The following is a 41,681-nucleotide window of genomic DNA, read 5'->3' on the forward strand; positions in this document are numbered from 1 at the left end:
TTACCGACGCCTGATGGTGACACTTGTGGCATTGGTACAGATCTCTTGATTTGAGCTCGCAAAATTTCGAACCGCCGCAATTCGGACAACGAAAACCATGCGGCCATCTAAGTCTGAATAATGAATCCTGGCACTTATCTTCGGTCCCATATTCGGACAGGAATTCGTGAATACTCTTTCCTTTTTGAAATTGGATCATATTTTTTGCCATGCTACACCTCCATCATATCTGGATAATCTTTAACCTGCCTTAAGATAAGCATGGCGGAGTAAAAATGGTAATCAAATTGTTTTTTGAAATACTATGTTCCCGTTCAATGCTGAAATCTGAAGAATAAATCATTTTTGATGGACTCGCAAAAAGTCAAAATAAGGCGGTGGCGTCTTGCCTGACTTGATCCGGCATCCAGTATTTTCAGATGTTTAAGGATTCCGGTCTGCGCCGAAGTGACGTAAACGGACTCTTTGCGGTCTTGTCAACAGGCTGTTTTTTAGATTTGAATATCAGAGAGATATTTGTATGTATCCTTTTTCATAATTAAAGAGGGCAAAGCTTTTTTAAACGAACCGCATGTTCGTCCTACAGCCTGATTTCTTTCAGCTTGTCAGTTGTTCTGATATCCGCTTTTTCCTTTAGCTCATATTTCCATTTTTCAAATAGAAATTCTTTTTTGTCTTTTTCAAGTTTTTCTGTAATGGCTTTTTTGTCATTTTCAGGAATATGTCCAATCGCAGCAAGATCCTGTTCCATCATATCGAGCTGGATGATCTCATAGCCAGTCTCAGTCTTGTAAGGATTTGTTTTTTCTCCCGGGGATAGCATTCCTACCCTGTAGGAAACAGGGCCAGACAGTTTTTCAAAGGATATGGTTTTACTTTTACCTGATGGGTCTCCACCTGATTTTGCGGATTCCATATCTTCATAAGCATATGTTGTTATGGATACTTTGCCCTTGTAAATCTTCAGATAAGCTTCAGTCTCTTCAATAGAAGGCGATGAATTTATTGATGAGAATGCTTTCTCAAGAACCATTGCTGCAAGCTTATCGTTAAATACTTCGGGCTGGACATCTTGCAATGAAGGATCTTTGTCCAGTTTGTTCTTTTTTCCATATGAAAGGAGCAGTTGCATTTCAATAAATTTGTCCAGGCATTTTTCGACAGATTCACATGGTTTGCCATTTATTTTGAAGGCCAACAACTCGGAAGCTCTAATTTTCGCTCCGTCAATCAGCATTATTGTAGGATTCTTGTTTTCATCCATTAATCCGTAGAAATAGTAGCTTCCTGCTGCCAGAGCTGAAAGAACAAGTATTATAAGTATTTTTTTCATTTGTTACAGCTTTCCGAATCAAATATTTCCGGTATATCAGACCATGAAATATGCTTAATTAAATAATTGATGGACTCGCAAAAAGTCGAAAAAGGGCTTTGGCATCATGCCGGACTTGATCCGGTATCTTTGTGTTTTCAATTGCTCCTGGATTCCGGCTCCAGGTTTTCACAAGGACAGGCCCCGCCGGAATGACGGAAATTGAACTTTTTGCGATCTTGTCAATAATTGGAATTTGTCATTATTATGGTTTTGTACGTCCGCCGAGTCTTCTGTCATGCATCATACCAACACCATACTCCTTGCGCCTCATAAATTTTTCCTTTGGAGGGCCGATAATCTGCATTTCAGGGTGCTTTTTCAGCACATCTTCTGCAATTGCCATTTCTTTAGTGCAGCCTGTGCTGTAAGTGGCATCCTTTCCAGACCATTCCGGAGGTATCTTTTCACCGATTATTTCAAATGCCGTTGCTATGTCCTCACTGGTCTGGAAACGCCAGATGTCTATACAACCGCTTCTTTGGACTATTTCCCACATATACATGAGATCATCGGCATCCATGCCAGGTTCATAGTATCTGGATGGGTTGATGATAAATGTATTCAGCAGGTGGTTGTTCAGGTAATCAATGAAAGTCGCCATTATTTTTATGGCTTCATCTATCTTGCCAGGTATTGATCCGACTATGCCGCTGTAGAACATTACGGACATTCCGTTATTCTTTGCAGCCCTCATTTTTTCAATTATGGCGTCCGCCTTTTCTTCAAGATCCTTGTGCGAAAAGTGGATGACCATTGAGTGCTTGCGTTTCAGATTTATATCTACGGTGCCGTCTTCATTCTTTGAAATATTAAAAATATCCTGGGTGAACGTGAATCTGCTGTCAAATATCCTTCTTTTCTGATCAGGGCCCCTTGTTATTATTCCGTCAACCTCTTTAAAGACCCTTGCAAAGGCTGTGGAAGTCATAAGAAGATTCATATCCTCCCTCGTTCCATCAGGCATTAGAAAAAGATGCTGGTCTCTTCTCAGGATATCTATGAGCTCATTTTTTGTAAGCCTGTTGTCCCTTATTATCAGGGATGTTGCCAGAAACTCTCTTAGGTTGGAGTCTTCGAACATATCATCGAAACTTACTTTTTTAAAGAAGGGCCCTTCCTTTAGAGCTACAATCACCTTGTGACCGAGTCTTGTCAGATATCTGATAATTGCCATATCCACAAGGAATTCTCCTGACTCATTGGCTATCCAGAGAATTTTTTTTGATTCTGACGAACTGTCCGCTGCTTTTACAGCATTAACGCCAAGAAATTCAAAAAGGTCCGATTTGGCTCCTCCGCCTATTGGGGAATTCAGGATTCTTTCATAATCTTCGATGGTGAATCTTTCTGCAGCGTCTGTTTCCCATATCTCTTCTGATGCTGTCAACGCGATCAGCCTTCTCAGTTCAACCCTTTCAAGCTCTTCCCTGACCTTTGAAAGAGTATCCGGAAGATTTTTCATTTTAGAAATATCAATGCTGTTGACTGCTGACTTGAATTCAGGAGATTTGAGGCATCTTGCTACCCTGCTGTTCCTCTTTTTCTTGTCTTCGAGGTAGGTGTCAATCATGAAAGCGTGGTTATGTATGATTTTGAACAGTCTTTTCTCAAGTCTTGACGGGATCATTATGAAGTCCCTGGTCTCATGCTCAAACTTCATGCATATAAGGGCTTTCAGGTATTCCCTCTGATATTGTGAAGTGATTTTTTCATTTATTATTTCCATGATCCTTGCAAAGACCTGATTGTATCTTGATATCAGATAATCCCTGTCGCAGCCTGTCATTATGGCGTTGAACATTCTTTCTGCGCATGGATAATAGCGGTCGTTCCCTTCAAGGTGAACCATGAAGCCTATCTGTTCCGGGGAAGCAACCTCATCCGGGTAAGCATTGTGATCAAGATGATTTTCAAGAAAAAAAGCCGAGTATCTTGCGTCCTTAACCGGGTCCTGACCAAGGGTATATATCGGATGTGGATTGTCGTTCATTTTCTTTCCTTAATTCTTAAATACTCAAATAATATCTTGTCGGGTCATTCATTTCTGCTTCAGCAAAACCTTTTTTTCTGAGAATACAGCTGTCGCAGGAGCCGCAGGCAAAACCACCAGGATGAGGATCATAGCAGCTATGTGTAATGGAATAATCGACTCCGAGAGCGACACCCTGCTTTATAATTTCTGCCTTGGAAAGGTCAATCAGCGGAGTTTTGATTTTGATGCTTGTTGTGCCTGAAACACCTACTTTTGTTGCAAGGTTCGCCATTTTTTCAAAAGCCTCTATGAATTCAGGTCTGCAGTCAGGGTATCCGCTGTAGTCAACGGCATTTACCCCTATGAATATTTCATTGGCTTCTTTGACCTCTGCCAAAGCAAGGGCGTATGAAAGAAATATTGTGTTTCTTGCAGGGACATATGTTACAGGTATTTCTTCTTTTGGTGGTTTATCTGAATCTTTTTTTGGAACAGGTATATCGGCGGTCAGTGCAGATCCTCCAAAGATTCTCAGATCAATTTTTGCAACAATATGTTCTTTAACTGCAAATGCCTCTGCAATTTTCTTAGCAGCCTCAAGTTCATATGAATGTCTCTGACCATAGTCAAAGCTCAGGCTGTAGATATCGTAACCCAATGAAGAGGCAATTGCCATGACAGTGGTGGAGTCAAGCCCGCCGCTAGATAGTACAACCGCGTTTTTTGAATTTGTTTTCATTTTTTTGAAATTTATACCCCTCTGTCTATATCTGGCCAGATCTGTCTGTGAAGTTGAAGCTGCATCCTGACCTCTATGCCTGATTCCAGGATCCACGAAGCGAGCTGATCCGGTTTCAGTGTTCCTGCCACAGGAGAGGCAAGTATGGAACCATATGGAAGCTGCGGTTTATGTTTGATTAGAACTTCTGACATATAATCAAAATCAGTTTTATCAGAAATTACAAATTTTAGCTGATCTTTGCTTGTCAGTCTTTTCATATTAGAAAAATCATTTTTTTCAGACATTCCGCTGCTAGGACATTTTACGTCAACTATCCTTATGCACCTGTTGTCAACCAGATCTATATCAAGGCTGCCGTTTGTTTCCATCAGCACATCAAAGCCTTTGGAAAGAAGTCTTGATGCAAGCTCCGGCGTTCCATTCTGCATCAATGGTTCTCCACCTGTTAGTTCTACAAGCCTGCATCTGTATGAATTGACTTTTTGAAGCACTTCATCAAGGCCTATAAGCTCTCCCTTGCCATGGGAGTATTGTGTGTCACAGTATGAGCATCTCAGATTACAGCCTGATAGTCTTATAAAAACGCATGGCAGGCCTGTGTAAGTTGACTCGCCCTGGATGCTGTGAAAAATTTCTGATATTTCAAATTGTTGCATTGTATTCTCTGCTTTATTAGGTTTTTATCTTGGGCACTTTATCTTTTTATGAGTCAGCTATCAAGATAATGATAACCAGATAATAATAATCTGATAATAATTTGGTAATAATAATTGGGCTTATTGATTTGAACTTACATTTCGTCGCTGTTTTAAAAAAATCTGGCATTTTGGTTTTTGGGAAGATATTGTCAGGACATTTTTGAACAGCGCTATGATCTATACATTAAAAAAGGCTATGTTCCCCTTAGATGTTGAAAAGCGAAATAATAATCCTTTTTGGACTTATGGATCTTGGGGTACTTTTTGTAAAAAGTCCCTTAAGTCCCCTCAAAAACTTTATGTATTTTATGATCAGACGCAAATGCCCTAAAATTGTGCATGCACTGTCTAATTACCTGAAAGTTTTTGCGGAGCTTTTTTCAAAAAACGACCCGCCGGAGGCCGCTTTTTTATTTAAAGTATTAGTTAGTTATTGGAATGATAAAATATTCCACACCTAACGGGAACAGAGCCTTAAAAAAAGTGGCTGCTCTTTATTTCAGTATTGTTTTTTGGAACGAAATAATGGGCGTCCCCCAGGCAATGGTTGCAGCTTTTATTCATAAAAACACATAACCATAAAGTTTTTGCGGAGCTTTTTTTCAAAAAGCGACTCGCAGAAGGCACTCGTCACTGAGAATAAGACGGAGCCAGAAAAATAAATGCTTTTATTTTGATTATAAGGGGTGATCATGGCTGGAAAAAATATCCTTGTCATACACGGGCCTAATTTGAATATGCTCGGAAAAAGGGAGCCTGGGATTTATGGCAGCACTACCCTCGATGATATAAACTCTGAACTTGTAAAAAAGGCTTCTTTAAAGGACATTGCCATAGACACATTTCAGTCAAATCATGAAGGGGCAATTGTTGACAGAATTCAGGATGCATATAAAAAATTTTCAGGCCTAATAATAAATCCTGCCGCTTACACACACACAAGCGTTGCGATCAGAGATGCGTTGCTGCTTCTGGATGTTCCCATAATTGAGGTGCATATTTCAAATATTCATAAGAGAGAGCCTTTCAGGCATCATTCTTATGTTTCAGACATAGCAACAGGCCAGATAGTGGGCCTTGGCGTCAAAGGTTATTATCTGGCCCTCGAAGCTCTTTCGGAAATGCTGAAATAATACATGGATGATTCTATTCTTAGCTCATTATTCCCATTTGGAAAAAGGAAGAATATCCTTATAGCAGCGGCTGTTTACGAAGAAATTGAGCCTTTGCTTGGCTTTTATGGGGATTTTGAAAAGAGTGTTGTGGGTCGTAAATATTTATATATTCCGGATATCCATGATCAATCAATAAGAATACTCGTAACTGGCCCTGGCATGATAAACGCTTCCCAGGGATTAACAGCTGCCATTGAATCTGAAAAGCCTGATCTGATTATTCAGACAGGTTGCGCAGGAGTATTTCGGAATAGAGGAATAGGTATCGGAGATGTAGCTGTAGCAACAAAAGAAAGGGATATTCATCTTGGAGTAGAATCTGGAGACCGTTTTGAGCCTCCTGCTGCCCTGCCTTTCAATATCCCAGGAACTGTAAAAAATGGGGATGTAGAAATATGTGCTGCTTTGAGTGAATTTTGTTTTAAATCGATTTTTGATTCTGAAAAAGATTTCAATTTGTCGAAAGGTCCTTTTATAACGGTATCAACAGTAACATCCACAGAAGAGCGGGCGTCTTTGCTTGATAAATGGTACAGCCCTGTTATGGAATCAATGGAAGGAGCTGCTACTGCCCAGGTCTCTGGAATTTATGGGATTCCCTATGCTGAAGTGAGGTCTGCCAGTAATTTTGTAGGTAAAAGAGACAAAAGTTCCTGGAACCTGCCCCTTGCATTCAGGAATGCGTCGGCTGCAATTACAATGATTCTCAAACGGTTTTAGTTATCTTAAATGAAAAAATTTACCATCTCATATTCTCCATGCCCAAACGATACGTTTATTTTTCACGCCATGACCCACGGGCTAATTGATACAGAAGGTCTTTCATTTGCTCCTTTTCTTGAGGACGTGGAGACTCTGAATCAGATGGCAGCAAAGGGCGTTTCTGATATCACCAAGCTGTCTATGGCAGCTTTTGCTCATCTCAGTGGCAGATACTCAATGCTCTTTTCTGGATCAGCCCTTGGCAGGGGATGCGGACCACTCATTGTAAAAAGGCCGGGGGTAGACACAGCAAGGCTCGCATCTTCAAAAATTGCAGTTCCAGGACTCATGACAACCGCATTTTCCCTTCTTTCATTTTATCTTGGCAAAAAGCCTGAGGCCGCCGTCATGAGCTTTGACAGGATAATGCCATCAATGGCTTCGGGAGAATTTGATTTTGGCCTTATTATCCATGAGGGCAGATTTACCTATGCTTCCCTTGGGCTTGAGCTCGTTACCGATCTTGGAGAATGGTGGGAATCCTATACAGGGCTTCCCATACCGCTTGGATGCATTGCCATAAAAAGAGAACTTGCGGGCGAATATGCTGCAATCATCGACAGGATAATTGAAAAAAGCATCGCGCATGCTTTTGCAAATCCTGAAGATTCTATGGCGTATATCAGGGAGCATGCCCAGGAACTTGATGACTCGGTTATAGCTCAGCATATAAAGCTTTATGTTAATGATTTTTCCATAAGGCTTGGAGATGATGGAATAAAGGCCGTGGAAACATTTTTTCGAATGGGACAAGACAAGGGCTTTTGGCAAAGATCTTCAGATCAGATTTTTTATAAAAAGGCATGGTTTTAATAAACCATGCCCTGTGGTGAATATCTCACGGATATTCCTTTAGTGCTTTCAGCCTCCGCTGGATGAACCGCATTTGGGGCCAGCAAAGCCGCCTGAACCCGATGGGATTCCGTCTGCCCTGACAAAACCAGAGGACATTAGTTTTTTTACGTCTTCAGAACTGCATTTGGGGCATGGAGGATAAGGATCTGAGGTTTTAAAAGCAAGGTAGTCAAAATGATTACCACATTTATTACAGGCATATTCATATATCGGCATAGCTTTCTCCTTTGTTTTTTTGCATACAGATAATAATGTTTTGAAACCATGAGTCAAGATGAACCTGATCTGATATGCAAGATCGCAGTGAAAGATAATAAATTGATTTAATTTCAGGAGCTCTTAATGAAAATAGTTGCTGTAATACCTTCGAGGTACGGATCAACAAGATTTCCGGGGAAACCACTTGCAGAGATATGCGGAATACCTCTGATCCAGAGAGTTTATGAGAACTGCATGAAGTCAGGGGCCGTTGATGCTGTCGTTGTTGCAACTGACGATCAGAGAATAGCTGACGCTGTTTCCGGTTTCGGAGGCAGATTCATGATGACTGGTGAGGAAAACAGGAGTGGATCAGATAGGGCCGCAGAGACCGGAAGAAAGCTTGGACTTTCTGATGAAGACATTATCGTCAATGTCCAGGGGGATCAGCCACTTGTTCATCCTGACTGCATAAGGGATGTGATCCAGCCTCTTCTCGAAGACAGAACCCTCGACATGAGCACCCTTGTTTTTAAGATTGTAGATGAAAGGGAAATAACAGATCCAAAGGATGTTAAGACCGTTTTTGACAATAACGGTATGGCCCTCTATTTTTCAAGAGCTACTATTCCTTTTCCAAGAGACCCTGGAACAAAATGTGATTTTTACAAGCATCTTGGTGTTTATGCCTATTCCATGAAATTTCTTGAGTCATTCTGCAAGCTGCCAGAGGGTATTCTTGAAAACATTGAAAAGCTTGAGCAGCTCAGGGCAATAGAGTATGGCTATAAAATTAAGACGGTCATCACTGAGCATGATTCACCGGAAGTCGATCTTCCTGAGGACATTGTAAGGATAGAGAAAATTTTGTCATAATTTGACAGGTTTTGACTTTGGCGGGGTTGCTTTTAGCTCCGCCGGTTCATTCTCTTATTATGTCTTTGACCTGAATAAAGCCGTTTTCAGCTTCCCATAATATATTAAATCCGCAAACTCGAAGCGCGTAGTCTTTTTTAGTGTTTTTAGACGAATGGTAAGCCGGTCTTGGGTCCTGGGAAAGAATCTCTACAAGAAAATCCCTGAATAAGCCATTCCCATTCCAGGTTATTCGCCCGCATTTTTCTTCGGCTTCCTTTGAAAAAAAAATTTCCATATTCGCCTGGGGAGAGTCTGGGGCGAAACCACCGACTGCATTCTGGATTGAATCAGTATAAGGGATATAGGGTTTGATATCGATAACCGGAGTTTCGTGGAGAAAGTCACCGCCTGATACAAGGAGTATTTTTTTGCCTTCGGATAATTTCCACCCCTCGTTTTTGACCGCAGAAATACCTATGGGATTTGGTCTGTAAGGTGATCTTGTGGCAAATACCCCAAGCCTTTTGTTGCCCCCTTCCCTTGGGGGTCTGACCGTCGCTTTCCATTCGTTTCTTTTTATCCTGTCGAATATAAAAAGAATCCAGACATGTGAGAAACCTTCTAACCCTCTGAAAGCCTCATCCTGGGTATAGGGATCGAAAAAGTCTATTTCAAAAATAGCTGATTTTACAATTCCTGGCTGCCTTGGTATTCCGAATTTTTCTTTAAACGGGGAATTGATAATGCCTATTGGAGACATGGTTATAGGAAATGACATATTTATTCATGGATGAGCACAATTCTCAGCCTTATTTCTGAAGCAATTGTCCGCACACCCTTAAATCCTTAAAATATTTGGGTTATTGAGGCACGTTATCATAGATAATGACGGCCTTCGGAGCGCGACCCGCCGCCAGGGGGAAATCTAATCTTTGATTTCAGGAATAATTACAAATTATTTAAAAAAATCAGCAGATTCCAATACTATGTTGGCCAACTTTAGATTTTTGAGATGGAGCCGGTTCAATTTCCACAAGATTTCTGCCAGCGTTTTTTGCCCTGTAAAGGGCTTCATCGGCCCTTGAAAGGACAGATTCATAGTTTTCACCGGCAATATACTGGCTGACACCTATTGATATTGTTATGGAAAAATCTCCTGAACAATTCTGAAATTTGATCGCTGAAACAATATTTCTTATACGTTCAGCGCATATTGCGGCATCTTTCAGGTTCGGGTACGCAAGTACGAGTATGAATTCTTCTCCTCCATACCTTGCTATATGATCCTCTGCCCTGAGATTCTTGTGGATTGCGGTTGCAAGTGTCCTCAGAACCTCATCACCCTTTAAATGGCCATATGTATCGTTTACGCATTTAAAATGATCGACATCTATTATGCATACTGAAAAAGCTTCTCCTCCTCTGTCTGCGAGGGCTTTTTCCCTGGCAAGGATGTCCATCAGACTTCTGCGGTTATTAACCCCTGTGAGCTCATCAAAGATGACCATTCTTTCAATAATCGATTTGGCCCTGTTTATTCTTACCCTAAGGCCGTTGATATATGCTCCTAATGCAGAAAACCACGGGATTATGATACCCAGAACGATTATATTCATTATTTCAATTTTCAGATTAATGGATGCGGGTCTCTGAATCATCAGGGCAAGAATGACGCCTGAATAGCAGACAAGAACAAGGGCAGCCATTAAAAGAAACTGCCTGTAGTTCAGTTTGAACATCCCAAAGACAAATATGACAAGAAAAAGGGTCAGAAATACTCCCCTTGCCTCGTCCGTATAATACATTATGACCATGCCCCATACTATCGCAGCTATCATTTGGAAAAGGGTCAGACTTGGGTCTTTGAATCTCTTGTTCAGGCCTGTTGTTATTAATACAAACACTGAAACATTTATAACTAATATGAGACAAAGAAGAACCGTCAGCATAGCCGGGGTTACCCGGAAAAGGCCGTGGAAAAATGAAAAAAGACCAAGCGCAACCCATAGCAGATAAGTTCCTCCTGCCATGAAGAAGCGTTTGAGACGTATTTCCTGTTTTTTGTCTTTTGGAAAAATTTTGAACATTATGAATGCACCCTTAGCTTTATTTGCATGGGCATATTATTCGAAGAAAAGCGGCAAGTCAAATGACAAATTGTGTTTATTGCAGGAATAACAACATGATATGGTATTTGATTTGTGTGATAATCCGTGTAAACATTGTTATTTCAGGCGCTTGCTGTTTACTATTTTTTATTTTCTATCGCCTGAAAAGTAAAAAGGCGATTCATTGCGAATCGCCTCAAAACTGGAGGGAGGGCTTGGGGATTTATTCAGGGGCTTTCTTTATAGCCAATATATATCCCTCAGTTGTTCAAGTCCATAGGATGAAAAACTCATTTTGCCGGGAAAAAATCTTATGCCTGAAGGGATTTCCCTAATCTTGCCGTGTTCAGCCCTAATTGCTCAAGAGCATAGCCAAAGGACAGCTTCCACAAGTTTGTCTATCCCCTTGTAAACATCCTTGATCCCAGGCCCGAGCATATATGCAGGTGTTGAGACTATTTTATTCTTATGATCAACGTGAATGCCGTCGACCGCACATTTTATATGCTTTCCACCCATGGCCTCAATCTCAGCAGATGTTTTTTTGCAGTCTCCAATGGTTACCTCAGGGCTTATATCGCTTAAAGCCATGACAACAGTCTTGGGTGCTATGCAGATCGATCCAATGGGTTTTCCCTGGTCATGAATATTTCTGATTAAACCCTTAATCTCAGGGAGCAGCTCGAGCTGCCTTGGATTCTGGATGCTTCTATCCGTGAAGTTCAAAGTCGCCCCGCTTCCGCCTGGTAGAATCAGTGCGTCTATTTCATTCGGTGATACGTCCTTGACATCTTTGATTCTGCCCCTCGCTATTCTTGCGGATTCTTTAAGGACATTTCTTTTTTCATTTTCATTCTTGCCGGAAATATAATTGATTACTCTGGCCTGATCCACATCAGGTGCCATGCATATGGCTTCAATGCCCCTAAGATCAAGTGCGAGCAGTGTAAGTACGGCTTCATTGATTTCTGCGCCATCGCGAAACCCACATCCTGACAGAAGAACCCCGAATTTTTTTTTCATCACCCCTCCTTCATAAGCTGCGAATACATGAATCCATAATAATATCTTTGGGAACGATGTGATTTGCATAAAAAAAATAATTGTTTTTAATTATGGCAAGGATTAATCTGTTGAATCTAATACCTCAAAAGGGGACTTCATGGAAGCATCTATTGTTAATACTGTTATCGAATCAGCTTTGCATATCCTGGGAGTGACAGCCAATCTTACCCCAAAGCTTAACAGGCCTTTTAGCAAAAAGAGCAGGTATGCTCCAGGAGATATATCAGGACTTATATCTGTAAAAGGAGATATAGAAGGGTCTATATCCATAACTTTTACCGAAAAATGCATTCTGTCAGTCGTTTCTGCCATGTTTTCCGAAGAGATTACAGAGTTAAACAATGATGTAAAAGATGCCGCCGGCGAGCTTACAAACATGATCGCAGGCAGAATCAATACAAAATTTGCTGAAATGGGAAAGAAGTGCCGGGCAGAAATGAAAGAAGTCAGGATGGACAAAAATCATCTATTGGAACATCTTCCCGAAAAGCAGGTCTTTTCAATTCCCTTTGAAGGTGGGGCAGGATATTTCAATCTGGAGATCTGTATTTAGGTTTTCAGCTTATTTATGCTGATATCAATTAGGCCTGCTTGCTCATTTTAATGACCTATCAGGTATCTTAATCCAATATCAATCTTTTCTGTGCGGTTCGGATGCCAGAAGTCTGAACGGCAGAATCTGATCAGACACTTCCGCAAGTTCAGACAACGCTTTTACAACATTATTAAAACAGCTTGTATGTGAATATGATTGGGAAAGGCTCTGGTTGATCTGGCCTGTAAGTTTTATAAGAAGGTTTCTTTCTTTCATTTTATCTGGTGATGCTTCAAGAATGATACTTAGAGCTATGCCCACCCCGGCAGATGCCGCGCAGATTCCTGAAAATCCGCAGCTTCCGTAAGGAATTGACTTGCCCCTTTCGAGTCCTGTCTTTATCTGGGTCTCGGAGATATTGCCTCCAAGGTTTCGGTATGTGGTCAGGATTACAGCCGGCACGAGCAGATGATACGCAGGGCTGCATACCGCTATGGCAGCTTGACCTATAATTGTTTCAAGAAGAACGATCATGTCTTTTTCTTCTGTGGTCAGGCAGATATTTTGAATTAGGGTTGCTATCCTTTTATTCTGGCAGGAATCACACACTGAATGTCCGTTTCCGCATTGAACAACTGCGACCCTGGCTTTTTTGCATATATCGCATTTTGTGCTGACAGGATTATCCTTGAAGTGAAGAGGGGAGCCGCATTTCGGACATCCCTGGTCATGCGTTATTGAATCCTGCTCATTATTCTCGATTAATTCAGGGAGGCTGTTGCCGCTTGTTACCTTATTTCTTCCGGTTTCCTTGGAAACATAAAGAGCTTTATCTGCTCTTTTGAAGAAGCTGTCAGGGGTGTCCTTGTCCGGTAATAGTTCTGCTACGCCCTGGCTGACTGTTATTCTGATGGATGTGTCATTGTAGTTGAAGTAGGAGTCCTCAATCAGAAGCCTTATCGACTCTCCTAATTTGACCGCCTCATTGTTGCATGTCTCAGGCAAAAGGCAGCAGAATTCTTCTCCTCCGTATCTTGCAAATAAATCAACCGACCTGATTCTGTTTCTGATTTTTTCAGCAAAATTTTTGAGAATGAAATCGCCTCCAAGATGGCCGTATGTGTCATTCACCTGCTTGAAAAAATCTATGTCAAAAACTATGATGCTGAGAGGTCTGTGATAGCGGGCATGGCGATCGAATTCCTCCTTGAGCCTGTTTTCAAAGAATCGTCTGTTGTATGATCCGGTAAGGGCATCCGTTACACTCAGTTTTCTGTTCTCAAGTTCGGACGCAGCCAGTTCTGTGACGTCGTATACTATTATATAAAGATATCTGTAACGGCCTTCGGCGTCATGGAGAGGGCCCATGGTGCATCTTTGCTGCATGAATTCAAACCCCGTCTTGATATGTCTGGGGGTCATTGGGAAAAGGAATTTATGGAGTTTCTGGGACATGAATACTACATTTTTAAATTTAAAAACCGATTTTGTGTTTCTTATGAATCCGGGGCTTTCTTTGAGATGCGGATAAAAATCAAATAATGGTTTGTTTGAAATTTCCGAGGCCTTGATTCCGCTGAATTTTTCCATCCAGGGATTCCATTTGATGACCGAGTAATCCTCATCTATAATAACAACACCATTATCGACAATGTCCAGAAGCTGATCAGCAATCATTAATATTGCTCCATAAATCCGATTAAAGCCTGCCTGAGCCATTCCATAGATTCATCGTTTGTGAGGATAAAAAGAAGTCCGTTAACATTTTTCTTTTCAAACTCGAATACTGCTTTAAGGACTATGGCTGTCTGATCTTCGCCAAATGAGTCAGCAAGATATGAGAATTCGTTATCGCTGTCGAGTATAGTCTGGGGTGGCGAGTAGGTTACAAATGTTCTTAAAAGGTCTGAAATTTTACCGACACAAGCGCCTATCAGAATATTACCGACCTCCATGAGAACTTCATGCTGTAGAGTCTGCAATGGACGATCATCCAGGGTGTCCTCACTTGAAAACCCGTTGTCCAGGATATGAACAAGATCTCTGTCCGTTTTCCCAGGAAAGACAAGCACTCCCGAACCTTTGAAATCCCCCCAGAACTTTTGTTCCACAACGCTGCTGATGGATTCCTTTATTATGTTTGTCTGGATGTAAACGGGAAGTTCTTTGGCCCTCATTACCTGGACTTCCGGGACGTTCATATGAACGTAGATGTCGATTACCTGGACAAGCTCCTCGGTCGCGCTGCCAAAAGCAATATTCATGATTTCCTGGAGGATGTCTTTTTCCTCGTCAGAAAGGATTGGCTGATCTGTCATTATTGTTTCTCCCCCAGTTTGCTTAGATAATTGGAGGCTTTTTCAAGTGTATCTGCTATGGACTGCTTCTGTGCAGGCTTTTTAAGGACAGTGTATGCTCCGCTTTCCATGACGCTTGATATTGATTTAGGCTGGATATCTGCGGTAAGAACAACAACAACAGCCGAAGGTTTGAACTTTTTGATTTCTTTAAGAGCTTCGTAACCACTCAGCACAGGCATGGTAAGATCCATGAATGTCAGGTCAGGCTCAAATACCTTGAAAGTTTCAACCCCTTTCTGGCCGTCCGAAGCTTCCATTATTTCATAGGAATCATTATTGGGTATGCTTGATCTCAGCATTTTTCTTGCTATTGGGGAGTCATCAACAATGAGTATTTTTTTGATCATATTTATTCTTTTTACCTCAAAACAGGTTGGTGACGGATTTAAAGAGCCACATTATGATGCTATCATCGCATAAAACTGAAATACCAGTTTATAAGCTGATTACCGAAAAAAAGATGTATGACTGCGCCAATAGAAAGAAAGGGGCCAAAAGGTATGGCCAGTTTCAGATCCTTTTTCCTTTTAAAAATCATTGTCCCTATTCCTGCAATCGTTCCACTGATCGACGACAGCAGAACTGTCAGGACGACTCCTTTTATTCCTGTAAGCGCACCAATCATTGCAAGCAATTTTATGTCCCCGCCTCCCATCCCTTCTTTCCCTGTCAGAAGTGCGTAAATCAGGGCTACGGAGTAAAGACTCCCACCTCCGGCAAGTAGTCCTATGATTGCTTGTAAAGGTGTCATTCCAGGTATAAAAAATGATGCGGCAAGCACTGCGATTGGGATCCCCGGCAGGGTAATCGCATTTGGAATTATTCTATAATCTATATCAATGAATGTTATTACAATCAAGGACGATATAAAAATAAAATAAACAATTGCAGAACCGGCCGTATCGAAATATACCCATGTTGCTACAGCCATCATTCCGGTCAGAAACTCAATGGCCGGATATTTGGCAGATATTGATGTTCTGCATTTCCGGCATTTGCCTCTCAGGATCAGATAACTGATTATGGGGATATTATCATAGAATCTGATTGGTTCTTTACATCCTGGGCATGATGAGGGCGGAGTTACGACGGAAATGTTCAGGGGTATTCTGTATATGCATACGTTTAAAAAGCTGCCTATACAGGCTCCGAAGGCAAAGGCCATTAAAATAATGATTAAATCCATTGATAATTCAATTCATAAATTTTTAGTTGCTAAAGAAGTTTCGAGCCGGTTTTTTTGAGGGAACAAATGCTTGCTTAATGCTTATTTTCAAGATTTTAAAAAAGTTTAGCTCGAATTATTCAACTGGCGGCGCACTGAAAACTATAGGTTTTTGCTGTTTCATTAGGATTTTGAGTACGACGCTTGCTTTTTTTTGTTACTGAATAAAAGCTGCTCTAACGCGCTATTTTCTTATGAATACTTGTAATGGACTTTTATGTCACTAAAAAAATAGATATTCATGTTGCGCAGTTCAAATAGTGCTTTATAATTCACCAAAGAATAATTTTTAAAAATATACCGGTCTGTTTTTTGGACAGGCAAGGAGTCAAGATGGCTGTGACTGATAAGGACGATTTGATTAGCATAATTGAAGAAGATGATGATGATATAGAAATCCCTGAAGAGATGCCTTTAATGCCCGTAAGGGATGTGGTTATATTCACAGATATGCTTTTGCCGCTTTTCGTCGGGAGAGATAAATCGATAAAAGCTGTTGAGGACGCAATGTCTTCCTCCCGGCATATATTTCTTGCCACCCAGAAAGATCCCATCACGGAGAACCCAAAGCCAGAGGAAATATATACTGTTGGAACCGTGGGCAAGATACTGAGGATGATAAAGCTTCCTGACGGCAGGATAAAGGCCCTTGTTCAAGGCGTGGCCAAGGGGAATATACTTGAATACGTAAAGAAAAAGCCTTGCTTTCATGTCAAGCTGTCGATGTTTGAAGATGATCCTTGCGGTGAACTATCCCTTGAGAACCAGGCAATGATGAGGAACGTCCGGGAGAACAGCGAGAAGATTCTTACGCTCAAGGGAGAAGTCAGTAGCGAGATTACAACTATCCTTGATTCCATAGAAGAGCCAGGAAGGCTTGCCGATCTTGTGGCGTCCAATCTTAAGCTCAAGATTGAAGAAGCCCAGGAACTGCTGGAATTAAAGGATCAGCTTGAGAGGCTGAAAAAGGTCAATGATCTTCTTGGCCGCGAGCTTGAACTAACAGTTGTTCAGGCAAAGATTCAGTCTGATGTCAGGGATGAGATATCGAAAACCCAGCGTGACTATTACCTTCGTGAGCAGGTTAGAGCCATAAATAAAGAGCTCGGGGAATTTGACGAGAGGGCTCTTGAAGCTGAAGAGTATAAGAAAAAGATAAAAAAGGCCAAAATGTCGACGGCGGCCAAGGAAGAGTCCGAGCGTCAGTTAAGAAGGCTTGAGCAGATGCATCCTGATTCATCCGAGGCAGCCATAGTTAGATCTTATCTTGACTGGCTTGTTGAGCTTCCCTGGAGCAAGGCTACTAAAGATTCCATTGACATAAAGGAAGTCAAGGCAGAACTTGATAAAGATCATTTTGGGCTCGATAAGGTTAAAGAGAGGATCCTTGAGTATTTAAGCGTCAGAAAGCTGAATCCCAAGATGAAGGGCCCCATACTTTGTTTTGTCGGGCCTCCGGGCGTTGGAAAGACTTCGCTCGGTCGTTCAATAGCAAACTCCATGAAGAGAAAGTTTATCAGGATTTCACTTGGAGGAGTAAGGGATGAGGCCGAGATCAGAGGGCACAGAAGAACTTATATTGGTGCTTTGCCCGGAAGAATTCTTCAGGGTCTTAAACAATGCGAGGTTAATAATCCAGTATTCATGATGGACGAGATAGACAAATTAGGTTCTGATTTCAGGGGGGATCCTTCCTCGGCCCTTCTTGAGGCTCTTGACCCTGAGCAGAATTCGGAGTTCAGTGATCATTACGTTAATCTGCCTTTTGATCTGTCAAACGTGATGTTTATAATGACTGCGAATATGACTGATACCATTCCTTCGGCTCTTCTTGACAGGATGGAGGTTATTGAGATTGCAGGTTACACCCATGAAGAGAAAGAGAAAATAGCTTTTAAATACCTTCTGCCGAGGCAGATCAAGGAAAATGGCCTGAAGAAGGAGCATCTTAAACTCAGTTCTTCTGCCATGGCCCTTATCATTTCCGAATATACAGCCGAGGCCGGAGTAAGGAATCTTGAACGTGAAATAGGCTCGATTTGCAGAAAGATTGCGAGAAAGATAGCCGAAGGCAAAGACGGTAATTTCATAGTCAATGTAAATAATCTTTCCAAATATTTAGGAATACCTAAATATCAGCCTGAAATGGAACAGGAGCAGAGCCAGGTCGGGCTTTCGACTGGTCTTGCTTGGACCCAGATAGGCGGAGAGGTTTTGTATATCGAGGCATCTTTGTTGCCAGGCAAGGGGGAGATGATTATAACCGGCCAGATCGGCGAAGTTATGCAGGAGTCCGCACGCGCTGCATTTACATATGCCAAGGCAAATCTGGGCAGGTTCGGCATGAAAGAAACTTTTCTTGACAATCAGGATGTTCATATTCATATCCCGGCCGGCGCAATACCCAAAGACGGGCCTTCTGCAGGAACGGCCATGGCAGCGGCCCTGATTTCAGTCATCACCGGAAAGCCGATTAAAAAAGATGTGGCAATGAGCGGAGAGATAACTTTAAGAGGCCGCGTGCTTCCTGTCGGAGGATTAAAGGAAAAATCCCTTGGAGCCTTGCGGGCCGGAATAAAAACTATAATTGTGCCTGAAAAGAATAAAAAGGACCTAACAGAGATACCTCCTAACGTTCATAAGGCCATAAGGTTTTTGCCGGTCAGTCAGATGGAGGAAGTGCTTAAAGAGGCCATTGATGGCGACGTATTTGAAATCAAACCCAAAAAACAATCAAAAAAGCCTCAAAAGCCAAAGGTTAATAAGGCTCCGGGGCCTTCAGATATAAAAAAAGAAGATGATCAGAAGGCCGAATAATGAAGATTCTGGCCTTTGATACATCAGGAGGAAGCTTTTCGGCAGCCCTGTGCGAAAAAGGCAGGGTTCTTGCCGAGGAAACAATTATTACAAATAAAACCCATGCCAGGCATGTCATGCCTGTTATTGACAGGGTTCTGTCGTTGGCTGGTATTGAAATTTCAGAACTTGATTTGATAGCGGTGAGCAGGGGCCCTGGAAGTTTTACCGGTCTCAGGATAGGTTTTGGTGTGGCCAAGGGGATCTCCTATGCACTCTCCCTGCCCGTGGTCGGAGTATCAACCCTTGACGCTCTTGTCTGGCCGTTCAGGGATTCTGCAAAGTCTGCATGTGCAATTGTGGATGCAAGGAGAGGTGCGGTTTATACTGCAAAGTATCTTTTCTCAGACGGAGTGATCTGTGATAAAACCGACGAGATGGTTTGTTCTCCAGAACAGGCCGTGAAAAATGCCGAAGATTGCGATCTCTTCTGTGGTTCAGGTGCTTCGGCTTATATTGGGCGTATGGAGGCTGCATTGAATAAAAAAATAGTGCCGCTTAATATTGAATCTGTTATCAATGCATCGGATATTGCCTTCCTTGCGGCAGGGAAGACTCTGAATAATGACGGCTCTGATCCTTCGGCTGTTTTGCCTGTATATCTCAGGCGATCAGAAGCTGAAATTAATTTTGAGATCCGTAATCCGTCGGTTTGACAAGTGTAATTTATTGTGATAATTGGTATATGTTTAACTTAACTAAATCAGCGTGGTCTTAATGAAAAAATTTATCTGGCCTGAACAGCAAAGTCACAGTGCATTTCCAATAGCCCGACCAGGGTATTCTTTTATTTTTGCGTCAGCTTTTGTTACCGCAATTCTGGCAATAACAGGATTAAAGGCGTTTGCACTTTTAAGTCTCGGAATTACAATTTTTATCTGTTATTTCTTTAGAGATCCTGACAGGGTATGCCCTGAAGTCGAAGGCGGCGTCATTTCACCTGCTGACGGTAAAGTGGTATTTGCAGGGCCGATGGAAAGTAATCCTTATTTTGAAGGTCCTTGCCAGAAAATTAGTGTATTCATGTCTGTTTTTAATGTCCATGTAAACAGGATTCCTTATGATGGCAAGGTAAAGGCTATTGACTATTTCCCCGGAAAATTTTTCAATGCCAGTCTGGACAAGGCATCCACCGATAATGAAAGGAACGCGGTCACGGTAGAGCTTAAAAATGGCCGCTGCTACACCTTTGTTCAGATTGCGGGTCTCATAGCGCGTAGAATAATATGCGGGATCAAGGTCGGTGATAATGTTAGTCGCGGAACCAGATACGGAATGATCTGTTTTGGCTCAAGGCTTGATATATATCTTCCTGAGGATGCAAAAATAAATGTATCCAATGGAGAAAAAGTCATGGCAGGTTTTACTGTCATAGCTAATCTATAAACTTCCCGGAAGGGAAAACGGCTTAGGGGATTAAATATGAAGCAGGATAACATGCCTAAACGTCATAAAGGTATATACATTCTCCCCAATTTTTTTACTTCGATGAATATTTTCTGTGGCTTTTACGCTATTGTAGCTGCCATTGATTCCAAGTTCGAGGTGGCTGCAATTGCAATTCTTGTTGCAATGGTTTTTGACATTCTTGATGGAAAGATAGCAAGAATTACAAATACGACCAGCCAGTTTGGTATTGAATATGACTCTTTGGCCGATGTAATATCCTTTGGTCTTGCACCCGGGCTTCTTGTTTATTTATGGACTCTGAGGCCGCTCGGCAGGCTCGGGTGGCTGGCGGCGTTTCTTTATGCTGTCTGCGGAGCACTCAGGCTTGCCAGATTTAATTCAAAAGCAGACACAAATCCTAGTCCTCATTTTACCGGGCTTCCTATTCCAGGCGGGGCCGCCATCAATGCTACAACCGTGCTTTTTTGTCTTGAATTTTCGGATAAATTCACTTTGAGCCCTAAGATTTTTGTTGTAATGCTTTTTGCTGTTTCGTTTCTCATGGTCAGTACCATAGAATACAACAGTTTTAAAAAGTTTGAACTGCTTAAAAGAATCAATTTCAATTCACTTGTAAGTGCAATATTGATTTTCGTCTTTATAGCGGTTAATCCTCAGTCTGCTTTGTTTTTAGTTACCTTCACTTACGTATTGTCGGGACCTTTTAACCTGATCAAGAAAAGTATTAGACGTAATGCTGAAGATAAAGTAGAAACACATAATTAAGAAATTATTCCCCCTTTCAGTTTCAGGTATATTAAATACTCCTGTCTTTGAGAGGGGATTTCTATTTTTAAACACATTCTACTCAGGCAGGAGTCGAAGATGAGCGCCAAGTCTTTCAATGTTGCAGTGGCAGGGGCTACTGGGGCTGTTGGAAATGAAATGATAAAGTGTCTTGAGGCACGTAATTTCCCTGTTAAGAATATCAAACTTCTTGCATCAAGCAGATCTGCTGGCAAAAAGTTAAGCTTTATGGGAGATATGGTTTCTGTTGAGGAACTGAGGGAAGACTCTTTTAAAGGTGTTGATATTGCCCTTTTTTCTGCGGGTGGGGGAACGAGCCAGACCTATGCTCCCCATGCTGCATCAAGCGGCTGTGTCGTCATAGATAATTCAAGCGCATGGCGCATGGATCCAGATGTTCCACTTGTGGTTCCTGAGGTTAACCCCCACGCTATTGCAGGGTATAAAAAAAAGGGGATAATAGCCAATCCAAATTGCTCGACCATTCAGATGCTCGTGGCCTTGAATCCGATTTACAGGAAATTCGGAATCAGACGCATAGTCGTTTCAACATATCAGGCCGTTTCAGGTACCGGAAAAAAAGCCATTGACGAGCTTTTTGACCAGACAAGGGCAATGATAAACTTTGTGGATTATTCAACGAATGTTTATCCGCATCGAATAGCCTTTAACTGCCTTCCCCAGATTGATGTCTTCCTTGAAAATGGATATACAAAGGAAGAAATGAAGATGGTTAACGAGACGAGAAAAATTTTTGAAAATGATAAAATAGGAGTTACAGCTACTACTGTGCGTGTTCCTGTTTTTTACAGCCATAGTGAGTCCGTTAATGTCGAAACCCTTACTCCGGTATCTGCTGAAGAGGTAAGAGCACTACTTGCCATGGCTCCCGGGGTTAAACTGATGGACGACCCTAAGGAAAAAATATACCCCATGCCTATTCTCGCAGCTGGTCAGGACTTGACCCTTGTTGGGAGAATCAGGAAGGATGAATCAATCGAAAACGGGATAAATCTGTGGGTCTGCGCCGATAACATTAGAAAGGGCGCTGCCACAAACGCTGTCCAGATTGCAGAAATACTCGGAAGAGATTATTTGTGATTCTGTGGGCTTGGAAAGAAATTAAAAAAGACGCCATAATTGCAAAATATATGGCGCCGGATTTAAGGAGTTTTTAGTGGAACGGATACCAATGACCAGGACAGGTTACCTGGGCTTGAAAGCAGAGCTTGAGAGACTGAAATCTGTGGAGAGGCCTCTTAGTATTAAAGCCATTGAAGTGGCAAGGGCTCATGGCGATCTTTCCGAAAATGCGGAATATGATGCAGCCAAAGAAAGACAGGCATTCATCGAGGGTCGCATTGGAGAACTTGAGTACAAGCTTGCAAACGCGGACGTGATAGATCCTGAAACCCTTTCAAAAGACAAGGTTGTTTTTGGATGCATGGTCATCCTGGAAAATCTTGAAACAGGTGAGAACGTAAAATATCAGCTTGTTGGGCCTGACGAGTCTGACATAGATGAAGGACGGATATCCGTCACGTCTCCGCTTGGTCGCGCAATGCTTGGCAAGACTCCAGGGAGCGAGGTCACTTTAGAAGCGCCTGGTGGAAAGAGACAGTACGAACTCATTGAAATTCTGTGATTAATATGGAGAACTGTAAATAATGGCTCGCGTTACTATAGAAGATTGTCTTAGAAAGGTACCTAACCGCTTTAAACTTGTGCATATGGCTGCCCAGAGGGTGCGCCAGATAAGAGATGGTTCTGAATACCTCCTTAAGACCGCAAAAAATGAAGATGTCGTCATGTCGCTACGGGAAATAGCTGCTGGTAAAGTCGCTGAATTGGTTACAAAAAATGAGAACAGTTAGAAAATAGTATTTTGGTCTTCAGGCAAACTAAGCTCACAAAAAAAATTGCACATTTGGCAGGCGATGCCATAGCTAAATATGAAATGATAAAAGACGGTGATAAGATTGTAACTGCTATTTCCGGTGGGAAGGACAGTCTGGCAATGATTCATTTTCTTAAGTTTTTTCAGAGCGTAGCGCCTGTCAGGTTTGAGATTTTCCCGGTATACATAGATCCAGGATTTAGTCCTTCGTTCAGCGATGAGCTCTCGGAATATCTGAAGAGTAAGGAGATCGATCTTTACTGTGAAAAAGCCGATTTTGGAATTATCGCCCACAGCACTGAAAACCGGGAGAACCCATGTTTTCTTTGCTCCAGATTGAGGAGGAAGCGCCTTTTTGAGCTTGCTGACGAATGGGGCAGTTATAAGTTAGCTCTTGGTCACACCAGGGATGATATTGTTGAGACCCTGTTCATAAATATGTGCTACAAGGGCGAACTAAGCACCATGGTGCCGGTACAGAAAATGTTCAAGGAACAGTTTTCAATAATAAGACCCCTTGCATTTGTTGATGAAGAAATGACAGAAGCTTTCAGGAAAGAAATTGGGATACCGGCGTTTATTAATCCATGCCCTTCGGCCAGTAACAGCAAAAGAAGTGAGCTGAAAGGGTTTCTTGAAACTTTGTATGGTCATGGCCCTCAGATAAAGCCAAATGTTTTCAGGTCTCTTAGCCGAGTCAAAACTGAATACCTGCCCAAATACACCTGATCTTATAAAATATCAGACTGTAAATTTTTACAATTAAAGATTAGTAGTTGAATGATGAAGGATGTTCAAAACGAAAGGGATTACAGGAATATTCCAATTAATAAGGTTGGGATAAAGAATCTCAGATACCCGGTTACGGTTCTTGACAGGGCAAACGGAACCCAGCACACTGTTGCTGATATAAATATGTATGTGGATCTTCCCCAGGAATGTAAGGGAACGCATATGAGCCGTTTCCTAGAGATTCTTCAGATTTTTAAAAATGATATGTCTTTGAAAACCGTTACTAAAATTCTTGATGAGCTTAAAGGCCAACTTGGTGCAAAGTCTTCCCATATTGAAATAAAATTTCCATATTTTATTGAAAAAAAAGCGCCGGTTAGTTCAGTATCAGGATTTATGGACTATACATGCAAATTCATCGGCTCAAGTGACTCCAGCGGGAAGCTTGATCTTGTGTCCGAAGTCGAGGTCCCTGTTTCGTCAGTATGTCCTTGTTCCAAAGAAATAAGTGATTTCGGGGCCCATAATCAGAGAGGGCTTGTCTGTCTTAAAGTAAGGTCAAAGAAGTTTTTCTGGATAGAAGATTTGATTTCAATCGTTGAAAATTCTTCATCATGTGAGGTTTATTCTGTTCTCAAAAGGACTGATGAAAAATATGTGACAGAAAAAGCTTATGCAAACCCAAAATTTGTTGAGGACGTCGTCAGGGATATCGCTACAGAGCTTCTTGATGAAAAAAACATAACCTGGTTCTCTGTTAGTGCGGAAAATTTTGAGTCCATACATAACCATAGTGCATATGCATTTGTTTCAAGTGACCTTATTTAGGGATTTTATTTTATTATGATCGAAGAAATTAACAATATGAATCCCCAGGCAAGAAAGATATCAAGAGTTGTGGAGGTCTTGAGGAGCGGAGGCGTTATCGCTTTCCCTACAGACACTTATTATGCAATTGGTTGCGACATTATGAATAAGAAAGCCATTGAAAAGATCTATCAACTAAAGCAAAGAGATAAGAAGCAGCCGTTCAGTTTTCTTTGCGCTGATTTGAAAAATATAAGCGAATATGCCAAGGTTTCCAATCAGTCATACAGAATTATAAAGCGCCTTGTTCCGGGTCCTTATACATTTATTCTCGAAGGAACGAGACTCGTTCCCAAGATGATGCTAAATAAAAGAAAGGAAGCTGGTATAAGAGTTCCTGATCACACCATCTGCAATGCCATTGTTGCAGCTCTTGGGAATCCGATTATTTCCACAACAGCATCTACTCCTTCAGGAGAATATCTTGATTCACCATTTGCCATAGATTCTTTTTTTAAGAATAGAATAGATATTGTGATAGATGGTGGTAATGTTTCTGGCGGTCCATCAACAGTAATCGCTATGTCCGACTCTGGTATAGAAGTAATAAGGGAAGGAATAGGCAAATTGGATGGATTGATAGAAGCAGAATAAAGGGTAATTGGCATCAGGATTTTTGTTTATATAAAGTGCAATAAAAAAATGATTTTATAAAAAATAATAGTTGTTTTTTATTAAAAAAAGTATTAAGTATAGAAATCGACTGAGAAGTGGTTTTGGTCGGTCAAAAAGATTCGCTCCAAAGAAAAGATCCATACACAGTGGCACCTTTTGTTTTGGAACCAAAAAATTAAAAATTTAAAAGAAAGGTGTCACCATGGCAAACGGAAGAGTAAAGTGATTTAATAATACTAAGGGTTATGGTTTTATTGAGCAGGAAAATGGCGTTGATGTATTCGTTCATCATTCAGGAATCAATGCTTCAGGTTACAAGAGCCTTAACGAAGGCGACAGAGTAAAGTTTGACATTGAGCAGGGCCAGAAAGGTCCTTCAGCAGTAAATGTTACTCTGATATAATTTCTATCTAAAGAAATTCCAAGGCGTCTCTTTGTAAAAAGAGACGCCTTTTTTTATTCCAGCATATCTACCAATCCTTATTTACTTCCAACTCACAACTTGTTTCTTATCTGACTCAAAGAATATTTTTGGTATTGCCGATCTGATTTATGGGAAACCCATTTGAAATATTTTGACAAGGCCGCAAAAAGTCAGATTACCGTCATTCCGGCTTAGGGCTGAATCCATAAGTATCTGAACATACCGGATGCCGTGTCAAGTCAGGCATGACGCCGGCGATTTTATTTGGCTTTTTGCGAGGCCATCATTTTTAATAGACCTTTATGAAAAATTCGTGATTTTAACCAGGCTGTACATGTATTTGGGGCTATTGGGATATTCAGATGATGAAAGTTATTGTGGAGCTTTTTTTTAAGCGACCCGCCTGAAGCCATGTTCATAATGTTTTGAGCATTATGAATCTTTCTCTTTTTTTGAAATGGAATTTGCAGTTCTTATTAAAATATAGTTCTCTCGAGAGCTGGTTAAGTGGGGCTTTTATAGCAATAAGCCCCACTTAATTAGATTAGTTTTGTGGAGTATTCTGGGTTTGAGTAGCTGCAGGGCAGTTAACCATTGGCCCTCTGCCCATTCCGGCTCCCTTGCCCATGCATCCGGCCATGCCAATGCGGCCACATTTTCCGAAATTGGCACACTGTTTTGCCAATTCAGGAGAAATTTCACGGACCTTTATGAGATGGTCTATCTTGAGCTTGTTGAAATCAGCTTCGAGGTTCGATATTTGTGCCTGGATACTTTGAAGAGTTTCTCTGTTTATTTCTGGCTTTTGTAGTTCTGCCTGCATTTCAGCTTCCTTCTGGTCTATCTGGGTTCTTATTTCGCTGGTTTCATTCCAGAATCTCGTTTTTTCAGCTTCAAGGCCTGCTTTTTGTTCGGCTGTGAGATTAACATTATTGAAACCAGGGCAATTAGCATTTCCCATACCCTGCTGGCAGCCTTGGCCCATGTTCCCATGTCCCATGCCTTTACCTGCCATGACCGAACCAGCAGAAAGCATTGTCACTGAAATCATGGCAAATAGCATTGCAATCATTTTGATATTTTTTTTCATGTTGAGCTCCTTTTTTCATATTTTGAATCATTGATTTTAAGTTGAACGTATCAGTTGTGGATATTATAGCATTTATTGTGCCATGGTTATAATATACTGATTTTAGACATTAAACATATTTTAGTAAACTCATTGTATTATTAAATGGGTAATAAAGCCCCATGTCAGCTTTTTTGATTTTTTAAATATGGGGCATAAAGCCCCACCAAGCTGGAGGCATTGCTGGATAATGCTCGAATCTCAGTCGATTCCATATGATTTAAGTTTTTTATGAAGAGTTTTTCTGTTTATGCCTAACTGCCTGGCTGCTTCACTCTTGTTCCATCCTGCCGCATCCAGGGCAACCATTATAGCTTTTTTCTCTATGTCTTCAAGGGAAAGGCATTTATCTAAAATATTTTCATCATTTTTTTTTGAAATACTTGGCGGAAGTTCACTTTCAGTTACATACTCACCTATTGAGAGTATTACTGCCCTTTCGAGCATGTTTTCAAGTTCCCTGACATTTCCGGGCCAATCATAGGATATAAGGGCTTTAATTGCATCCGGGGAAATCCCGATAATATTTTTGCGGTTTTTTTCTGAAAGCCTTGCGATAAAATACTGACATAGCGAAGGAATATCTTCTGTTTTTTCCCTTAACGACGGAACTCTCATGTTCACCACATTAAGCCTGTAGAAAAGATCTTCCCTGAAAGTATTTTCCTTTACCCTTTTAACAAGATCTTGGTGGGTTGCGGCTATTATCCTGACATCAATTTTAATATATTCTTCGCCTCCGACCCTCTGAACTTCTCTTTCCTGGATTACCCTTAAAAGTTTCGCCTGCATATGCGGAGTCATTTCGGCTATCTCATCTAAAAAAATAGTCCCTTTGTCTGCCTGCATGAAGATTCCGTTTCTTTTCGAAATTGCTCCAGTGAAAGCGCCTTTTTCATGGCCGAATAACTCTGATTCAAGGAGATTTTCATTAATTGAGGCACAGTTAACAGCTATGAATGGCCTGTCATGCCTCAGGCTGTTTAAATGAATCAGTCTTGCTACCATCTCCTTTCCGGTTCCGCTTTCGCCTGTGATAAGAACAGTTGCCTCTGATGGGGCGACCATTGAAAGTGTCGCTTTCAGATTTCTCATGGCCACACTGTTGCCGATGATTTGCCTTGAGCCTGCTTGTGTTCTGATCTGACTTTTTAAAGCCAGATTTTCAGCTTTAAGTCTTGCGTGATCAGATGCTCTTTCAAGAGTAATTTTAAGCTCGTCAAAATCAAGCGGCTTTGTGAGATAATCATATGCCCCTGATTTGAGGGCCTCTACAGCAGATGCGACAGAAGAATATGCAGTCATTATGATAATCGGTATGGACGGATCGTGGGATTTTATTTTGTGTAAAGCCGTTATCCCGTCCATTACGGCCATTCGTATATCCATTAAGATGACACTGTACGAGTTCTTTCTTGATTTTTCTGAAGCTTCTTCTCCATTTTTTGCAGTATGAACCTCATATCCCCATGTAGCTGCCAGCTTGTTTATGGTGAGCCTGTGGGATTCATCATCATCTGCAACGAGTATAAGTGGTTTTACGGCATCTGCCATTTGATAAGCCTCATATTATTGCTTTGGGTAGTTCGATAATCAATGAAGTACCTGTTTTTTCTGTTTTAATTCTAATACTGCCGGAATGTGCCTCGATGATTTTTTGAGCCACAGCCAATCCTAAGCCTGTGCCGTCGTTTTTTGTTGTAAAGTATGGATTGAAAACCTTGCTTAAATCTTCAGAATCTATGCCTTTACCTGTGTCAGAGACTTTAATGAAAAGATCTGACCTACCTGTTTTTTTTGCTTCTATATTTATTGTTCCGATGTTTCCCATTGCTTCCAAGGAGTTTCTGCAGAGATTTAACAGGACTTGGGAAAGCCTGTCCCTGTCTATAAGGCATTTCAGATTATCTGGGATATTTGAAACAGTTGAAACATTCTGGTTTCTTGCGTCTGCGCTGATGAGTCTGAAAACATGATCCACGGCCTCTGAAAGTATGACTTCAGATCTTGAGATTTCAGAAGGTTTTGAAAATTCTAGAAGATCCTTTATGACCCTGTTGATTCTGTCAACCTCTTTTATCATAACGCTGGCAGTGTCCCTGCTGTCAGACCCTTCAGGAAAAAGATCCCTGAAATAGGTCGCAAGTCCTTTGATGGAACTTAAGGGATTTCTTATTTCATGGGCCACACCTGCGGATAGATTTCCTATTGCGGCCATTTTTTCATGTCTTATCAGATTGTTTTCAAGTTCCTTGATCTGGGTAAGATCTCTTAAAATTATTATAAGGCCTGAATGCGTTATGGAGTCATTCTCATTGATTCCTGCTGCGGTGATTCCTGCATAAAATGATTTCCCATTATCAAATGAAAGCTGTATTTCCCTTTCAGGTGAGTCTTTCTCTTCTTTAAGTGAGGTGATTTTATTCATGGCATTACTGCCGATTATCTTTTCAAGGCTTTGTCCAAGAACATTTTGAAAAGCAATGCCGCAGATTTTTTCCATGCTTTCATTAAAAACGACGATTTTATCATCAGAATCAGTGGCAATAATTCCTACAGGCAGGCATGATATTACTTTGTCTGCAAATGCGCTCGTATCCTCAAGCCTTTGTCTTGTCTGTCTGTAGTTCTGTAGCCAGAAAAGCGATATGAAGCCGCTCAGGCCAAGGATAAGGATAATTCCTGCCATGATAAGCGCATTTTTAATTTTGTTCTGACCAGCACTCTCGAAATGGGTCATGTCAAGGCCAACTGAAATGAACAGAGGCGGTTTATAATAAATCTGCTGTTCACCCTGATCCCACATGCAAAGGGTTTCATCGCATTTGCCGGGTCCAAATCCTGGCTCCGGGTTAGCTCCGATGCCCTTTCTCATTCTCATCTGGTGGCCTTCTGGCTTCATTGGCTTGAAAACATCAAACAGCTCAAATATTTTGCTACCTTTGCCGTCTGTGACAATTCTGTATAAGGGCTTTTTATCGGATTCACGGGTTTTTTCCAGGATTTCAGAATCGAATTTTCCGCCTATAAGTTCCGGATTGCTGTGGCTTATTATTTTACCTGTGGAATCCGCAATAACTATTTGCTTAATATCAGGACCTTTGCCTGTTTCCTCAATAAGCCTTTGCAGATGACCAGCTCCCCAGTGCATGCGCATCATTCCAGTCCTTGCCCCTGCCTCAAAGGCAGTAATCAGGGACTCACCCTTCTGGGTCAAGGCAATCGTCATGTGGGTTTTTTCCCTGTAAGCGCTGTCTATGGAAAAAATTATGACAATGACCAGCAGAATAACAGCTCCTCCAATTACAAGCCAAGGAGAAGTGAGAAAATAGTTTTTTGTATTTTGACTGTTATTCATAAGTGTGCCTTTTGTGAAATATGGAATAATTTCAATATTGACAAGGTCGCAAAAAATCCGATTACTGTCATTCCAGCTCAGGCCGGAATCCAGAAGTAACTGAAATTACAAAGATGTATGATCAAGTCCGGCATGACGCTTAAGCCATTTTTAGACTTTTTGCGATTCCATCAAAATAAACCCAAATTTTTTTCAGAATATTAAAAAAAAGTCTTATTATTGTAATATCCTGAAATATTATCTGTCTTTATTCCGTGATTAGATTCTTATGGACAAGATATCATTTAGGATAAGACAGCATTTGCAGAATATCAGATAAATAGGGAATATAAACACTATGGCCTCAAAAAAAAGTGATTTGCCTGTTATAGGAATGACATGCGCCAATTGCGCTGCAAATATTGAGCGGGTTATCAGAAAAATGGAAGGTGTTGTTTCGTGTAATGTCAACTTCGCTGCTGAAAGGGTTCTTGTTGAATATGATGATGTGAAGGTGGCATTACCGGATCTTATTGAAGCTATAAAAAAAGCAGGTTTCTCGGTGCCTGTCCTGGAATCAGTATTTGGTGTTTCTGGTATGACTTGTGCGAACTGTGCTTTAAATATTGAAAGAATTCTTAGCAGAAAAACAGAGGGCGTACTCAGGGCGAGTGTGAATTTTGCAACTGAAAGACTGACCGTTGAGCATCTTGCCTATTCCTCATGCTTTGAGGATATTGAAAAGGCTGTCCAAAAAGCCGGATTCAGGATTTTTCCCATAGAGAAAACAGAAACTGATGATGATGACGGGGCAGACCCTGAAAAAGCGGCCAGGGAAAAGGAAGCAAAAGACCAGAAGAAGAAATTCATTGTCGGAGCAATATTCACCCTGCCTCTTTTTTTGATAAGCATGGCCAGCGATTTTGGCCTTTTGGGGATGACTGTTCACGGTGGTTTGGCTGTTTATTTAAAATGGTTTTATTTCATTCTTGCCACTCCTGTTCAGTTTTACACAGGCATAGATTTCTATAGGGCAGGTTACAGGAGTTTAAGGAGCGGATCGGCCAATATGGATGTTCTTGTGGCTCTCGGATCTTCAACCGCCTATTTTTTTTCAGTCGCAGTCCTTATTTTTCCGGCGATTTCAGATCATGTGTATTTTGAAACATCTGCCATAATAATCACATTGATAAGACTCGGAAAAATGCTCGAAGCAGGAACAAAGGGCAAGACTGGTGAGGCCATAAGAAAACTTATGAATCTTACACCAAAGACGGCACTATTAATCGAAAATGGTATAGAGCGTGAAATTCTTCTTAAGGATGTAAGGGCAGGGGACACGCTTATAATAAAACCTGGCGCTTCAATTCCTGTTGACGGACTCGTATCGGATGGGGCTTCCGGTGTAGACGAGTCCATGCTTACAGGAGAGCCTCTGCCTGTTGATAAGAAAAAGGGGGATAAGGTCACTGGCGGAACAATCAACTGTGACGGAGTCTTAAGAATTGTTGCCGAGAAGGTTGGAAAAGATACTGCTCTTGCGTCGATAATCAGAATGGTTCAAGAAGCCCAGGGCTCCAAAGCCCCTGTGCAGGCCATTGCAGACAAGGTGGCCGGTATATTTGTCCCTGCTGTAATCATCATTGCATCCGCCACCTTTTTTACATGGTTTGCAGTAACCGGTGATTTTACCTTCTCAATGATGAGGCTTGTGGCTGTTCTTGTGATTGCATGCCCTTGCGCTCTCGGACTTGCAACGCCGACTGCCGTAATGGCAGGTACTGGTAAAGGCGCCGAATGCGGCATACTGTTCAGAAACGGTTCAGCTCTTGAAAAAGTTGCTGCCTGCGATACTGTGGTTCTCGACAAGACAGGAACCATAACATCTGGGAAACCACAAGTCTCAAGGATCTTTTCCATGAACACAGATGAAAAAGAGCTTATTGAAATGGCGGCGTCTGTTGAAAAAAACTCGGGCCATCCTCTCGCAGAGGCAATTGTAAAAAAGGCCGAAGCAGAAGGGCTTATTATTTATGAAACAAAAGACTTCCTTTCGCATAGCGGCTTCGGGGTTTCAGGGACTGTAAATGGAAGCATCATAATGGCAGGCAAGATCGAGTGGTTTCTGGAAAAGGGTATGGAGCTATCTGGAATAAAAGAGGAATCAGAATTATGTTATGGTAGAGGGGAATCAGTTGTTGCGGTTGCGGTAAATGAAAAGATTACAGGATTGATCGCTATTTCTGATACACTGAGGCATGATGCGGCAATAGCTGTTGATGATTTAAAGAACATTGGTCTTAATGTTGTGATGCTGACCGGGGATTCTCTCCCTGCGGCAGAAGCAGTGGCTTCAAAGATCGGGATCGCTCAGATATATGCAGGCGTAACGCCCGAGGGCAAGGCAGAAGTTGTTAAAAATCTTAAGAATGAAGGAAAAAAAATTATAATGGCAGGAGACGGAATCAATGATGCGCCGGCTCTTGCAATGGCAGATGCCGGACTTGCCATGGGGTCAGGGACAGATGTGGCCATAGAGACAGCCGATGTAATAATAACAGGCTCATCCCTATGCACAATAGCACTTGGTGTCAGGCTTGCCAGAAAAACAATGTCTGTAATTTATCAGAATCTTTTCTGGGCTTTTTTTTATAATATTATTCTCATTCCGGTTGCAGCCGGAGCACTTTACAGCCTTGAATCAATGCCTCTGATGCTCAGGCAGCTTCATCCGATGCTGGCTGCTTTTGCCATGGCTTTCAGCAGTATATCTGTGGTCAGTAACAGTCTCAGACTTTACAGAACACGCAGGGAAAATATTTGAGTCTTAAATATGATGGTCTCGTGAAAAGTCAAAAACGGGCAGTGTCGTCATGACGGACTTGATCAGGCATCTTTGTATTTACAGATACTTCTGGATTCCGGCCTGCGCCGGAATGACGGGAATCGGACTTTTTGCGACTTTGTCAAAATATGCAGGCATGAAAGATTCCAGATACATACAATAAATGAGGATTGGCTTATGAAAACCTTAAAATTTTTTTCAGCGTATCTAATAATGTCATTTTTAACGGCTTCAAGGGTTTTTGCCTCTGATATCAACGATATTGTTTATCCTCCTCCTGAACCCGAAAGAATAGTAACCGAGGATAATAAAACAGGTGATGAAACTGATGCCGAAAAAATGAAGCCCGGAATTACGGAGGAGATTTCAGACAAAGATAAGATGGACAAGATATATGTATATCCGGACGGAAGGGTTCTTGTTCCAGGAACCACACCTTTTGAACCAGTGGACGCTGAAAAAAAAAGAAGGCGCAACTCCCAAGACGGATCTGATCATGATGGCGATGAATACCATAATAGCCACCACCATAACCACAACCATCATGACAATACGGATTATCAGATTGAACCTGTGCTTAGCGAAAAAAAAGGTCGGGTCAAGTCGAAGCTCGGAATAACTGGCCCTGGACACGTAATTGTTCCTGCCAAGGAAAGTAATGGAATAGGCAGATAGCCAGTCTGAAAATATCGATGTTTTTCAAGTGGCGTTCCTTGATTACTGTTGATTTGATCCCTGCAATATTTTAATCTGATTGGGACTGTTAAGATTAATTGAGTATTGCTTTATCTATAAATTCCGCAAAAATAGTTTTGTTCTTGATCTATGAAGCTTTTCGTTTTCTCGATGCCTAAGCTCTTTTTTGACTTTTTGCGAGACCATCAACCTTGTTTATACCCGTCATTTTTTTGTAATCGTTTAAAAAATAGAAAGCTTGAAATTTGATAATAAGGATAAAAAAAATACTCGGATGGTTATCCGGAATAAGACCTCACCAATTGATGTGGGTTCTGGTTCTTGTCGTAATAGCCGGTGGTAGTTTTTTATCCTGGTGGACCGCTAATCGGGCTGAAGCAGAGCTTAAAAAAGAATTTCTTTCCAGAGCAATGATTGTGGCGGGATCTGTAAATCCTGCAAGAATTTCCGCGCTTAAGGGAACAGAAGAAGATCTCTTTTCGACTGACTATCACCGGCTAAAAGAACAATTATGGCTTGTCAGGCAGGTGATGCCTCAATTTGGCATTCTGTACCTGCTTGGTAAAAGAGATAACCAGATTGTATTTTTGGTTGATTCTGAAGTACAGGGCTCTGAGTTCCATTCAAAACCCGGAGAGATTTATCCTGATTCAAACAAGGCCCACAGAATGGCATTTGAGACTGGAAAAGAGATTCTTTCCGAACCATATACGGATAAATGGGGCAAATGGATAAGCGCAATTGTTCCAATCTACAACAGGGAAACGACTGAACTTGCCGGATTATTCTGTATAGACGTAGACAGCAGGGACTGGTCCTCTAAGGTCGTTGAACATGCCATCGCCCCCATGCTTTTCACAGTTCTGATCTCATTTATTCTTTTTTTCTATTCGCTTTTTTACAGACATTATGATGAAGCCCAGAAACGTATTGCAACAACAGAAGAATATATGAATCTGGCGATCGAAGGCGCCGGACTTGCTACATGGGAGTGGGATCTCACCACGGGCGACATTATTTCCAATGATCGTTTCAGTCAGCTAATTGGCTATGAAGGAGATCTCCTCGAGGTTAAGCTTAACAGGTGGCACCATCTTGTTCACCCTGACGAGAAAGATCATCTCCAGGAAGTGCTTGCAGCTAATTTAAATGGCGTCATAGATTTTTTTGAAGAAGAACACAGACTGAAACACAGTGCTGGCCATTGGGTATGGGTTCTTAACAGGGGGAGGGTCATGGAAAGAACCCAGGATGGTCTGCCCTTGCGAATAGCCGGAACCATCATGGATATTTCAGAACGCAAGCAAAACGAGAAGGCTTTAAAGGAAAGCGAGGCCAGATTCAGAAGAATTTTTGAGGAATCTCCTATCGGGATACAACTGTACGATTTCAATGGAATCCTTATCCAGGTGAACAGGGCATGTCTTGATATCCTTGGGGTAAGCGATCCAAAAGAGATTGTCGGACTTAGTGCCTATAATGACCCTAATCTTCTTCAGGCAATGCTTGATTCCATAAGAAACGGCAGCATATCTGGTTTTGAAGTGGCTTATGATTTTGATCTTGTCAAAAAGTACGGGCTTTACAAAACTAATCGATCAAAAAAATCCTTCCTGGATATATTTGTGAGCAGTATCGGCGTGGAAGGTTCGGGAACAGAAGCCGAATTTCTTATCCATGTTCAGGATATTACAGACAGAAAAATTGCTGAAGAAGAGCGGATTTCGCTGGAAAAAAGAATTCAGGCTGCCCAGAAAATGGAGAGCCTCGGTTTGCTGGCCGGCGGAGTTGCCCATGATTTCAATAACATTTTAGGTGCTTTGCAGGGTTTTGCTGAAATGGCTCTTGAGATTGTTGAGCTAAGAATGCCCGGATCTTCGGCCAATGAGTATCTGACCCAGGTAATCAAGGCAAGTGCCAGGGCGGCCGATCTTGTGGATCAGATTCTTACCTTCAGCCGAAAAAGTGACAGTGTCAGAAAGCCACTTGATATAGCAGTTGTGGTAAAAGAAACTATAAAGCTTCTAAGGCCTTCAATACCTTCAAATATTTCACTTGAAAGCAGTATAGACAGCAACTGCGGCAGGGTTCTTGTCGATCCTGTTCATGTGCATCAGATTATAATGAATCTTTGCGCCAATTCAAGACATGCCATGGGTGAAAATGGTGGAATATTGAAAATTGAGATGTCTCGGTCGGCATTTGGAGAAAAGAATATAAATGATCCTGAAGGTGATTATGTCAGAATCTGTGTCAGGGATAACGGGTGCGGGATACCGAGGGATAATATTGACAGGGTGTTTGATCCTTTCTTCACTACGAAAAGACCTGGAGAAGGTACAGGTCTCGGACTTTCAGTCGTTCACGGAATAGTCATAGCATGCGATGGATATGTTTTTGTGGAAAGCGAACTTGGCAAAGGTACTGCCATCTGTGTATATCTTCCGGAAGCAGGCGATAAGGAAGAAACAGCAATAATAAATAATGAAGATAAGATCAAAGTAAATGGCCGGACTCCAAGGGTTCTGCTTGTGGATGACGAAAAGTCTCTTCTTGGTATGATTAATGAACGCCTGACATCAAGGGGGCTTGAAGTTTCAGCTTTTCTTGATCCTTCAGCAGCACTTGATTATTTGAAATCAAGACCTGGTGATTTTGATATCGTAATAAGTGATTTTAATTTATCCGGTTTAAGTGGCATGGATTTTGTTATTAAGGCTCGTGAGTCTTCTCCTGATATTCCATTTATCTTAATGCTCGGGCGGGATTCTGTATTACAAAACGAAATTCATACTATCCAGGGACAATTTCAGATGATAAGAAAGCCCATAGCCTTTAATGATCTATTTGCTTCCATCAGAAATTTTGTTGAACATAAGGAAACTGTTTGATGAAGACAATACTTGTGGTTGATGATGATGACATGTTCAGAAATATGCTAAGTGAGACACTCAGGGGCGCTGGATACAATGTCCTTGAAGCTGAAAACGGTAAAATTGCCATGAGGGTCATTTTAGGCAGTGCCCTTGATTTGGTGGTTACCGATCTGATCATGCCTGAGCAGGAAGGCATAGAAACCATTAAGGAAATTAAAAGAATTTATCCGGATATGAAAATTATTGCAGTTTCAGGAGGCATGAGGGGAGGAACAATGGATTTCCTCCCAATCGCCGAATATATGGGAGCTGCCAGGGTTTTCAGAAAGCCTGTGGACAGAAAGACATTTCTTTCAGCAGTATCTGAGCTGGTTGGATAAAAAACTATTTCCCGAGCGCGATGGAACCATCCCAGTCTTCGGGCGGAGGATTTTTGATGAATTCATCACATCTTTTTGAGTATACTGCATAAACTCTGTCAGAGGGATTCTCTTCATAAGCTTTCATGAAAACAGTTTTGGCCTCTGACCATTTTTTTGAGGAATAAAGCTTTAAAGCTTCATCAAAAAGTCTTTCAGCTGAAATTTCATTATCAGTCATTTTTTTGTCCTGGTTACACAGTTCATAAATGGCGAGGGGTTTTTCCTTTCCTTTTACACGGACAAAATCAATGAATCTGCTCCTTAAACCTGAACCTGCTTTTTCAATAGTGCTCTGACCAGCCATAATAGTTGTTCCATAAATCTTGTTGACCCCCTCAAGCCTTGACGCCGTGTTAACAGCATCACCTATGACAGTATAATTGAAGTGTTTAACTCCGCCTACGTTGCCTGCGGTCATAAAAGCTGTGTTTATTCCAATTCTTACAGATATTTTAGCGCCTTCTTTAACCGAACTCATTCTTTCAACAGCGTCTTTTATCTCAAGAGCTGCATGACAGGCTTTTTGAGCATGATTGTCACTCTTTACAGGAACACCCCAGACAGCCATTACAGCGTCACCAATGAATTTGTCCACCATTCCGCCATGTTTGAATATTATGTCCGTGAATACTTCAAGGTAGCTGTTTAAAAGTTTTATAAGCTCATCAGGAGGAGTCCTTTCAGAAAGAGATGTGAAATCAGCAAAATCAAGAAACATCACAGTGGCTTCAACTGAGTCGCCTCCAGGCTTCAGGCTTTCGGGGTTCTTAAGAAGTATTTGAACCAAATCAGGTGAAAGATAGGATGAAAATGCTAAGGTTATGAACTGCTTTTCTTTTCTAATATGCCAGTAATTAATGAATGTGGCGGAAATATAGCTGAAGATCTGGGACAGGATAATAAAGGTTAAGGGCAGCCTTGTGTTTTTATGAACAAAAAGCATGAACCCGGCTGCAATGGCTGAAAAGACTCCGGTTGAGAGAATTGCAAAAGAGGGCAGGGGACTTAATAGAAGAAAGCACAGCCCTGAAACCGTTCCTGCAATTATCCCCAAAGCAGATACAGATATGGTTGAAATTTCTCTTAGCCAAGTACCGTTAATAATGTTTTCTGCGGCATGGGCATGAATTTCAACACCGGACATATACCCTCCCTTCCATCTTGTGAAGGGCGTGGGATAGGAATCATGGCCCTTGTCTCTTCCTTCCGTGTTTACTCCGGTAACAAGCCCTACAAACACAAGCTTGTTTTTGAAAAAGCCTTTAGGAAGATTTTTTTCTGGTTCAAGCGCTTGATAATATGAAACTGTCTTGATGCTCCCATTCGGGCCTGAGAAATTGATCTCGGAATTTTGAGACATATTTTCGAGATTACTATTTATGTCTGTTTTGCAGTCTTTTTTGTCGCAGAATGCAACAGCTGCTTCCATTGCTATTGATTTGATTCCAGATTCACCGAGAGAAAGCCTTCTTATGAAACCGTCATTATCAACCGGTAGATTGGCAAGGCCTTTCCTTGTTTCCTCATTTGAAACAGCATCACTTGGCTCTGTTATAATCTGCTGTGAATATCCTTTGTCTTTTATTATCTGAATATTTGAAGCAAGGACTGTATAGGGGTGGTCAGTGACAGCTTTTTTAAGGGCTAAGTCGTCTTCCTGATTAGAAGGCTCTCCGAATATTACATCAACGACAACGGCAGAAGCTTCCTCTTTGAATAATGTTTCAATAAGATTTGCGTGGATCTTTCTCGGCCAGGGCCATGGCATGCCAAGAACAGCAAAAGAAGGCTCGTCTATAGCTACAATCACAATTTCATCGGGCTGGGCTTTTTCACCGCGCAGAAGATAAAGAGTATCAGAAATCAGCATCTCAGCAGTTTTGAGCCAGGGAGTGTGGCAAAGAAAAAGCGCAAGGGCAATTGATGCTGAAATTATCAAGGCTCTTTGCAACCGGCTCGTTCTATGGTTTTTATTCATATTCACCTGGCTTATAAGTGTTTTAATGAAAAGAAGCTGTCTTGAATGGTCAAATTGCCATCAAAAAAGGCCAATTCGTAGACCAATTCCTATATCGGATTGGAGCGTCTTTTGCTCGTAATCCGATATCAGTTTTTTTGATTATGGTCACAGACCAATATTTCAAAATTTCTGGATCAAAAATCTGAAATTATGTGCGGAGGGGTCGCTTTTTGGAAAAAGCTCCGCAAAAACTTTAAATTTATTGTGTGATCTTATTTACAGGACTTTCCGGAGAATAACGATTTCATGGCCTCCCTTTATTTGACAAGGCCGCAAAAAGTCAAAAAAAGGCGTCGGCGTCATGCCGGACTTGATCCGGTATCCAGTATTTTCGATTAGTTCTGGATTCCGGTTTTCGCCGGAATGACAGTAATCGGACTTTTTGCGAGTCCATCTTTATTTGATCATAAGCTTATACTAAATATTCATTCTATTTCAAACTAATTAGCCTCCAAGGGAAATGCGGTATTAGAGACGACGGAGTCTTTGTTCTTGGTTGCCATGGGACTTGTGGGAGCAGGACTCGGAGGATTAACAAGAGCTTTATTGAGTAAAGCAATCCGGCCAGCTTTTCTTCCATGATGGGCATTCATCTTGTCATAGCCGTGTTTGAAGGAATTATAACGATTTGTGTTTTGCGTCTTGCAGAATCTATTAAATCAGATCTTTGCCTTCTGGGTCTTGCAGTTACAGCAGGTCTTGTTTCGCCCCTTGCATCAAGCCTCCCGGACGGGCTTGAAACCGCTGCCCATGCTCTTGGGATAACATCTGCAATTCAGGCTGGAACTCAGGTGTTTTCGCCCATATTCATGGAATATACGGTTCCATTTCTGCCCGGCCCACTTTCAGCCATCATGGCAGGCGTTGCCGGTGTCTGGATATCTTACGGAGTTGGAAAAAGAATCCTGTTGATGGGAGATAGAACGGCTTGTTTTATTTCTAAAATAAAAAATCATTGATGCTTTTAAAATGTATTCTGGGGGGGCTTACTTATATTAACTAATTCGTAAGGTATCCCCATAATGCAGTCTTTTAAATTAAAAAAAACTATTATGAATATCAAATACTTCGTTGAAATCAGAAGTCCATAGTTAACCATCTTCAGATGTAGTTTGGCGCCTCAATACTGCCTACGCACTGCTTTCTTCATAGGGATACCTTAGGAGGTACATTTCCATAACTAATTGGAAACGTGAATTGTATTTATCTTTCGACATCTTTCTTCTTTGGTCATCATTGATTGTGGCAGTTAATATTTGAAACTCTAAAAAAGAGAATTCATCCTTTTTGCCATTTATTTCAAGCTTACCCACAATATCGTGATTTTTTTTCTCAAGAAGCTTCCCTGTCAAAAGATATTCACTAAGTAAGTCTTCATCTAAATAAAAAGTACTATCTTTTGGAACTGTAATACTCGTTTTCCTTTTCAGTTTGTCGGGAGGTAATTCTCGTTCATCACCTTTTGAGCAATTTTCAAACATTTTACGGAATGTCATAACAGATTTCATTCCTTTTCTATCTATGTCGTCTCTGTATATAAAATAGGATGAAAACCTTGTAATTGATGATGCTGGATAAATAATTTGAGATGGAATATGTATCTGTAGCCAATATTGATATAAATTATTACAGTTATCGAAAAGCGACATTTTATTAGCATGATTGCCGATATTGATTAGCTTATCTTGAATAACGTCTCGAGAGTGTTCATTTGTCATTCCAAATGTAAGCCCATTATGATCAAATGCAATTTTTGTAACATCAGCAGCGATGCATCCAGTTACAATTCGCCCTAATGCTCTTCTAGGCATTCTTTCATTTAATTGCTTTTTAGCTTCCGAAAGTCTACCAGCAAGTTGTTTAAAATTTCCGACTCTTTTGCATTCTAAGAAGAAGGCATATTTTTTATTAAGTGCTACTATGTCAGTGTCTCCAGAAATGTCGACATAGCAACCTGCTTGGCAGAAGTAGCTTGCAATTCGTAACTCAAATTGAGTGTTTCGTGAAAGCGAATTTGAGTCTAAGGTAGCAAAATCTCTACCGCTTACAATTAATTTAAGCTTTTCATCAATCCCTTTGGGAATATGTTTCTTTAAGCCCTTAAGTATCCACATAAGCTCATGGACTTCACGTAAAGTATAAAGGTACCAATCTGTACTGCTTTCGAATGGCCCATCTGTCGAATTTTTGAATATTAGAGATTCATTTAATGGTTCTGAATTCGTTAATTTTGTTAAATACTCTGTATATCTACATATTCTAGTGTTTTTTGTTGAAATGCTACGGGCTTCAAGAAAAGCTATGATTTCCCTTAAGTCTTTTAAATGCTCAGATATCTCTACCCCTGGTAATGATTGAGTGGGGAATTTATATGATCTATTTCTAATTCCATTCATTATCTTCCGCTCTCGCTGCCTGGATATTAGTAGGATAAACTTGTGTCTGAATTTTTAACAAAGCGATCATAGTGCTCTGCTGCTGTTGATTTTTGCATCAAAAATGATGCTTCTTTCATCTTTTTTTCCTCATGCCATAAAAAACAATGTTTATTCAAATCATATCAGATATCAATTTGTCCATTCATTTATTTGATTACCATTTTTACTCCGCCATGCTTATCTTAAGGCATGTGAAAGATTATCCAGATATGATGGAGGTGTAGCATGGCAAAAAATATGATCCAATTTCAAAAAGGAAAGAGTATTCACGAATTCCTGTCCGAATATGGGACCGAAGATAAGTGCCAAGACTCATTATTCAGACTTAGATGGCCGCATGGTTTTAGTTGTCCGAATTGCGGCGGTTCGAAATTTTGCGAGCTCAAATCAAGAGATCTGTACC

General features: G+C 41.2%; 40 protein-coding genes and 1 pseudogene. 23 read left to right on the plus strand and 18 right to left on the minus strand.

The genetic code is table 11. The annotated features are described in order from the left end of the window. The 5 genes from K245_RS27265 to K245_RS0112150 all read right to left on the minus strand — a co-directional run. Positions 1-211 (minus strand): transposase (locus tag K245_RS27265; RefSeq protein ID WP_027359490.1); only part of this gene is annotated, 211 nt, incomplete at its 3' end. A gap of 369 nt (positions 212-580) precedes the next feature. After that, positions 581-1,333, minus strand: coding sequence for a hypothetical protein (locus tag K245_RS0112135; RefSeq protein WP_027359491.1), 753 nt, complete (start codon positions 1,331-1,333; stop codon positions 581-583). A gap of 244 nt (positions 1,334-1,577) precedes the next feature. Then, complete coding sequence (locus K245_RS24235) at positions 1,578-3,365, minus strand: ARMT1-like domain-containing protein (protein ID WP_035277118.1); 1,788 nt, start codon at positions 3,363-3,365, stop codon at positions 1,578-1,580. 16 nt (positions 3,366-3,381) lie between these two features. Further along, positions 3,382-4,086: a 7-cyano-7-deazaguanine synthase QueC gene (gene queC / locus K245_RS0112145; RefSeq protein WP_027359492.1), complete on the minus strand. Its 705-nt coding sequence runs from the start codon at positions 4,084-4,086 to the stop codon at positions 3,382-3,384. An 11-nt stretch (positions 4,087-4,097) separates the two neighbouring features. Further along, on the minus strand, positions 4,098-4,745 hold the full coding sequence (locus tag K245_RS0112150) for a radical SAM protein (protein ID WP_027359493.1): 648 nt from the start codon (positions 4,743-4,745) through the stop codon (positions 4,098-4,100). Positions 4,746-5,225: 480 nt separating this feature from the next. Here K245_RS0112150 and K245_RS27740 point away from each other — a divergent pair, with 480 nt between their 5' ends. The 4 genes from K245_RS27740 (at position 5,226) to K245_RS24245 (ending at position 7,537) form a co-directional block, all read left to right on the plus strand. Next, positions 5,226-5,363 carry a hypothetical protein gene (locus K245_RS27740; protein ID WP_156906784.1) on the plus strand — a complete coding sequence of 46 codons (138 nt, stop codon included), beginning with the start codon at positions 5,226-5,228 and terminating at the stop codon, positions 5,361-5,363. Positions 5,364-5,479: 116 nt separating this feature from the next. Further along, positions 5,480-5,920, plus strand: a complete 441-nt coding sequence (gene aroQ / locus K245_RS0112160) for a type II 3-dehydroquinate dehydratase (protein WP_027359495.1) — start codon at positions 5,480-5,482, stop codon at positions 5,918-5,920. 3 nt (positions 5,921-5,923) lie between these two features. After that, the gene (gene mqnB, locus K245_RS26640) at positions 5,924-6,682 is read left to right on the plus strand and encodes a futalosine hydrolase (protein ID WP_027359496.1); all 759 of its coding nucleotides are present in this window, start codon (positions 5,924-5,926) and stop codon (positions 6,680-6,682) included. Positions 6,683-6,691: 9 nt separating this feature from the next. Further along, positions 6,692-7,537, plus strand: a complete 846-nt coding sequence (locus K245_RS24245) for a 1,4-dihydroxy-6-naphthoate synthase (protein ID WP_051284083.1) — start codon at positions 6,692-6,694, stop codon at positions 7,535-7,537. Positions 7,538-7,585: 48 nt separating this feature from the next. Here the strand turns inward: K245_RS24245 and K245_RS0112175 are convergent, their stop codons facing one another. Continuing rightward, positions 7,586-7,795, minus strand: coding sequence for an FmdB family zinc ribbon protein (locus K245_RS0112175; protein WP_027359497.1), 210 nt, complete (start codon positions 7,793-7,795; stop codon positions 7,586-7,588). A gap of 126 nt (positions 7,796-7,921) precedes the next feature. Between K245_RS0112175 and kdsB the strand changes: the two genes are divergently transcribed. After that, positions 7,922-8,653: a 3-deoxy-manno-octulosonate cytidylyltransferase gene (gene kdsB / locus K245_RS0112180; RefSeq protein WP_027359498.1), complete on the plus strand. Its 732-nt coding sequence runs from the start codon at positions 7,922-7,924 to the stop codon at positions 8,651-8,653. Positions 8,654-8,699: 46 nt separating this feature from the next. Here kdsB and tsaA read toward each other — a convergent pair whose 3' ends face one another. From tsaA to elbB, 3 genes are all read right to left on the minus strand, one after another. Then, on the minus strand, positions 8,700-9,413 hold the full coding sequence (gene tsaA / locus K245_RS24250) for a tRNA (N6-threonylcarbamoyladenosine(37)-N6)-methyltransferase TrmO (protein WP_035277120.1): 714 nt from the start codon (positions 9,411-9,413) through the stop codon (positions 8,700-8,702). A gap of 190 nt (positions 9,414-9,603) precedes the next feature. Beyond that, complete coding sequence (locus tag K245_RS0112190) at positions 9,604-10,722, minus strand: GGDEF domain-containing protein (RefSeq protein ID WP_027359499.1); 1,119 nt, start codon at positions 10,720-10,722, stop codon at positions 9,604-9,606. A 381-nt stretch (positions 10,723-11,103) separates the two neighbouring features. Beyond that, a complete protein-coding gene (elbB, locus tag K245_RS0112195) occupies positions 11,104-11,766 on the minus strand; it encodes an isoprenoid biosynthesis glyoxalase ElbB (protein ID WP_035277122.1) in 663 nt (220 codons plus the stop codon). A gap of 139 nt (positions 11,767-11,905) precedes the next feature. Here elbB and K245_RS0112200 point away from each other — a divergent pair, with 139 nt between their 5' ends. Continuing rightward, entirely contained in the window at positions 11,906-12,361 is a 456-nt protein-coding gene (locus tag K245_RS0112200) for a chemotaxis protein CheX (protein ID WP_027359501.1), read from the plus strand. A 78-nt stretch (positions 12,362-12,439) separates the two neighbouring features. Here K245_RS0112200 and K245_RS27270 read toward each other — a convergent pair whose 3' ends face one another. From K245_RS27270 to K245_RS0112220, 4 genes are all read right to left on the minus strand, one after another. Continuing rightward, positions 12,440-14,020, minus strand: a complete 1,581-nt coding sequence (locus K245_RS27270) for a diguanylate cyclase (protein WP_084156259.1) — start codon at positions 14,018-14,020, stop codon at positions 12,440-12,442. Next, positions 14,020-14,661, minus strand: a complete 642-nt coding sequence (locus tag K245_RS0112210) for a chemotaxis protein CheC (RefSeq protein ID WP_027359502.1) — start codon at positions 14,659-14,661, stop codon at positions 14,020-14,022. Before K245_RS0112210 ends, K245_RS27270 begins: the two co-directional genes overlap by 1 nt. After that, positions 14,661-15,050 carry a response regulator gene (locus K245_RS0112215; RefSeq protein ID WP_027359503.1) on the minus strand — a complete coding sequence of 130 codons (390 nt, stop codon included), beginning with the start codon at positions 15,048-15,050 and terminating at the stop codon, positions 14,661-14,663. The genes K245_RS0112210 and K245_RS0112215 overlap by 1 nt, the downstream gene beginning before the upstream one ends. A gap of 62 nt (positions 15,051-15,112) precedes the next feature. Next, a complete protein-coding gene (locus tag K245_RS0112220) occupies positions 15,113-15,889 on the minus strand; it encodes a prepilin peptidase (protein ID WP_027359504.1) in 777 nt (258 codons plus the stop codon). 372 nt (positions 15,890-16,261) lie between these two features. On the opposite strand from K245_RS0112220, the gene lon reads away from it, so the two are divergent. From lon to K245_RS27275, 11 genes and pseudogenes are all read left to right on the plus strand, one after another. Further along, positions 16,262-18,745, plus strand: a complete 2,484-nt coding sequence (gene lon / locus K245_RS24260) for an endopeptidase La (protein WP_035277124.1) — start codon at positions 16,262-16,264, stop codon at positions 18,743-18,745. Then, on the plus strand, positions 18,745-19,440 hold the full coding sequence (tsaB, locus tag K245_RS26645; RefSeq protein ID WP_051284084.1) for a tRNA (adenosine(37)-N6)-threonylcarbamoyltransferase complex dimerization subunit type 1 TsaB: 696 nt from the start codon (positions 18,745-18,747) through the stop codon (positions 19,438-19,440). Before lon ends, tsaB begins: the two co-directional genes overlap by 1 nt. 61 nt (positions 19,441-19,501) lie before the next feature. Continuing rightward, positions 19,502-20,170, plus strand: a complete 669-nt coding sequence (locus tag K245_RS0112235) for a phosphatidylserine decarboxylase family protein (RefSeq protein WP_027359505.1) — start codon at positions 19,502-19,504, stop codon at positions 20,168-20,170. Between the two features lie 36 nt (positions 20,171-20,206). Then, positions 20,207-20,959 carry a CDP-diacylglycerol--serine O-phosphatidyltransferase gene (gene pssA / locus K245_RS0112240; protein WP_027359506.1) on the plus strand — a complete coding sequence of 251 codons (753 nt, stop codon included), beginning with the start codon at positions 20,207-20,209 and terminating at the stop codon, positions 20,957-20,959. Positions 20,960-21,058: 99 nt separating this feature from the next. Then, positions 21,059-22,081, plus strand: coding sequence for an aspartate-semialdehyde dehydrogenase (locus K245_RS0112245; RefSeq protein ID WP_027359507.1), 1,023 nt, complete (start codon positions 21,059-21,061; stop codon positions 22,079-22,081). Between the two features lie 76 nt (positions 22,082-22,157). Then, positions 22,158-22,625: a transcription elongation factor GreA gene (gene greA / locus K245_RS0112250; protein ID WP_027359508.1), complete on the plus strand. Its 468-nt coding sequence runs from the start codon at positions 22,158-22,160 to the stop codon at positions 22,623-22,625. Between the two features lie 22 nt (positions 22,626-22,647). Further along, entirely contained in the window at positions 22,648-22,854 is a 207-nt protein-coding gene (gene rpoZ / locus K245_RS0112255; RefSeq protein WP_027359509.1) for a DNA-directed RNA polymerase subunit omega, read from the plus strand. Between the two features lie 83 nt (positions 22,855-22,937). After that, complete coding sequence (locus K245_RS0112260; RefSeq protein WP_084156263.1) at positions 22,938-23,606, plus strand: tRNA 2-thiocytidine biosynthesis TtcA family protein; 669 nt, start codon at positions 22,938-22,940, stop codon at positions 23,604-23,606. Between the two features lie 54 nt (positions 23,607-23,660). Continuing rightward, the gene (folE2, locus tag K245_RS0112265) at positions 23,661-24,437 is read left to right on the plus strand and encodes a GTP cyclohydrolase FolE2 (RefSeq protein ID WP_027359511.1); all 777 of its coding nucleotides are present in this window, start codon (positions 23,661-23,663) and stop codon (positions 24,435-24,437) included. Between the two features lie 15 nt (positions 24,438-24,452). Next, the gene (locus K245_RS0112270; protein WP_027359512.1) at positions 24,453-25,070 is read left to right on the plus strand and encodes an L-threonylcarbamoyladenylate synthase; all 618 of its coding nucleotides are present in this window, start codon (positions 24,453-24,455) and stop codon (positions 25,068-25,070) included. A 223-nt stretch (positions 25,071-25,293) separates the two neighbouring features. Next, positions 25,294-25,494, plus strand: a pseudogene (locus K245_RS27275) (cold-shock protein). A 565-nt stretch (positions 25,495-26,059) separates the two neighbouring features. Here K245_RS27275 and K245_RS0112275 read toward each other — a convergent pair. The 3 genes from K245_RS0112275 to K245_RS0112285 all read right to left on the minus strand — a co-directional run bounded on the left by K245_RS0112275 (position 26,060) and on the right by K245_RS0112285 (position 30,002). Next, positions 26,060-26,605, minus strand: coding sequence for a Spy/CpxP family protein refolding chaperone (locus K245_RS0112275; RefSeq protein ID WP_027359513.1), 546 nt, complete (start codon positions 26,603-26,605; stop codon positions 26,060-26,062). Positions 26,606-26,845: 240 nt separating this feature from the next. Continuing rightward, positions 26,846-28,198, minus strand: a complete 1,353-nt coding sequence (locus K245_RS0112280) for a sigma-54-dependent transcriptional regulator (protein WP_027359514.1) — start codon at positions 28,196-28,198, stop codon at positions 26,846-26,848. A gap of 10 nt (positions 28,199-28,208) precedes the next feature. After that, positions 28,209-30,002 (minus strand): ATP-binding protein, encoded by a 1,794-nt coding sequence (locus K245_RS0112285; protein WP_027359515.1) that lies wholly within the window; start codon positions 30,000-30,002, stop codon positions 28,209-28,211. A gap of 337 nt (positions 30,003-30,339) precedes the next feature. Between K245_RS0112285 and K245_RS0112295 the strand changes: the two genes are divergently transcribed. From K245_RS0112295 to K245_RS0112315, 4 genes are all read left to right on the plus strand, one after another. After that, positions 30,340-32,805: a heavy metal translocating P-type ATPase gene (locus K245_RS0112295; protein WP_027359516.1), complete on the plus strand. Its 2,466-nt coding sequence runs from the start codon at positions 30,340-30,342 to the stop codon at positions 32,803-32,805. Between the two features lie 198 nt (positions 32,806-33,003). Beyond that, the gene (locus K245_RS0112305) at positions 33,004-33,501 is read left to right on the plus strand and encodes a hypothetical protein (protein WP_027359517.1); all 498 of its coding nucleotides are present in this window, start codon (positions 33,004-33,006) and stop codon (positions 33,499-33,501) included. A gap of 266 nt (positions 33,502-33,767) precedes the next feature. After that, positions 33,768-36,413, plus strand: a complete 2,646-nt coding sequence (locus K245_RS0112310; RefSeq protein WP_156906785.1) for a PAS domain S-box protein — start codon at positions 33,768-33,770, stop codon at positions 36,411-36,413. Next, a complete protein-coding gene (locus tag K245_RS0112315) occupies positions 36,413-36,778 on the plus strand; it encodes a response regulator (RefSeq protein WP_027359519.1) in 366 nt (121 codons plus the stop codon). The genes K245_RS0112310 and K245_RS0112315 overlap by 1 nt, the downstream gene beginning before the upstream one ends. A 4-nt stretch (positions 36,779-36,782) precedes the next feature. Here the strand turns inward: K245_RS0112315 and K245_RS0112320 are convergent, their stop codons facing one another. After that, entirely contained in the window at positions 36,783-38,798 is a 2,016-nt protein-coding gene (locus K245_RS0112320; protein WP_084156261.1) for a CHASE2 domain-containing protein, read from the minus strand. Between the two features lie 620 nt (positions 38,799-39,418). Between K245_RS0112320 and K245_RS0112330 the strand changes: the two genes are divergently transcribed. After that, a complete protein-coding gene (locus tag K245_RS0112330) occupies positions 39,419-39,799 on the plus strand; it encodes a PDGLE domain-containing protein (protein ID WP_027359521.1) in 381 nt (126 codons plus the stop codon). A 171-nt stretch (positions 39,800-39,970) separates the two neighbouring features. On the opposite strand, the gene K245_RS0112335 is transcribed toward K245_RS0112330, so the two are convergent. Continuing rightward, a complete protein-coding gene (locus K245_RS0112335; protein WP_027359522.1) occupies positions 39,971-41,236 on the minus strand; it encodes a hypothetical protein in 1,266 nt (421 codons plus the stop codon). A gap of 267 nt (positions 41,237-41,503) precedes the next feature. On the opposite strand from K245_RS0112335, the gene K245_RS27280 reads away from it, so the two are divergent. Next, a partial coding sequence (locus tag K245_RS27280) for a transposase (protein ID WP_198013887.1) occupies positions 41,504-41,681 on the plus strand: 178 nt, incomplete at its 3' end.

The sequence above is a fragment of the Desulforegula conservatrix Mb1Pa genome, from assembly GCF_000426225.1.
In the GTDB taxonomy this organism is placed as follows: Bacteria; Desulfobacterota; Desulfobacteria; order Desulfobacterales; family Desulforegulaceae; genus Desulforegula; species Desulforegula conservatrix.

Bases quoted from the DNA above. Each gene is read 5' to 3' on its own strand.
- K245_RS0112135 (WP_027359491.1), bottom strand. From the start codon at position 1,333: ATGAAAAAAATACTTATAATACTTGTTCTTTCAGCTCTGGCAGCAGGA.
- K245_RS24235 (WP_035277118.1), bottom strand. From the start codon at position 3,365: ATGAACGACAATCCACATCCGATATATACCCTTGGTCAGGACCCGGTT.
- queC (WP_027359492.1), bottom strand. From the start codon at position 4,086: ATGAAAACAAATTCAAAAAACGCGGTTGTACTATCTAGCGGCGGGCTT.
- K245_RS0112150 (WP_027359493.1), bottom strand. From the start codon at position 4,745: ATGCAACAATTTGAAATATCAGAAATTTTTCACAGCATCCAGGGCGAG.
- K245_RS27740 (WP_156906784.1), top strand. From the start codon at position 5,226: ATGATAAAATATTCCACACCTAACGGGAACAGAGCCTTAAAAAAAGTG.
- aroQ (WP_027359495.1), top strand. From the start codon at position 5,480: ATGGCTGGAAAAAATATCCTTGTCATACACGGGCCTAATTTGAATATG.
- mqnB (WP_027359496.1), top strand. From the start codon at position 5,924: ATGGATGATTCTATTCTTAGCTCATTATTCCCATTTGGAAAAAGGAAG.
- K245_RS24245 (WP_051284083.1), top strand. From the start codon at position 6,692: ATGAAAAAATTTACCATCTCATATTCTCCATGCCCAAACGATACGTTT.
- K245_RS0112175 (WP_027359497.1), bottom strand. From the start codon at position 7,795: ATGCCGATATATGAATATGCCTGTAATAAATGTGGTAATCATTTTGAC.
- kdsB (WP_027359498.1), top strand. From the start codon at position 7,922: ATGAAAATAGTTGCTGTAATACCTTCGAGGTACGGATCAACAAGATTT.
- tsaA (WP_035277120.1), bottom strand. From the start codon at position 9,413: ATGTCATTTCCTATAACCATGTCTCCAATAGGCATTATCAATTCCCCG.
- K245_RS0112190 (WP_027359499.1), bottom strand. From the start codon at position 10,722: ATGTTCAAAATTTTTCCAAAAGACAAAAAACAGGAAATACGTCTCAAA.
- elbB (WP_035277122.1), bottom strand. From the start codon at position 11,766: ATGAAAAAAAAATTCGGGGTTCTTCTGTCAGGATGTGGGTTTCGCGAT.
- K245_RS0112200 (WP_027359501.1), top strand. From the start codon at position 11,906: ATGGAAGCATCTATTGTTAATACTGTTATCGAATCAGCTTTGCATATC.
- K245_RS27270 (WP_084156259.1), bottom strand. From the start codon at position 14,020: ATGATTGCTGATCAGCTTCTGGACATTGTCGATAATGGTGTTGTTATT.
- K245_RS0112210 (WP_027359502.1), bottom strand. From the start codon at position 14,661: ATGACAGATCAGCCAATCCTTTCTGACGAGGAAAAAGACATCCTCCAG.
- K245_RS0112215 (WP_027359503.1), bottom strand. From the start codon at position 15,050: ATGATCAAAAAAATACTCATTGTTGATGACTCCCCAATAGCAAGAAAA.
- K245_RS0112220 (WP_027359504.1), bottom strand. From the start codon at position 15,889: ATGGATTTAATCATTATTTTAATGGCCTTTGCCTTCGGAGCCTGTATA.
- lon (WP_035277124.1), top strand. From the start codon at position 16,262: ATGGCTGTGACTGATAAGGACGATTTGATTAGCATAATTGAAGAAGAT.
- tsaB (WP_051284084.1), top strand. From the start codon at position 18,745: ATGAAGATTCTGGCCTTTGATACATCAGGAGGAAGCTTTTCGGCAGCC.
- K245_RS0112235 (WP_027359505.1), top strand. From the start codon at position 19,502: ATGAAAAAATTTATCTGGCCTGAACAGCAAAGTCACAGTGCATTTCCA.
- pssA (WP_027359506.1), top strand. From the start codon at position 20,207: ATGAAGCAGGATAACATGCCTAAACGTCATAAAGGTATATACATTCTC.
- K245_RS0112245 (WP_027359507.1), top strand. From the start codon at position 21,059: ATGAGCGCCAAGTCTTTCAATGTTGCAGTGGCAGGGGCTACTGGGGCT.
- rpoZ (WP_027359509.1), top strand. From the start codon at position 22,648: ATGGCTCGCGTTACTATAGAAGATTGTCTTAGAAAGGTACCTAACCGC.
- K245_RS0112260 (WP_084156263.1), top strand. From the start codon at position 22,938: ATGATAAAAGACGGTGATAAGATTGTAACTGCTATTTCCGGTGGGAAG.
- folE2 (WP_027359511.1), top strand. From the start codon at position 23,661: ATGAAGGATGTTCAAAACGAAAGGGATTACAGGAATATTCCAATTAAT.
- K245_RS0112270 (WP_027359512.1), top strand. From the start codon at position 24,453: ATGATCGAAGAAATTAACAATATGAATCCCCAGGCAAGAAAGATATCA.
- K245_RS0112275 (WP_027359513.1), bottom strand. From the start codon at position 26,605: ATGAAAAAAAATATCAAAATGATTGCAATGCTATTTGCCATGATTTCA.
- K245_RS0112280 (WP_027359514.1), bottom strand. From the start codon at position 28,198: ATGGCAGATGCCGTAAAACCACTTATACTCGTTGCAGATGATGATGAA.
- K245_RS0112285 (WP_027359515.1), bottom strand. From the start codon at position 30,002: ATGAATAACAGTCAAAATACAAAAAACTATTTTCTCACTTCTCCTTGG.
- K245_RS0112295 (WP_027359516.1), top strand. From the start codon at position 30,340: ATGGCCTCAAAAAAAAGTGATTTGCCTGTTATAGGAATGACATGCGCC.
- K245_RS0112305 (WP_027359517.1), top strand. From the start codon at position 33,004: ATGAAAACCTTAAAATTTTTTTCAGCGTATCTAATAATGTCATTTTTA.
- K245_RS0112315 (WP_027359519.1), top strand. From the start codon at position 36,413: ATGAAGACAATACTTGTGGTTGATGATGATGACATGTTCAGAAATATG.
- K245_RS0112320 (WP_084156261.1), bottom strand. From the start codon at position 38,798: ATGAATAAAAACCATAGAACGAGCCGGTTGCAAAGAGCCTTGATAATT.
- K245_RS0112330 (WP_027359521.1), top strand. From the start codon at position 39,419: ATGATGGGCATTCATCTTGTCATAGCCGTGTTTGAAGGAATTATAACG.
- K245_RS0112335 (WP_027359522.1), bottom strand. From the start codon at position 41,236: ATGAATGGAATTAGAAATAGATCATATAAATTCCCCACTCAATCATTA.